Origin of the sequence: Modestobacter sp. VKM Ac-2985 (assembly GCF_026967925.1) — a bacterium.
GTDB lineage: Bacteria > Actinomycetota > Actinomycetes > Mycobacteriales > Geodermatophilaceae > Modestobacter.
Window position 1 is genome coordinate 17,745 of sequence record NZ_JAPVBI010000003.1, and the last position, 57,671, is coordinate 75,415.

49 protein-coding genes and 1 riboswitch (1 of these 50 only partly in view) are annotated in these 57,671 nt (G+C 74.4%); of the genes, 35 read left to right on the forward strand and 14 right to left on the reverse strand.

All coding sequences use genetic code 11. The annotated features are described in order from the left end of the window. A partial coding sequence (locus O2V61_RS16165; protein WP_269184290.1) for a hypothetical protein occupies positions 1–449 on the reverse strand: 449 nt, incomplete at its 3' end. A 1-nt stretch (position 450) separates the two neighbouring features. Next, positions 451–609, reverse strand: a riboswitch (cyclic di-AMP (ydaO/yuaA leader). Positions 610–879: 270 nt separating this feature from the next. Here O2V61_RS16165 and O2V61_RS16170 point away from each other — a divergent pair. From O2V61_RS16170 to O2V61_RS16185, 4 genes are all read left to right on the forward strand, one after another. Continuing rightward, positions 880–2,283, forward strand: coding sequence for a threonine/serine ThrE exporter family protein (locus O2V61_RS16170; protein ID WP_269184291.1), 1,404 nt, complete (start codon positions 880–882; stop codon positions 2,281–2,283). 246 nt (positions 2,284–2,529) lie between these two features. Next, entirely contained in the window at positions 2,530–3,531 is a 1,002-nt protein-coding gene (locus O2V61_RS16175; RefSeq protein ID WP_269184292.1) for a sugar ABC transporter substrate-binding protein, read from the forward strand. A gap of 78 nt (positions 3,532–3,609) precedes the next feature. Further along, positions 3,610–5,109 carry a sugar ABC transporter ATP-binding protein gene (locus O2V61_RS16180; protein WP_269184293.1) on the forward strand — a complete coding sequence of 500 codons (1,500 nt, stop codon included), beginning with the start codon at positions 3,610–3,612 and terminating at the stop codon, positions 5,107–5,109. Further along, positions 5,109–6,182: an ABC transporter permease gene (locus O2V61_RS16185; protein ID WP_269184294.1), complete on the forward strand. Its 1,074-nt coding sequence runs from the start codon at positions 5,109–5,111 to the stop codon at positions 6,180–6,182. Before O2V61_RS16180 ends, O2V61_RS16185 begins: the two co-directional genes overlap by 1 nt. A 69-nt stretch (positions 6,183–6,251) precedes the next feature. Here the strand turns inward: O2V61_RS16185 and O2V61_RS16190 are convergent, their stop codons facing one another. The 5 genes from O2V61_RS16190 to O2V61_RS16210 form a co-directional block, all read right to left on the reverse strand. Further along, positions 6,252–7,055 (reverse strand): SDR family NAD(P)-dependent oxidoreductase, encoded by an 804-nt coding sequence (locus O2V61_RS16190; RefSeq protein WP_269184295.1) that lies wholly within the window; start codon positions 7,053–7,055, stop codon positions 6,252–6,254. 40 nt (positions 7,056–7,095) lie between these two features. Beyond that, the gene (locus tag O2V61_RS16195) at positions 7,096–8,772 is read right to left on the reverse strand and encodes an amidohydrolase (protein WP_269184296.1); all 1,677 of its coding nucleotides are present in this window, start codon (positions 8,770–8,772) and stop codon (positions 7,096–7,098) included. 202 nt (positions 8,773–8,974) lie between these two features. Then, the gene (locus tag O2V61_RS16200) at positions 8,975–9,949 is read right to left on the reverse strand and encodes a helix-turn-helix domain-containing protein (RefSeq protein ID WP_269184297.1); all 975 of its coding nucleotides are present in this window, start codon (positions 9,947–9,949) and stop codon (positions 8,975–8,977) included. Between the two features lie 381 nt (positions 9,950–10,330). Beyond that, complete coding sequence (locus O2V61_RS16205; RefSeq protein WP_269184298.1) at positions 10,331–11,173, reverse strand: fumarylacetoacetate hydrolase family protein; 843 nt, start codon at positions 11,171–11,173, stop codon at positions 10,331–10,333. After that, positions 11,170–12,312, reverse strand: coding sequence for a cupin domain-containing protein (locus O2V61_RS16210; protein ID WP_269184299.1), 1,143 nt, complete (start codon positions 12,310–12,312; stop codon positions 11,170–11,172). Before O2V61_RS16210 ends, O2V61_RS16205 begins: the two co-directional genes overlap by 4 nt. 78 nt (positions 12,313–12,390) lie before the next feature. On the opposite strand from O2V61_RS16210, the gene O2V61_RS16215 reads away from it, so the two are divergent. After that, on the forward strand, positions 12,391–13,131 hold the full coding sequence (locus O2V61_RS16215; RefSeq protein WP_269184300.1) for an IclR family transcriptional regulator: 741 nt from the start codon (positions 12,391–12,393) through the stop codon (positions 13,129–13,131). A 49-nt stretch (positions 13,132–13,180) separates the two neighbouring features. Here the strand turns inward: O2V61_RS16215 and O2V61_RS16220 are convergent, their stop codons facing one another. Further along, positions 13,181–15,649 (reverse strand): beta-glucosidase, encoded by a 2,469-nt coding sequence (locus O2V61_RS16220; protein WP_269184301.1) that lies wholly within the window; start codon positions 15,647–15,649, stop codon positions 13,181–13,183. 265 nt (positions 15,650–15,914) lie between these two features. Here O2V61_RS16220 and O2V61_RS16225 point away from each other — a divergent pair, with 265 nt between their 5' ends. From O2V61_RS16225 to O2V61_RS16285, 13 genes are all read left to right on the forward strand, one after another. Further along, complete coding sequence (locus tag O2V61_RS16225; RefSeq protein WP_269184302.1) at positions 15,915–16,559, forward strand: TetR/AcrR family transcriptional regulator; 645 nt, start codon at positions 15,915–15,917, stop codon at positions 16,557–16,559. Then, complete coding sequence (locus tag O2V61_RS16230; RefSeq protein WP_269184303.1) at positions 16,552–16,941, forward strand: YidH family protein; 390 nt, start codon at positions 16,552–16,554, stop codon at positions 16,939–16,941. The genes O2V61_RS16225 and O2V61_RS16230 overlap by 8 nt, the downstream gene beginning before the upstream one ends. After that, positions 16,938–17,282: a DUF202 domain-containing protein gene (locus tag O2V61_RS16235; RefSeq protein WP_269184304.1), complete on the forward strand. Its 345-nt coding sequence runs from the start codon at positions 16,938–16,940 to the stop codon at positions 17,280–17,282. The genes O2V61_RS16230 and O2V61_RS16235 overlap by 4 nt, the downstream gene beginning before the upstream one ends. Before the next feature lie 112 nt (positions 17,283–17,394). Beyond that, positions 17,395–19,041 carry a sulfatase family protein gene (locus tag O2V61_RS16240; protein ID WP_269184305.1) on the forward strand — a complete coding sequence of 549 codons (1,647 nt, stop codon included), beginning with the start codon at positions 17,395–17,397 and terminating at the stop codon, positions 19,039–19,041. A 177-nt stretch (positions 19,042–19,218) separates the two neighbouring features. Continuing rightward, positions 19,219–20,772 carry an ABC transporter substrate-binding protein gene (locus tag O2V61_RS16245; RefSeq protein WP_269184306.1) on the forward strand — a complete coding sequence of 518 codons (1,554 nt, stop codon included), beginning with the start codon at positions 19,219–19,221 and terminating at the stop codon, positions 20,770–20,772. A gap of 239 nt (positions 20,773–21,011) precedes the next feature. Further along, a complete protein-coding gene (locus O2V61_RS16250; protein ID WP_269184307.1) occupies positions 21,012–21,956 on the forward strand; it encodes an ABC transporter permease in 945 nt (314 codons plus the stop codon). 62 nt (positions 21,957–22,018) lie between these two features. Further along, positions 22,019–22,897: an ABC transporter permease gene (locus O2V61_RS16255; RefSeq protein ID WP_269184308.1), complete on the forward strand. Its 879-nt coding sequence runs from the start codon at positions 22,019–22,021 to the stop codon at positions 22,895–22,897. Continuing rightward, entirely contained in the window at positions 22,894–25,017 is a 2,124-nt protein-coding gene (locus O2V61_RS16260) for an ABC transporter ATP-binding protein (protein ID WP_269184309.1), read from the forward strand. The genes O2V61_RS16255 and O2V61_RS16260 overlap by 4 nt, the downstream gene beginning before the upstream one ends. Positions 25,018–25,094: 77 nt before the next feature. After that, positions 25,095–25,973 (forward strand): formylglycine-generating enzyme family protein, encoded by an 879-nt coding sequence (locus O2V61_RS16265; protein ID WP_269184310.1) that lies wholly within the window; start codon positions 25,095–25,097, stop codon positions 25,971–25,973. A 108-nt stretch (positions 25,974–26,081) separates the two neighbouring features. Then, on the forward strand, positions 26,082–27,650 hold the full coding sequence (locus O2V61_RS16270) for a sulfatase family protein (RefSeq protein WP_269184311.1): 1,569 nt from the start codon (positions 26,082–26,084) through the stop codon (positions 27,648–27,650). Between the two features lie 53 nt (positions 27,651–27,703). Next, positions 27,704–30,169, forward strand: coding sequence for a beta-glucosidase family protein (locus tag O2V61_RS16275; protein WP_269184312.1), 2,466 nt, complete (start codon positions 27,704–27,706; stop codon positions 30,167–30,169). Beyond that, the gene (locus O2V61_RS16280; protein ID WP_269184313.1) at positions 30,166–31,701 is read left to right on the forward strand and encodes a carboxylesterase/lipase family protein; all 1,536 of its coding nucleotides are present in this window, start codon (positions 30,166–30,168) and stop codon (positions 31,699–31,701) included. The genes O2V61_RS16275 and O2V61_RS16280 overlap by 4 nt, the downstream gene beginning before the upstream one ends. 91 nt (positions 31,702–31,792) lie before the next feature. Then, entirely contained in the window at positions 31,793–33,565 is a 1,773-nt protein-coding gene (locus O2V61_RS16285; RefSeq protein ID WP_269184314.1) for a sulfatase, read from the forward strand. Positions 33,566–33,568: 3 nt separating this feature from the next. Here O2V61_RS16285 and O2V61_RS16290 read toward each other — a convergent pair whose 3' ends face one another. Continuing rightward, on the reverse strand, positions 33,569–34,738 hold the full coding sequence (locus O2V61_RS16290) for a CaiB/BaiF CoA transferase family protein (RefSeq protein WP_269184315.1): 1,170 nt from the start codon (positions 34,736–34,738) through the stop codon (positions 33,569–33,571). A gap of 168 nt (positions 34,739–34,906) precedes the next feature. Here O2V61_RS16290 and O2V61_RS16295 point away from each other — a divergent pair, with 168 nt between their 5' ends. The 11 genes from O2V61_RS16295 to O2V61_RS16345 all read left to right on the forward strand — a co-directional run bounded on the left by O2V61_RS16295 (position 34,907) and on the right by O2V61_RS16345 (position 45,532). Continuing rightward, positions 34,907–35,581, forward strand: coding sequence for a CDP-alcohol phosphatidyltransferase family protein (locus tag O2V61_RS16295; RefSeq protein WP_269184316.1), 675 nt, complete (start codon positions 34,907–34,909; stop codon positions 35,579–35,581). After that, on the forward strand, positions 35,578–36,552 hold the full coding sequence (locus O2V61_RS16300; RefSeq protein ID WP_269184317.1) for a DUF881 domain-containing protein: 975 nt from the start codon (positions 35,578–35,580) through the stop codon (positions 36,550–36,552). The genes O2V61_RS16295 and O2V61_RS16300 overlap by 4 nt, the downstream gene beginning before the upstream one ends. Before the next feature lie 3 nt (positions 36,553–36,555). Beyond that, positions 36,556–36,888: a small basic family protein gene (locus O2V61_RS16305; RefSeq protein ID WP_269172725.1), complete on the forward strand. Its 333-nt coding sequence runs from the start codon at positions 36,556–36,558 to the stop codon at positions 36,886–36,888. A 14-nt stretch (positions 36,889–36,902) separates the two neighbouring features. Then, on the forward strand, positions 36,903–37,793 hold the full coding sequence (locus O2V61_RS16310) for a DUF881 domain-containing protein (protein WP_269184318.1): 891 nt from the start codon (positions 36,903–36,905) through the stop codon (positions 37,791–37,793). Between the two features lie 114 nt (positions 37,794–37,907). Then, positions 37,908–38,312: a glycine cleavage system protein GcvH gene (gcvH, locus tag O2V61_RS16315; protein WP_269184319.1), complete on the forward strand. Its 405-nt coding sequence runs from the start codon at positions 37,908–37,910 to the stop codon at positions 38,310–38,312. Positions 38,313–38,787: 475 nt separating this feature from the next. Beyond that, positions 38,788–39,306, forward strand: a complete 519-nt coding sequence (gene odhI / locus O2V61_RS16320; protein WP_269184320.1) for an oxoglutarate dehydrogenase inhibitor Odhl — start codon at positions 38,788–38,790, stop codon at positions 39,304–39,306. A gap of 46 nt (positions 39,307–39,352) precedes the next feature. Continuing rightward, a complete protein-coding gene (gene ftsR, locus O2V61_RS16325) occupies positions 39,353–40,075 on the forward strand; it encodes a transcriptional regulator FtsR (protein ID WP_269184321.1) in 723 nt (240 codons plus the stop codon). 117 nt (positions 40,076–40,192) lie between these two features. Continuing rightward, positions 40,193–40,681 (forward strand): bifunctional nuclease family protein, encoded by a 489-nt coding sequence (locus O2V61_RS16330; RefSeq protein ID WP_269184322.1) that lies wholly within the window; start codon positions 40,193–40,195, stop codon positions 40,679–40,681. A 282-nt stretch (positions 40,682–40,963) separates the two neighbouring features. Continuing rightward, entirely contained in the window at positions 40,964–41,536 is a 573-nt protein-coding gene (locus O2V61_RS16335) for a MerR family transcriptional regulator (RefSeq protein ID WP_442929180.1), read from the forward strand. 67 nt (positions 41,537–41,603) lie between these two features. Next, positions 41,604–44,618 (forward strand): aminomethyl-transferring glycine dehydrogenase, encoded by a 3,015-nt coding sequence (gcvP, locus tag O2V61_RS16340; RefSeq protein ID WP_269184323.1) that lies wholly within the window; start codon positions 41,604–41,606, stop codon positions 44,616–44,618. Between the two features lie 50 nt (positions 44,619–44,668). Beyond that, entirely contained in the window at positions 44,669–45,532 is an 864-nt protein-coding gene (locus tag O2V61_RS16345) for a hypothetical protein (RefSeq protein ID WP_269184324.1), read from the forward strand. Positions 45,533–45,572: 40 nt separating this feature from the next. On the opposite strand, the gene O2V61_RS16350 is transcribed toward O2V61_RS16345, so the two are convergent. Continuing rightward, on the reverse strand, positions 45,573–46,781 hold the full coding sequence (locus O2V61_RS16350) for a serine hydrolase (protein ID WP_269184325.1): 1,209 nt from the start codon (positions 46,779–46,781) through the stop codon (positions 45,573–45,575). Positions 46,782–46,914: 133 nt separating this feature from the next. Next, the gene (gene coaA / locus O2V61_RS16355; protein ID WP_269184326.1) at positions 46,915–47,877 is read right to left on the reverse strand and encodes a type I pantothenate kinase; all 963 of its coding nucleotides are present in this window, start codon (positions 47,875–47,877) and stop codon (positions 46,915–46,917) included. Between the two features lie 91 nt (positions 47,878–47,968). Between coaA and O2V61_RS16360 the strand changes: the two genes are divergently transcribed. Continuing rightward, positions 47,969–48,799, forward strand: coding sequence for a GNAT family N-acetyltransferase (locus O2V61_RS16360; RefSeq protein ID WP_269184327.1), 831 nt, complete (start codon positions 47,969–47,971; stop codon positions 48,797–48,799). Between the two features lie 85 nt (positions 48,800–48,884). On the opposite strand, the gene O2V61_RS16365 is transcribed toward O2V61_RS16360, so the two are convergent. After that, entirely contained in the window at positions 48,885–49,424 is a 540-nt protein-coding gene (locus tag O2V61_RS16365) for a YbhB/YbcL family Raf kinase inhibitor-like protein (protein ID WP_269184328.1), read from the reverse strand. A gap of 254 nt (positions 49,425–49,678) precedes the next feature. Here O2V61_RS16365 and O2V61_RS16370 point away from each other — a divergent pair, with 254 nt between their 5' ends. Continuing rightward, on the forward strand, positions 49,679–50,410 hold the full coding sequence (locus O2V61_RS16370) for an HAD family hydrolase (protein WP_269184329.1): 732 nt from the start codon (positions 49,679–49,681) through the stop codon (positions 50,408–50,410). Continuing rightward, on the forward strand, positions 50,407–52,779 hold the full coding sequence (locus tag O2V61_RS16375) for a glycoside hydrolase family 65 protein (protein WP_269184330.1): 2,373 nt from the start codon (positions 50,407–50,409) through the stop codon (positions 52,777–52,779). Before O2V61_RS16370 ends, O2V61_RS16375 begins: the two co-directional genes overlap by 4 nt. Positions 52,780–52,831: 52 nt before the next feature. Here the strand turns inward: O2V61_RS16375 and O2V61_RS16380 are convergent, their stop codons facing one another. Continuing rightward, positions 52,832–53,551 (reverse strand): M50 family metallopeptidase, encoded by a 720-nt coding sequence (locus O2V61_RS16380; RefSeq protein WP_269184331.1) that lies wholly within the window; start codon positions 53,549–53,551, stop codon positions 52,832–52,834. 108 nt (positions 53,552–53,659) lie between these two features. Between O2V61_RS16380 and O2V61_RS16385 the strand changes: the two genes are divergently transcribed. Continuing rightward, the gene (locus O2V61_RS16385) at positions 53,660–54,265 is read left to right on the forward strand and encodes an antibiotic biosynthesis monooxygenase (protein ID WP_269184332.1); all 606 of its coding nucleotides are present in this window, start codon (positions 53,660–53,662) and stop codon (positions 54,263–54,265) included. Positions 54,266–54,271: 6 nt separating this feature from the next. On the opposite strand, the gene O2V61_RS16390 is transcribed toward O2V61_RS16385, so the two are convergent. Further along, positions 54,272–54,916, reverse strand: a complete 645-nt coding sequence (locus tag O2V61_RS16390) for a response regulator (RefSeq protein ID WP_269184333.1) — start codon at positions 54,914–54,916, stop codon at positions 54,272–54,274. Positions 54,917–54,939: 23 nt separating this feature from the next. Then, a complete protein-coding gene (locus tag O2V61_RS16395) occupies positions 54,940–56,196 on the reverse strand; it encodes a sensor histidine kinase (RefSeq protein ID WP_269184334.1) in 1,257 nt (418 codons plus the stop codon). Positions 56,197–56,370: 174 nt separating this feature from the next. On the opposite strand from O2V61_RS16395, the gene O2V61_RS16400 reads away from it, so the two are divergent. Together O2V61_RS16400 and O2V61_RS16405 are read left to right on the forward strand one after the other, a co-directional pair. Further along, complete coding sequence (locus O2V61_RS16400) at positions 56,371–57,276, forward strand: ABC transporter ATP-binding protein (RefSeq protein WP_269184335.1); 906 nt, start codon at positions 56,371–56,373, stop codon at positions 57,274–57,276. Beyond that, positions 57,273–57,671, forward strand: partial view of a hypothetical protein gene (locus O2V61_RS16405; protein ID WP_269184336.1) — the 5' portion only. 384 nt of this gene lie beyond the right edge of the window; only the first 399 of its 783 coding nucleotides appear in the window; its start codon is at positions 57,273–57,275; its stop codon lies off the right edge, out of view. The genes O2V61_RS16400 and O2V61_RS16405 overlap by 4 nt, the downstream gene beginning before the upstream one ends.

The window sequence follows — 57,671 nt, forward strand, 5'->3', positions numbered from 1 at the left end:
GGGGCCGGGGCGGGAGCCGGGGCCGGGGCGGGAGCCGGGGCCGGGGCGGGAGCCGGGGCCGGGGCGGGAGCCGGGGCCGGGGCGGGAGCCGGGGCGGCTTCGGGGGCGGGTGTCACAGCCGCCTCGGGTGCCGGTGCGCCGTCCTCCAGGCCGAGGGTGAACCGCAGCTGCCCTTCGGAGCGGGAGTCGGCGCGCCAGCCGTCGAGGTCGCGGTTGCGCTCGTAGAGCGCCCGCCAGGACCCGCCGTTGGCCTCCAGGAGCGCGGCGATCGCGGCGCGCCGCTCGACCGTCTCCTGGTCTGCCGGGACGGCGGCGGGTGCAGCGGCTGCTGCGGGGGGCGCGGTGGTGGTGTGGGCCTGTGCCGGGAAGGCCAGGAGCCCGAGCGTGACGGCGGAGACGCCGGCCACGACGAGGGGGCGGACGAGACGAGGTGCGGAGTGCTTGGGCATGGTGATCTCCGATCACCGCCTGAGGGGTTAGCTGTCGGGTTCGGGCGATCGGTGCCCGGCCGGCGATGCCGGCTTCACCCCGAGACGAGCCGACCGGTCGTCGGCGCGTCGTGTGCGGTGGTTCCCCCACCCCTGCCTTGACGAGTTGCGGATGACGGTCGGCAGGCAGGGTTGGGCGGGCCGGCGTCACGCCCACTGTGTCGGCGCGACGGGCACGTTATGGAAAAGAGACCGGGCTGTCCTCGTGACGCATCTCACGCCTCCGGCGTGCCGCCGACGGCACGCCGACCGGCGGCCGGAACTGGTGTCGGTGGCGAGTCGGTCCGGCTGAGCAGCCGCCGTCGGTGACCTCTCTCCCCTGTGGGCAAGGCCACGAGCCGGACCCTCGTCGTCGGCGGTGCGTGCCGTCGGGGATCCGTAGCCTGGCGGAGTGCCTTCCACGACCCCGGGCCGCCGGCAGCACCTGACCCGCCTGCCGGACCGCGCGCGGAAGGCGATCTCGGGATCCGGGCCGCCGACGGCGCCCTTCGCGCTGCGTGCCCGGCCCAGCCCGGTCGATGCAGGCACCGCCCGCTCGGCCCTCGGTCTGGCCCTCCGCATCGGGGAGTCGATGATGGCGGTCGGTGCCTCCGCGGCCGACGTGACCGCCACGGTGCTCCGGGTCGCCGCGGCCTACGGGTTGACCGACTGCCAGGTCGACATCACCTTCACGTCGCTGACCATCAGCTGGGACCCGGACGACGTCCCGCCGCTGATGCTGATGCGCATCGTCCGACCCCGGGGGCTGGACTACACCCGGCTGCAGGGGATCACCGACCTCGCGGCGGCGATCAAGGCCGAGGGCCTGGGCCTGGAGGACGCGCACCGCCAGCTGGACGACGTCCTGACCGCACCGCACCCCTACCGCCGCTCGATCCACGCACTCGGCTGGTCGGGTGTGGCGGGCTGCGTCGCCTTCCTGCTCGGTGGTGGCTGGCTGGTGGCCCTGGTCGCGGCGGTGACCACCGCCGCGATCGAGCAGACGATCCGCGCGCTCGACCGGCGCGGGCTCCCGATGTTCTTCCAGCAGGTGGCCGGTGCGGCGGTGGCCACGACAACGGCCGTCCTGCTCGTCGCCTGGGACGTGCAGGTCCGTACCTCGCTGGTCGTCGCCGCCGGGATCGTGGTGCTCCTGGCGGGCCTCTCCTTCGTGGGCGCCGCGGAGGACGCGATCAGCGGCTTCCCGGTCACCGCCGCGGCCCGGGGCTTCGAGGTGCTGACGCTGACGACCGGGATCGTCGTCGGCATCGCCGCGGTCCTGGACCTGGCGCAGCGGGCCGAGGTGCCGCTGCGGGTGCTCGACCCGTCGCCGGCGGCGGCGCCGCCCGCCGTCGCCCTGCTCGCCGCGGCCGGGATGGCCGGAGCCTGGGCACTGGCCTCGCACGCCCGCCCGGCCGCCATCGGAGTCGCCACGGCGGCCGGCGCGCTGGCCTGGACGACGGCGTCGGGGACCGCCGCCTTCGGTGCCGGTCCCGCGGTGGCGAGTGCGGCGGCGGCCGTGGTCGCCGGGTTCTGCGGGGAGTCGCTGACCGAGCGGCTCCGCATCCCGCCCCTGCTGCTCGCGGTCTGCAGCATCGTCCCGCTGCTGCCCGGGCTGACCATCTACCGGGGCCTCTTCGCGATCGTCGTCGAGGGAGACGTCGGCCGTGGGGTGAACGGACTCGTCGGGGCCGCGGCGATCGGGCTGGCGCTCGCCGCCGGTGTCGTGCTGGGCAGGTTCTTCGGCCGGCCGCTGGGCGCCCGGGGCGACCGCTTCGACCGACGGGTGCGCCGGCAGGCGACCAGCGCCCCCTGAGCCACCCGGGAATCCCCGCGCGTCCCGGCGTCGAGGCGGCGGGCGCCCGAGCGGCAGCCTCCGGGGCGCGGCCTCCCGCTCTCGGTCGGACGGGACGGACCCGGGTGCGCGAAAGGGCGAGAGCGGGTGCGCGCGATGGTCGTCGACCGGAGCGGTCCGGCCCGAGGGTCGACCGGACAGCGGACCCGGCTCGCCCGTCGAGACCGGGCCCCGCCCCCGTCCCGCGCTGGAGAGAACGAGGCCCTCATGTCCGCACGCCGTCATCGAGCCACCGCCGTCGTCGTCGCCCCGCTCGCGGTGACCCTGGCCCTCACCGGCTGCAGCACGACGACCGAGAGCGGCAGCGCCGCGGCCGCTCCGGAGGGCGGCGACACCGAGGTCGACACGATCCTCTTCGACTTCCCGTTCACGTCCCTGCCGATCTACGCGGTGCTGAGCCAGCAGATGCAGGACTACGCCGCGGAACAGGGCGTGACGGTCGAGTTCACCAACGACAACAGCGACCTGTCGACGCAGGTGTCGAACCTGACCACCTACCTCAACAGCGACGTGGACGCGGTGGTGTCCTTCCCGATGGACCCGGCCAGCGTCACCTCGATCGCGCAGCAGTACCTGGACGCCGGGAAGTACTGGGTCACCTACGGCGGTGACCTGGAGAACCAGAGCAGCACGCTGCAGTTCAGCTTCACCGAGTCCGGGCGGATGCTCGGGGAGGACGCCGGCCAGTGGGCGCGGGAGAACCTCGGCGAGGCCCCCACGGTGCTGGTGCTGGAGGACCAGCTGACCCAGATCGGGCAGGAGCGGACCAACGGCATCCTCGAGGGGCTGCGCGCCGCCGCCCCGGACGCCGAGATCGTCGCCCAGCAGCAGGCGGTCACCCCGCAGGAGGCGCTCACGGTCACCAACTCGGTGCTGGCCTCGGACCCCGACGTGGACATGGTGCTGGCCGCCGTCGGTGACGCCGCCCAGGGCGCCTACCAGGCCCTGCTGTCCTCCGGCCGGGCCGCGGACGACCCGGAGACCTACGTCGGGGGCCTGGACGGCAACCTCTCGCTGTTCCAGGAGATGCAGAAGGGCAACGTCGTGCGGGGCGTGGTCACCGTCAAGTCCGAGGACATCGTGCAGGCGACCATCGACATCCCGCTGGCCCTTGGCCGCGGTGAGGAGCCGGACACCGACGTCCCGGTGTACCTGGTCACCCCCGACAGCCCCGACCTGCAGGAGTACATCACCGCCTTCGGCGGCTGAGCCGCCGGGAGCGGCGGTCGGCCCCCGGGCTGCCGCTCCCGGCCCCTGTCCCGACGCCCCTGACGACAGGACGCCCGCATGACCGTCTCCATCCGTGGCCTCACCAAGAGGTACGGCCCCACTCTGGCGCTCGACCACGTCGACCTGCACATCGCCGCGGGTGAGGTGCACGCCCTGCTGGGCCACAACGGCGCCGGCAAGTCCACGGTGATCAAGTGCCTCGGCGGTGGCACCGCACCCAGCGCCGGCTCGATCACGATCGGGGGGACGACGCACGACGCCCTGGACCCCCGGTCCTCCATCGCCGCGGGCATCGCCGTGATCTACCAGCACCTGAGCCTCATCGACCGGCTCGACGTCACCGAGAACCTCTTCCTCGGCCAGGAGACGACGACGGCGGGGGTCTTCCTGCGCCGGGCCGACCAGCGGGCGCGCGCGGTGCGCCTGCTGGAGCGGGTGGGTCTGGACGTCTCCCCGGACACCCCGGTCCGGCAGCTGACCATCGGCCAGCGGCAGCTGGTCGAGATCGCGAAGGCGCTGAGCCGGGACGCACGGCTGCTCGTCCTGGACGAGCCGAGCGCCGCGCTGTCCCCGGTGGAGTCACGCCGGCTGGCCGACCTGGTGCGAACGCTCAAGGCCGAGGGGATCGCCGTCCTGTACGTGACCCACCTGCTCAACGAGGTCGTCGAGCTCGCCGACCGCACCACGGTGCTGCGGGACGGGCGGGTCGTGTGGTCCCAGCCGATGGCCGGGGTGAGCAAGACGGACCTGGTCACCGCGGTGAGCGGCCGCGCGCACGGGGCGGCGGTGGCGCCTCGGCCGGTGGACCCGGACACGCCCCCGGCGCTGGCCGTCGACCACCTGCAGGCACCGGGCCTGCACGACGTCTCCCTGGTGGTCCGCCCCGGGGAGATCGTCGGCCTCTACGGGCTGGTCGGGTCCGGCCGGTCGCGGCTGCTGGAGACCCTCTTCGGTCGCCGGCCGGCCACCTCCGGCACGGTCGCCGTGGACGGGCGCGCGGTGCGGGTCCGCCGTCCCGACGACGCGCTCCGCGCGGGGCTGGCGCTCGTCCCCGGTGACCGGCTCCGGCAGGGGCTCTTCGGCTCCCTGTCCTCCGGGGAGAACACCGTGCTGCGGGTCATGTCGCTGACCGCGCGTGCGGGGTGGCGCCGTCCCCGCGCGGAGCGGGAGGTCTTCCGGAGCACCGCAGCCGCCTTCGGACTGCGCCCGGCGGACCCGGAGGTCCCGGTGTCCCGGCTGTCCGGCGGCAACCAGCAGAAGGTGCTCATCGCCCGCTGGGTCAACGACCGGGCCGGCACCCGGGTGCTGCTGCTGGACGACCCGACCCAGGGCGTCGACGTCGGCGCCCGGGCCGAGATCTACGAGGTGCTGCGCCAGGTGGCCGCCGAGCGCGGCCTGGCGGTGCTGTTCGCCAGCAACGACCCCGACGAGGTGGTCGCGCTGGCCCAGCGGTGCCTGGTGATGCGCCGGGGCCGGGTCGTCGACGACCTCGACATGCGCGACACCGACGAAGAACAGCTGCTCGACCTCATCCACAGCGAGCTGGAGCCCTCCTGATGACGACCGCCTCACCTCCCACCGTCGACGGAGCCGACCGTCGTCCCCCGTCCACCGGGCACGCGGCCGCGGCACCCTCCCCGGTGGCCGCTGCCGCGGGCTGGCTGGTCAAGAACCCGCTGCTCGTCCTGCTGGTGGTGATGGTGGCCGGCGTGCAGCTGGCCACCGGGTCGCAGCTGGGCTGGGGGAACCTGCGCGGGGTCCTCCTGGACGCGGCGGTCATCGCGATCGTCGCCGCCCCGGTCGCGATGCTGGTGATCGCCGGCTACATCGACCTGTCGGTCGGGTCGACCCTCGCCCTGGGCGGGGTGGTGGCCGGCAAGGTCGTGCAGTCCGGCGGGTCCCCGCTGGTCGCCGTCGGGTGTGCGCTGCTGGCCGGGGCCGCGGTCGGGGTGGTCAACGCCGTGCTGGCCACGGTGTTCGGGCTCTCCTCCTTCATCGTGACCCTGGGCATGCTCACCGCCGTCCGCGGCGTCGCCCAGCTGGTCAGCCCGTTGCCGCTGAGCAACTTCGGGGAGGCCTTCGGCTTCCTGGGCATCGGCAACGTCGCCGGGATCCCGCTGCCGGTGCTGCTGGCCGTGGCCGTGCTGCTGGCCGCCGGGGTGTTCCTCACCCGCACGCCCGCCGGGCGGCACGTCTACGCGATCGGGGTGAACCGGGAGGCCGCCTACCTGTCGGGGGTCGACGTGCGGCGCATCCCGTTCCTGCTGTTCGTCACCAGCGGGGCCGCGGCCGGGCTGGCCGGCGCCATCACCGTCGCCCGGCTCAACAGCGCCCCGGCCGGCCAGCTCGGCGCCGGGTTCGAGCTGTCGGTGATCACCGCCGTGCTGCTCGGCGGGATCGCGCTCACCGGCGGCGAGGGCAGCATGGTCGACGTCCTGGTCGGGGTGCTGTTCATGGGGCTGCTGCGCAACGGCCTCACGCTGCTGGGCGTCACCACCTTCTGGCAGAACGTCGCCAGCGGCCTCGCGCTGGTCGCGGCGATCGCCATCGCCGCCGGTACCCACGCCGTCCGCGGGAGGATGCAGGCCCGGGAGGCCCACCGGCCCGACGAGCCGGCCGCGACCGGCTGAGCCGGGGGCCCGGCCGGGGGCTGGTGCCCTCGGCCGGGCCGCCGGCGGGTGGTCGGGCTGCGGGGCGGGTCAGGACCGGTCGACGGACACCCGCGGGTCGAAGGGCACCGTGCCCACGTCCACGGCCACCTGCCCGCCGTCGACCGGGATGACCGCCGCGTTGACGTAGCGCGCCTGGTCCGACAGCAGCCAGGCGATGCACGCGGCGACCTCGTCGGCGCCGGCCGGCCGGCGCGCGGGGACCAGCGAGGTCACGAGCGCGTAGGCGGCGTCGCCGTCGAGGCCGCGGGGACCGCCGAACTCCGCCATCTCCGCATCCGCCATCTCGGTCGCCGTCCAGCCGGGGCACACCACGTTCGCCCGCAGCCCCTGGGGGCCGTAGTCGACGGCCAGGGACTGGGTGAGTGCGGTGGCGGCCGCCTTCGAGGCGGCGTAGACCGACATCTCGGCGCTGGCCCGCAGGCCGGCCACCGAGGCCACGGTGACCACCGCGCCCCGGGCCGCCAGCAGGTGCGGCAGCGCCGCCCGGAGCACGTGGTACAGGCCGCCGACGTTGACCCGCAGCGTCGCCTCGAACGCCTCGGGGGAGACGTCCAGCAGCGCCCCGGGGTGCATCACCCCGGCGTTGAGCACCAGGCCGTCGAGCCGGCCGAAGTGCTCGACGGTGCGCTCGACGACCCGGGCGGCATCCGCCGGGTCGGCGACGTCGCCGGTCACGGCGAGCCCACCGGTCTCCTGCGCCGTCCGCTGCAGCGGCTCCGGCCGGCGACCGCAGACGGCGACGCGGGACCCGGTGCGCGCCAGCGTGCGGGCGGTCGCCGCGCCGATGCCGGCGCCGCCGCCGGTGACCAGCGTGACCGGGCCGGAGCTCACGGGGTGCTGACCGGCGGCACGCCCGGGCCCGTCGCGCGGGTCACGCCTGCGCGGCCGGGGCGTCGGCGGTGTGCACCAGCCGGCCGGCGAACCAGGTGCACAGCACCTGGGTGGCGTGCACCTGCGAGGGGTCCACGGTGAAGACGTCGCGGTCCAGGACGATGAAGTCCGCCGACCGGCCCGGGGTGAGCCGTCCGGTCACCTCACCGAGGCCCATCGCCTCGGCCGGGTGCGTGGTGAAGGCGGTGACCGCCTCCTGCACGGTCAGCGCCTGCCCGGGGTTGAGCGCACCGGGCACCGCCGGGTCGGGGTTCCGCCGGGTGACCATCGCCTCCAGCCCGGTCCACGGGTCCGGGGTGGGCGCCGCGCACGGCCAGTCCGACCCGGCGGCGACCAGCGCACCCGAGTCGACGAAGTCGCGGAACGGCCAGGAGGCCGCGACGACCTCCTCGGGCACGTGGGCGGCGATGCTGTCCTGGATCACCCCGGGGAACCAGATGTAGGGGGAGGCGTCGGCGACCACGTCGAGGGCGGCGAAGCGGCGCAGGTCGTCGGGGTGCACGTACTCGGCGTGCGCGATCTGGAACCGCGGCCCGGGGCCTCGGCGGGAGCGCACCTGCTCCACGGCGTCCAGCACGAGCCGCACGGAGGCGTCCCCGGTCGCGTGGAACTTCGCGCCCAGACCGAGGTCGTGGCACCGCTCGACCTCCGCGACGAGGTCGGGCAGGTCGTAGTAGAGGTCGCCGGTCGTGGCCGGTTCGCCGTGCCGGCACAGGTAGGGCTCCAGCAGCGCCGTCGTCCGGGTCATCGGGACCCCGTCCAGCACGATCTTCACGAAGTCCGGCCGGACCAGGTCGCTGCGCTGCGCCCGCGCCTCGGCGATGAGCTCCCCGCCCACCGGGCCGTCCTCGAGGAAGGGCCGCACCGGGAGGGAGGCGACCACGCGCAGCGTCAGCCCGCCCTCCGCCTCGAGCTCGCGGAGCGCGGCCAGGGGCGCGCCCATCGTGGCGGCCTCCTGGACGCTGGTGATGCCGTAGGAGTTCAGCACGCGGACCGCGGTGGCGACCGCCTCCCGGATGCGGGCCTGCGGGTCGGCGACCGAGGCGGCGAACGCCGACTCCGCCCGCGCCGAGGCCAGCTCGTGCAGCACGCCGGTGAGCCGGCCGGCGTCGTCCCGGACGTAGCGGCCGCCCTCGACGTCCGGGGTGTCCGGGCCCACGCCCATCAGCTCGAGCGCCCGGGAGCTGACCCAGCGGTTGTGCATGGTGTCGTCGCGCAGCAGCACCGGCCGCCCGCCGCTGGCCTCGTCGAGGGCGAGCCGGTGACGCTCCTCGGCCAGCTGCCCGACCAGGGTGCTGCCGAGGATCCCGCCGACGACCCAGGCGTCCGGCTCCAGCCGGTCGGCCCAGGTGCGCACCTTCGCCAGCACGTCGGCCAGCGAGTCGCTCGGCAGCAGCGGCAGCTCGAACGCCGCCTGGGCCCCGGCCAGGTTCAGGTGCACGTGCCCGTCGACCAGCCCCGGCAGCACCAGCGACCCGGCCAGGTCGTGCACCTCGGTGTCCGGCCCGCGGTGCGGCGCGACCTCCTCGACCGTGCCGACCGCCAGCAGCACCCCGTCGCGGACCGCCAGCGCCTCGGCCCACGGGTGCGCCGGGTCCGACGTCCAGATGCGGCCTCCGGTGACGAGGAGGTCAGCGGGGAGCGGGGTGAGGGACATCGGGCCTCCGGGCGGGCGTGGGCGGCTGGGGACGTGCGACGCCCGGGGCCGCGGGGTGGACGGCCGGCCGAGCGGGCGACCGGCCGACCGGCGACCGGCCGTGCCGACACCGGCCAGTCCACGACACCACGTCGGTCGGGGTCGACCATCCCGCGCACGCCCGGCCGCCATTTCGTGCACGGCGCCGGTGGGCCACGGCGGGTCAGGCCGCGGTCGTCTGCCGACGGCGGAGCTCGGCGGGGGACTCGCCGAAGGCCGAGCGGAACTGCCGGGCGAGATGGGTGACGTCGAGGATCCCCCAGCGGGCCGCGATCGACGCCGTGCTGCGCCCGGCGAACGTGGGGTCGAGCAGATCGCGGCGGATCCGCTCGAGCCGGCGGCGCCGGATCCACGCGGCGGCGGTGAACCCCTCCTGGGCGCACATCTTGTGCACCTGGCGCACCGAGACACCGAGCGCCAGCGCGATCGACTCGACCCCCAGATCAGGGTCGCCGAGGTGCGCCAGCGCGTGGGAGCGCACCCGGTCGGCGAGGGTCGGTCCGCTGCCGCCGGGGAGCTCCGGGAGGCCGGCGTAGACCGCGAGCATCATCGACACCAGGGCGTCACCGAGGTGGCAGGCCGCGGGGGAGCCGCCCATCCCGGCGTCCTCGCACCTGGCCAGCTCCGCCAGCATCAGCGTCAGCGCCCGGGCCGGACCGCCTGTGGCGGGCACCGGCACCGCGGTGCGCTCGCTGAACGGCCGCAGGTGCGGCTGGAGCCGGTCCCGCGGCACGGCGACGACGACCGCCGCCCAGTCCGGGCCCGCGCTGTCCAGCTCGTAGGCCCGGGTCGTCTCGTAGACCGCCAGGTCGTCGGGTCGCACCTCGCCCCGGCGGCCGTCCTGGCTGAGCCGGCTGACGCCCTGCCGCTGCCAGATCAGCTTGACGAACTCCGGGTCGGTGGAGCTGAGCAGGCGCCCGGTGCGGGACACCGAGTTGGGGCTGGTCCGCAGTGCGGTGACCAGCAGCCCGTCGGCCGTGGCGCTGCGCAGCCGGCCGCGGAAGGCGATGCCGTCGACCGGGCGCACGCGCACGGGGGCGCAGGCCGAGGACACCGCCGTCTGGAAGGTGTCGAGGGCGCAGTCGGCGTCGGCTGCCGAGGAGCCGGCCGGCACAGGTCGTCGGAGCAGCTGGCCCACGGGGTGTCGTCCGGCCGACGGAGCGAGAGGGGGCACGACCACGAGGCACCTCGATCCACTCGAAAAACGAACGACGCGTCCGTTAAGAGAGGAACCGTAGGTCACGTGTGACGTGGTGCACAAGCGGCTGCGCGAGAGCACGGGGACTGTGCCGGCCGGGGAGCGCACCCCCGCGCCCGCCCCGGCCGGTCGGCCGGGCCGGCCGGGAGCGAGCCCTGCACCTCGACCCGCACCCCGCCGGGCCACCAGGTGCCGGCCGGCCCAGCCGGGCAGCACCGTCGGACGGGACAGCTCGTCGTCCCCCCTCGGTCCAGGGCACCACGGGGGGCTCGGTGCCGTGGACCGCCCACCGCCGTCCGGCGGCCAGGTCGCGCGTCCCCGTCAGGGTGCCGGGTCGGCGACGACGCGGTTCTCGCAGCGCCCCAGCCCGCTCACCTCCGTGGTGACCACCTGCCCCGTCTCGAGGTAGCGGGCCGGCTTGCGGGCGTGGCCCACGCCGCCGGGGGTGCCGGTGGCGATCACGTCACCGGGGCGCAGGGTGCCCATGGTCGACACGTACTCCACCAGCGCGACCGGGTCGAACAGCAGGTCACCCGTGCTGTCCTGCTGGACGGTCTCGCCGTCGATCGCGGTGCGGATGTCCAGCGTCGGCCGCACCCCGCCGGGGAGCTCGTCGGGGGTGACGAGCCACGGCCCCAGCGGTGTGGTGGCCTCCCAGTTCTTGCCCTGCAGCCACTCGCGGGTGCGGAACTGCCAGTCCCGGCAGGTCACGTCGTTGAGCACGGCGAACCCGGCGATCGCCCGCTCGGCGTCCGCGCCGCGGGCTCGCCGGACCGGCGCGCCGATGACGACGGCGAGCTCGCACTCCCAGTCCAGCTGGGTGGTCTCCGGCGGCTTGACGATGTCGTCGTTCGCCCCCACCAGCGTGTCGGCGTACTTGCTGAACAGCGTCGGGTGGTCGGGCAGGTCCCGGCCCATCTCCAGGATGTGGTTCCGGTAGTTGAGCCCCACGCAGACGATCTTGCCGGGACGTGGCACCACCGGTGCGAACGCGGCGCCGCGGGCCTGCGCCACCGGATCGGTCGCCGCGGCGGCGCGTTCCTCCCACCCCGGGGTGGCGAGGAGCTCACCGAGGTCGGCGGCGACCAGGTCGACGAGGTGGTCGTCCTCGACCCGCACCGCGCGGGTGCTGCCGTCGAGGGTGCGGATGGTGGCCAGCTTCACGGGGTGTCTCCGATCTGGACGCGGTCGAGGTGCAGGGCTTCGAAGACCGGGGTGTCGCTGAACCGGAAGAGGTCCAGCGCGCCGGAGTCGGAGTCCGACGTGTCGGCCTCCGAGCGCACCGACAGCGGCTGCCACGAGGGCACCACGAACAGGTCACCGCGCCCCACCCGCCAGGAGGCGTCGCCGACGGTCACCGTGCCGGTGCCGTCGAAGACCTGGTAGACCGACGAGCCGGCCTCGCGGCGGGGAGTGGTCTCGGTGCCGCGGCGGATGCGGTGCACCTCGGCCCGGATGGTCGGGAGGACGTCGCCGCCGGTGGTCGGGTTGCTGAAGCGGACGGCGGCGTGCCCGGGCTCGACCACGCCCGGGTGTCCCTCGGCCTCCAGCTCGAGCTGGTCGACCAGTGCGGCGTCGGTGTCGGCCCAGCGGTAGTTCAGCAGCGGCGTGCCCGGGCTGGCGCCGGGGGCGGAGACCGGGCGCAGGCCGGGGTGGCCCCACAACCGCTGGGAGCGGGAGCGCTCCGGCGTGCCGCGCTCGGCGTCGCTGATCCGGTCGCGGCCGAACTCGAAGAACTGTGCCTCGGCGTTGTACTGGAAGGGGATGTCCAGGCCGTCGATCCAGGCCATGGGGCGGTCTGCGGCGTTGTGGTGGGCGTGCCAGTTCCACCCGGCCTGCGGCAGGAAGTCACCGCGGCGCATCGGCACCGGGTCCCGTCCGACGACGGTCCACACGCCCTCACCCTCGACGACGAAGCGGAAGGCGTGCTGGGTGTGCCGGTGCTCGGGGGCGTCCTCCCCGGGCATCAGGTACTGGATGGCCGCCCACAGCGTCGGGGTGGCGTACGGCTTGCCACCCAGCGCCGGGTTGGCCAGCGCGACAGCTCGTCGCTCACCGCCCCGGCCGACGGGGACCAGGTGCCCGGCCCGGTCGGCGAGCCGGAGCAGGTTCTCCCAGCGCCACACGTGCGGAACGGCCCGCGAGCGGGGGTGGGCCGGCATCAGGTCACCGATCTCGGTCCACAGCGGGACGAGCAGCTCCTGCTCGAACCCGCGGTACAGCGCCGCCAGCTCCGGCGTGGGGGTGGGCTGGTCGGGGGCGTCCACGGCGGTCAGCGAGACCGGCGAGGCCAGTTGCGTCATTGCGGCTCCTCCCTCATCACGGTGGTGCAGTGGGCCGACCGTGCCCGTATGTCGGAGCGAGGGATAGTCTTTTCTGCTGTGAGGAACAGGCCCACCTATGCGATCGCGTCGGTCGACTCGGCCCTGCTGCTGGCGGCCCTGGTGCAGCAGGAAGGGCCGATGCGGGTCACCGATGCGGCCGCGCGCCTGGGGGTGTCCGTGTCCACGGCGCACCGGTTGTTCGGGATGCTCGTCTACCGCGACTTCGCCGAGCAGCTGCCGGACCGCCGCTACGGCTCCGGCCCGCTGCTGCGGGGCGGCGGGCTGCCGCAGGAGCCGGTCGCCCGGCTCCGGGAGGTGGCGTTGCCGCACCTGCGCCGGTTGGTGGACGACGAGGGCGAGACGGTGAACCTGACGGTGCTGGCCGGACGCGACGTGCGCTTCGTCGCCAGCGTCGAGTGCGCGCACGTCCTGCGGGTCGGTGACCGCACCGGCCGCACCCTGCCCGCCCACCTCAGCTCCGGGGGCAAGGTGCTGCTCGCGATGCTCCCGGCAGAGACCGTCGAGGCGCTGCTCGGCGACCTCGACGCCGCCACCGTGGACCGGCTGCAGCGCGAGCTGCGCGCCGTCCGCCGGCGCGGCCACGCGGTGAACGACCAGGCGACGGAGGCCGGGGTGACCGCGCTCGGGGTCGCCGTCCCGGGAGCTGGGACGGCGACCCGGGCGGCGCTCTCGCTGGCCATGCCCAGCGTCCGCTGGTCGCGTCAGGCCGTTCCGGGGTGGGTGGCGGCGCTGACCGGGACGGCCGCGGCGATCGCCGCCGAACTCGCGGACGGGTGAGGGGCGGTCCCGCGTCCCACCCGTCCGCGAGGTGGGCGGGGGCCGGTGGTCACACCAGCAGCTGCAGCGTGCACCCTCCCGGCAGGTCGACGGCCGAGGTGCCGATGCGCAGCTGGTGGGCGCCCGGCTCGTACTGCCAGCCCTCGGCCCAGTACGCCAGGTACCGGGTGTCCACGGCGACGTCGACCCGGGCGGTCTGCCCGGCGGGGACGCGGACGGCGGCCGAGCCGACCAGCCACCGCACCGGCCGGTCCACGACGGAGTCCGGCCGCTCGGCGTACACCTGCACGACCTCCTTGCCGGCGCGCTCGCCGGTGTTGGTCACCTCGACCGTCACGGTCACCACCTCGCCGGGGGCTGCCTCGGCCGGGGCGTCGACGGCGGTCAGCTCGAAGGTCGTGTAGCCCTGCCCGCTGCCGAACCACCAGGCCGGCTGCGCGCCGGACCGCAGCCAGGCGCGGTAGCCGATGTGGACGCCCTCGGCGTACTCGACCACCCCGTCGACGGGGGTGCAGCTGAGCACCGGCACGTCGGCCTCGGTGGCCGGCCAGGTGGTGGGCAGCCGGCCGCCCGGCTCGGCGACCCCGAGCAGCACGTCGGCGACCGCGTTGCCGAACTCCTGGCCGCCGAACCAGCCGATCAGCAGGGCGGCGACGTCCTCCCGCCACGGCATGAGCACCGGGGCCCCGGCGTTCACCAGGACGACGGTGCGCGGGTTGGCCGCGACGACGGCGCGGACGAGGTCGTCCTGCCGCCCGGGCAGGGCGAGGGAGTCCCGGTCGTAGCCCTCGGACTCCACCACCGAGTTGGTGCCGACGACCACGAGGGCCACGTCGGCGGCCGCGGCGGCCTGCGCCGCCGCGGCGATCAGTGCGTCGGGGTCGTCGTCGGCGGGCTCGGTGCCCAGCCGCAGGGACAGCGCCCGGGCGTTGAAGCCGGCCCGGTCACCGAGGTCGAGGACCAGTCGGACGTCCAGCGGGGCACCGGCGGTCAGCCGCACCTCGGCGGAGGCGTTCGGCGGGCTCAGGAACGCCGCGCCGAGGTCGGTGCCCACCGGGGTGAGGGTCTCGTCGATCAGCAGCTCGCCGTCCACGTACAGCTGCGCCCGGCCCACCAGGGCGAACCCGAGCCGCACCGTGGCCGACTCGGCGGGGGTCCAGCGGGTGCTCAGCTCGTAGCCGGCGGCGGGCTCGATGGGGGCGTCGCCGCCGAAGTACACCAGGTCGCTCGATCGGCGGTCCTCGCCGAACAGCTCGGTGCCGTCGGGGGCCAGGAACCGGGCCCGGAGCCCGGGTGCGCCGCTGACCGGGTTGGTGAGCTGGGGGAGCGGCAGCTCGACGACCCCGCTCTGCACGACCGCGCCGACGGAGTAGCCGACGTCCACGCCGGGCAGCGCGGCCCGCAGGCCGTCGAGTGGGGACACGGTGGACTCGGGGACGACGGTGGCGCTGCCGCCGCCCTGGGTGCGGGCGGCCGCCGCGTTGTTGCCGATCACCGCGACCGAGCGCAGCGCAGCGGCGTCCCAGGGGAGCGCCGGTCGCCCGTCGGGGCTGCGGTTCTCCAGCAGCACGGTGCCCTCGGCGGCTGCCTCGCGGGCGAACGCGATCCCGTCCTCGACCCAGACCGGCTCCGCGGGGGAGGAGTCGCCCAGTGCACCGACCCGCTGGGCCAGGGTGAGCAGGCGCAGCACCTTGCGGTCGACGACGGCCTCGTCGACCTCCCCGTCGCGGACCGCGGCGACCAGCGCGTCGCCCCACGGGCCGTCCGGGCCGGGCATGACCAGGTCCTGGGACGCCGTCGCGGACGCCAGGCTGCGGACCGCCGTCCAGTCGCTGATCACGACGCCGTCGAAACCCCACTCGCTGTTCAGCGGGGTCTCCAGCAGCTCGTTCTCGGTGACCGTGGTGCCGTTGACCGCGTTGTAGGCGCTCATCACCACCCAGGCCCGGGCCTCGGTGACGGCCTTCTCGAACGCCAGCAGGTAGACCTCGCGCAGGGTGCGCTCGTCGGCCCGGACGTCGGCGGTGAAGCGGTCGGTCTCGAAGTCGTTGGCCACGTAGTGCTTCGGGGTCGCGCCGACGCCGTTGTCCTGCACCCCGCTCACGTAGGCGGCGGCGAGCTCGCCGGTGAGCACCGGGTCCTCGCTGAACGCCTCGAAGTGCCGGCCGCCCAGTGGTGAGCGGTGCAGGTTGATCGTGGGGCCGAGGACGACGTCGACGTCCTTGCGCCGGGCCTCGACCGCGGCGGCGGCGCCGTAGCGGCGGGCGACGTCGGTGTCCCAGGCCGCGGCCAGCGCGGTGGCCGAGGGCAGGTTGAGCGAGGGGTCGCGCTCGTCCCAGAGCTCGCCGCGGACGCCGGAGGGACCGTCGGAGACCAGCATGCGGCGCAGCCCGATCCGCTCGATCGGCCAGGTGGTCCAGAAGTCGCGGCCGGTGAGCAGCTGCACCTTCTCCTCGAGGGTGAGCGCCGCGAGGGCCTCGGTGACGCGTGGGTCGGGACGTGCCGGCGTGGTCGTCATGGGATCCGTTCGATCGGGGCGGTCGCGGATGCGGCACGCGAACGACGCCAGGACAGGGGAGCGGGTGACCTGGCCCACTCTACTTCTCCTACCGAGTGCTCGGTAGGTATGCGGCCGCACCGACGAGTGGACGTCATGCCAGCGACCCCGATCGAGGCACTCACTTACCGAACAATCGGTAAGTGGGCCGGCACGTGGCATGATCTCGATCACGGGGTCGGGTGCCCGGACAACGGTCCGTTCGGTGGTGAGGGGTTCTGCAGTGGTGGCTGAACGCATCGAGGGGCTGCGCCTGCCGCGGACGCAGCGCCGGCAGCAGATCCTGGCGGCGGCCGCTCAGGCCTTCGCCGAGACCGGGTTCCACGGCACCAGCCTGGCCGACGTAGCGACCCGGGTCGGGGTGTCCCAGCCCGGGCTGCTGCACCACTACCCGAACAAGCAGGCGCTGATCCTGGCCGTCCTCGAGGAGCGCGACGAGGAGGACTCCCGCTACCTCGACGAGACCTTCCGCGAGGCGGACCCCAGCGTCGTGGACTGGCTGATGGCGCTGTGCGAGCGCAACGCGCAGCGGCCGGAGCTGGTCCGGCTGTTCACGGTCACGGCCGCGGAGAGCCTCGACCCGGCGCACCCGGCGCACGAGTTCTTCCAGGTGCGCTACCAGCGCATCCGCACCATGGTCGCCCACCGGATCAGGGTCGACCAGGACAGGGGCCGGCTCGCTCGGAGGGTGGACCCGGAAGGTCTCGCGTCGGAGTTGATGGCTCTGATGGACGGGCTGCAGCTGCAGTGGCTCATGCAGCCACCGGTCGACATGTGCGGCCTGCTCGAGACGTCGCTGCGGCGGCTCGCGGCGGGCCCCGATGGTCAGACCGGGGCGGCGTCGCAGGTCGGGGCTCGCCAGGATGCCTGAGGGCGCGACGGCGGAGCGGCGGGCAGACCGCCGGTTCCCGCGGCGGGTGTACGGCACGGGGGAGGAGCCGGACCCCCGGTTCAGCCTGGCCAACGAGCGCACCTTCCTCGCCTGGATGCGCACCTCGCTGGCGCTGCTGGCCGCCGGTGTGGCGCTGGAGGCGCTCGACCTCCCGATCGAGGAGGGCGTCCGTCTGGCCAGCGCGCTGGTCTTCATCGTGCTGGGTCTGCTGGCGCCCGTGCAGGCGTGGTTCGGCTGGGTGGCGACCGAGCGGGCGATGCGGCAGTCCCGGCCGCTGCCCTCCCCGCGGCTGGGCCTCCTGACCGCGGTCGGCGTCACCGTGGCCGGGTTGCTGGTGCTGATCGGGCTCTTCCTGCGGTGACCCGTTCCTCGGGCCGGGTGTTCGACGCCGGTCTCCAGGCCGAGCGCACCGCGCTGGCCTGGCGGCGCACCGCGCTGGCCATGGCCGTGGGGGCGGTCGGTGCCGGCCGGCTGGCCGTACCGGTGCTCGGGGTCCTCGCGCTGGTGGCCGCCGCGGTCGGGCTGGTGCAAGCGGCGCTCGTCGCGCTGGCGGCGCGCCGCCGGTACCGGGTCGTGCACCGGTCGCTGACCGACCGCGGTGATCTGACCGGTGTCCGACAGGCCGGGGTGCCGATCGCGGCGCTCGCCTGCTCCGGAGTGCTCATCGGCCTCCTGGCGCTCGCCTTCGTCCTCGGCGACTGAGGGTCGGCCGGTCACCTCTTGGCGACTTACCGAGTGATCGGTAAGTTAGCTGGGTCACGTCGCTGCCGACCGGGCGGGCGACGGGCGACCCGATCAGGAAGAGGCGATCGCAGTGCGGCGACCGAACGTGCTCTGGATCAGCACCCACGACATCAACCCCCATCTGGGCTGTTACGAGGGCGTGTACCCGGGCGCCGAGTACGCGGTCACCCCGCGGCTGGACCAGCTGGCCGCCGAGGGGGTCGTCTACGACAACGCCTTCGCCAGCGCCCCGGTGTGCGCGCCGTCCCGGTCGGCGATCTACACCGGCTGCCACCCGATCTCCATCGGGACCATGCACATGCGCACCAAGGCAGTGCCCCCACCGGAGGTGAAGCTCTTCACCGAGTACTTCCGGGCGGCCGGCTGGTACACGACGAACAACTGGTTCACCGACTTCCAGGTGCAGACGCCCGGCACGGCCTTCGACGACTGCAGCGAGACGGCGCACTGGCGCAATCGGCCCACCGACGACACCCCGTTCTTCGCCACCTTCCAGGGCATGATCACGCACGAGTCGCAGATCTACCTCGATGACGAGGCGTTCGCGGCGCGCACCTCGCGGGTGTTGCCCGAGGAGCGGCACGACCCGGCCGAGGCGCCGCTGCCGCCGTACCACCCGGACACCCCGGTGTTCCGGCAGGCCTGGGCGCGCTACGCCGACCTGATCACCGAGATGGACCACTGGGCGGGGGAGATCCTCGACCAGCTGGCCGACGACGGGCTCGCGGAGGACACCATCGTCGTGTTCTGGAGCGAGCACGGGCTGGGCATGCCACGCGGCAAGCGCTGGTCCTACGAGAGCGGGCTGCGCGAGCCGCTGATCGTCCGCTGGCCGGGTGTCCTCGCCCCGGGCCAGCGGCGCACCGAGATCATCCAGCTGATGGACCTCGCGCCGACGATGCTCGAGGTCTGCGGCCTCCCCGTCCCGGAGCACGTGCAGGCCAAGCCGTTCCTCGACCGCACCGGTGCGTTCCTGCAGCAGAACGAGCACGCCTTCGGCGGGCGGGACCGGATGGACGTGCAGGAGGACACCTGCCGCACCGTGCGCGACGAGCGGTACCGCTACATCCGCAACCTGCACCCCGACCGCTCGGGGATGCAGCACTGCGAGTACCCCGACCACCTCGCGACCTGGGCGGAGTACCGGCGGTTGCACTCCCTGGAGGGCAACCAGCTGGCCGCCGGGCAGGTGCGCGACGTGCTCACCCCGCTGCAGCGTTCGGTGGTGGCGGCCAGCAAGCCCGCCGAGGAGCTCTACGACCTGCAGCAGGACCCGCACGAGACGGTCGACCTGGCCGGCTCCCCGGAGCACGCCGGCGTCCTCGACCGGCTGCGACACGCGCTGGACGGCTGGATCGACGAGGTCGGCGACCTCGGCCAGCTGCCCGAGGAGGAGCTGATCGAGCAGTGGCGGCCCGGCGGGCGGCTGCGCCCGACCGAGGCTCCCCAGGTACGCGTCGAGGACGGTCGGCTGGTCGCCACCTGTGCCACGGACGGCGCGTCCATCGGCTGGACCACCGACCCGGCCGGGGAGGTGGTTCCCGCGTCCTTCCTCAAGGGCGCCATCGGCTCGCCGGAGCAGGACGGGCGGTACTGGCGGCTCTACAGCGGCCCGGTGGACCTGCCGGCGGTCGAGCACGTCTGGGTGCGCGCCTGGCGGCTCGGCCACGAGCCCAGCGACGACGTCGCCGTGCCGGTCCCGCGGTCCACGAGCTGACCAGGTCGGCTTCATAACGTTTCGGTGACGGCGGCTCCCTCCTCTTTCCTACTTACCGAGCACTCGGTAAGTTACCTACGTCACGTGGTCGGCGTCACACGCCGCCCGTGCCCGCTGTGCCCTCCCGGCGCCCGTCACGCGACGGCCCCGGCTCAGAACTCATCGAGGAGTCTGTCCATGCGGAAGTCCACCACCCCCCGTCGTCGCCAGGCGGGAGTCGCCGTCGTCGCGCTGGCGTCGTTGCTCGCCGCCGGCTGCAGCTCGGCCGTCAACCAGGCCGAGGAGGCCACCGCCTCGGGGGGGAGCGGCGAGTGCCAGCAAGGCGGAACGGTGGTCGCCGCGAACTCGTCGGCCCCCGAGGTCAGCCGGGTGTTCGCGCAGAGCGCGACCAACCTGCTGTGGGTGCGCGCCGTCTTCGAGCCGCTGATCAACGTCTCGACCGCCGCGCTCGACGACCCCCAGCCGGCGCTCGCCACCGAGTGGGAGATCAGCGACGACGGCCTCAGCGCCGTGCTGCAGCTCCGCGAGGGCGTCACCTTCCACTCCGGCCGCGCGTTCACCGCCGACGACGTCGTCTTCACGATCCAGCAGGCGCTCGACCCGGCAACCGTCTCCGACGTCAAGGCGATCCTCGCCGGCTGGGAGGTGGAGGCGACCGGGGAGCACGAGGTGACCATCACCTCGGCCACGCCGCTGACGGACACCCTGGCCAGCACGCTGGCGCTGACCCCGATCGTGGACTCGGAGAGCTACGCGGGTCTGGCCGACGGTTCACAGCTCGTCGGCACCGGACCCTTCACGGTCGAGAGCTACACACCCGGCGCCGACATCGTGCTCGCCAAGAACACCGACTACTGGCAGGACGGGCTCCCGTACCTGGACCGCATCGAGAGCACGACGATCGGCGACTCCACCGCCCAGGTGTCGTCGTTGCGGTCCGGCCGGGCCCAGCTCTCCAGCGGTCTGACGGTCCAGGACGCGCTCTCGGTCACCGAGGGCAGCCCGCAGTTCGAGCTGCTGGACACCATCAACGGGACGTACCCGATCATCCTGGACGCCGTGGAGGACCAGCGGGTCCGCCAGGCCATCGGCTACGCCATCGACAAGGACCGGATCAACGAGCAGGTCTTCGGCGGGCGCGGGACGACGGACGGCCTCTACTGGGCCGCCGCCTCGGACACCTACCCGGAGGACCTCGCCGGCGCCTACGACTACGACCCCGAGCAGGCGCGGCAGCTGATCGAGGAGGCCGGGGCCGCCGGCACGGAGGTGCCGATCACGATCATCAACCTGCCGGTCATCGCCGCGGAGTACGAGATCATCGCCAACAACCTCACCGAGGTCGGGCTCACCCCGTCGCTCACCGCGCTGGCGCCGCCGGACTACCAGCAGCGGCTGTCGGCGGGTACGGGGGGCAACTTCCTCTCCCTCCGCGGCCTGAACGGCTCGCCGTCGTTCCTGCTGCAGACCAACGCCGACCTGCGGCTGGAGGGTGCGCACCGCCAGTTCGACACCCCCGAGTACACGGAGCTGGCCACCGCCGTGATCGAGGCCACCAGCCCCGAGGAGAGCGCGGAGGCCGTGTACGAGCTCACCGAGTACATGAACGAGCAGGCGTTCCTGCACTCGCTGGTGACCGCGCCCGGGGCGGCCGTGCAGGCCACCGACCTGCAGGACGTCGACGTGGTGCTCGGCGGGTGGGTCCCCGCGGCCACCTGCTACACCGAGTGACCCGCTAGGACCGACCCGGCCGGGTGCGCGGCGCTGAGGAGCACCGGCAGCGCGCGCCCGGCCGGGACCTGCCGGGCTGCCGCCCGCACGTCGTCCCTTCCCGATGAGGAGTGCATTCGTGAGCAAGCCCGCAACCGCCGCCCGGCCGGGTGGCGGTCGGACCCGGCCGGCCCCGGTGAGTCGCCGGGTCGTGCCGGCCGCCGGCCGGACGTCCCGCGACCCGGGTCGGGTCGGCTGACATGACCCGCTTCTTGATCCGGCGGATCCCGTCGGTCGCGCTGGTGCTGGTCGCGACCAGCGTCATCGCGTTCCTGCTGCCGCGGCTCGTGCCCGGCGACCCCGCCGCGGTCGTCGCCGGCCCGGACGCGTCGGCCGAGACGATCGCGGCCATCCGCACCGAGCTGGGTCTGGACCGCCCGCTGGTCAGCCAGTACTTCGACTGGATCGGCGGTCTGTTCACCGGCGACCTCGGTCAGTCGCTGCGGTTCAACCGGCCGGTGTCCGAGCTGATCGGCGACCGGCTGGTCAGCACCCTGGAGCTGGCCCTGCTGTCCGGTGTGCTGCTCATCGTCTTCGGCATCGGGCTCGGCATCCTCGCCGGTTCGACCCGCTCCCGGTGGGCCCGGGTGCTCGTCGAGGGCACCAACACCGGCCTGCTGGCCGCCCCGCCGTTCCTCGTCGGCCTGCTGCTCATCCTGCTGTTCGGCGTCGCCTTCCGGGTGCTGCCCACCAGCGGTGAGGTGGCGGTGCTGGACGACCCGGGCATCGGCATCCAGTACCTGATCCTGCCGGCGCTGGCCCTCGCGCTGCCGATGTCGGCGGGTGTCGCCCGGTTGGTGCAGACCCGGATGCTCGCGGTGCGGCAGGAGGACTTCATCGACCTCGCCGTGTCCAAGGGCGTGCCGCCGCGGCGGATCGACGTCCGGCACGTGCTGCGCAACAGCCTGGGCCCCGCCGTCGTCGCGATCGGCATCCGGTTCGGTGACCTGCTCGCCGGTGCGGTGGTCATCGAGGCCATCTTCGCCCGCAACGGCCTCGGGCAGCTGGCGGTGTCCGGCGCGCAGAGCGCCGACTACACCGTCGTCCAGGTGCTCATCGTCGGTGCCGTCTTCATCGCCGTGATCGGCCAGCTGCTCACCGAGGTCGTGCTGGCCGCCCTCGATCCCCGCGTCCGATTGGGCTGACAGACATGACCCGAGCACTACCTGACCCTGATTCCCCCGCCGCCGGCGGGACCGGACCGGCCGTGGAGGACACGGCGCACCAGGTCCCGGAGACGGGCCGGTCCCGGCGCCCGCGCGGCGGCGGTGCCTGGTCCCGGTACGCCAGCGCGCTCCGCACGCCCAAGGGCATGGCGGCCGCGATCCTGCTGGTGGTGTTGATCGGCGGCGCCTTGCTGGCGCCGGTGATCTTCCCCGGCGGCTACGACCAGCAGGCCCGAGGCGCCCTGCAGGGACCTTCGGGTGCCCACCCGCTGGGCACCGACGAGTTCGGCCGGGACATCCTGGTGCGGACCGTCTACGGCCTGCGAACCGACCTGAGCCTCATCCTCACCGCAGTGCCGGTGAGCCTGGTGATCGGCACCCTGCTGGGCCTGGCCGGCTACGTCTCCAAGCCGCTGGGTGCGGTGTTCCAGCGGGTGCTGGACATCATCCTCGGCTTCCCCGGGCTGATCCTCGGCATCATGATCGTGCTGGTCATCGGGACCGGGTGGCTGGCGCTCTTCCTGGCCATCGCGGTCGCCGGCCTCCCCGGCTTCGGACGCATGGCCCGCGGTGGGCTGCTGTCGGAGGAGCAGCGGGAGTACGTGCTCGCCGCGCGCGTCCTCGGCGTCAAGCGCTCGACGATCATGGTCCGGCACATCCTGCCGAACGTGGTCGACCCGCTGCTGGTGCAGGCCTCGGTGTTCATGGTCATCGCGATCTTCATCGAGGCCGGCCTGAGCATCGTCGGCCTGGGCATCAACCCGCCGAACCCCTCGCTCGGCGCGATGCTCAACGTCGGCGCGCGGTACGTGCAGACGCTGCCGAGCTACGTCATCGGCCCCGGCGTGATGCTGCTGCTGCTCGCGCTGGCCTTCACCCTCCTGTCCGATGCTCTCAACCAGGCGGCGACCCGGCGATGACCCTCTCCTCGAACGACACGGGTGCGACCGCGGTGGGCACCACCGCAGCAGGCACCACCGACGGCCCCGCCACCAACGACGCCGCGACCGACGTGCTGCTGGACGTGCGCGGCCTGACCACCGAGTTCCACACCGCCGAGGGGGTGGTGCGGGCGGTCAACGACGTGAGCTTCTCGGTGCGCCCCGGGCAGATCCTCGGCATCGTCGGGGAGTCCGGCTCCGGCAAGTCGGTCACCGCCCGCTCGATCCTGCGGATGGTGCGCCCACCCGGGAGGACCACCGCGGGGGAGGTGCGCTACCGCGGCACCGACCTGCTGACCCTGGGTGACAAGGAGATGCGGGACCTGCGGGGCCGGGAGATCGCGATGGTCTTCCAGGACCCGCAGTCGGCGCTCAACCCGGTGATGACCGTCGGGGACCAGATCGCCGAGGCGCTGATCGTGCACGGCGCGGACAAGAAGAAGGCGCGCGAGCGGGCCCGGGAACTGCTCGGCCAGGTCGGCATCCCCGACGTGGACCGGCGGCTGGACGACTACCCGCACCAGTTCTCCGGCGGGATGCGCCAGCGCGTGGTCATCGCCGTCGCGCTGGCCAGCAAGCCCTCGCTGCTGCTGGCCGACGAGCCGACCACCGCGCTGGACGTCACCATCCAGGCGCAGATCCTGCGGCTGCTCGCCGAGCTGCGTGACCAGCTCGGCATCGCGGTCGTGATGATCACCCACGACATGGGCGTCGTCGCCGAGATGTGCGACGAGGTCGTCGTCATGTACGGCGGCCGGGTGATGGAGCGCGGCCCGGTCGACGTCATCTTCGGCAACCCGCAGCTGCCCTACACCGCCGACCTGCTGGCCGCCATGCCTCGGCTGGACGACGTGGCCCAGGGCCGCAGCCTGCCGGCCATCCCCGGCTCGCCGCCCGACCCGGCGAACCTGCCCCCGGGCTGCCCCTTCCAGCCCCGCTGCCGGATGGCCGAGGACGTCTGCTCCCAGCAGGTGCCCGAGCTGCTGCCGCGGGTCGAGTCCGGGCACCTGGCCGCCTGCCACGTGACCCAGCGCGGGACACCGATCCCCCCGCTGGTCACCGCGGCCGCCGCCGACCGCGTGCACGGCGGCGAGGCCCGGCCGCTGCTGCAGATCACGAACCTGCGCGTCGACGTGTCCAACGAGAGTCGCGGCCTGTTCCGCCGTCCGGAGCCGGTCTACGCGGTCGACGACGTGAGCCTGACCGTCCGCAGCGGGGAGACGCTGGGCCTGGTGGGGGAGTCCGGCTGCGGGAAGTCCACGCTGGCCCGGACGATCGTCGGCATCAACCAGCCGGCCTCCGGCACGATCCAGGTGGGCGACCACGTGGTCGGGGACAAGAGCGGCGGCGACGCGGTCCGCCGGACGGTGCAGTACGTCTTCCAGGACCCCTACGCGTCGCTGAACCCGCGGCGCACGATCCGGCAGTCGCTGGAGGAGGCGCTGGCGGTCCGCGGGGTGCCCCCGCGCGAGCGGGACGCGGAGGCCCGGGCCCTGCTGGAGCGGGTGGGGCTCGCCGAGCGGCACCTGGACCGCTACCCGCACGCCTTCTCCGGTGGGCAGCGGCAGCGCGTCGGCATCGCCCGGGCACTGGCGGCCGACCCGAAGCTGCTGGTGCTGGACGAGCCGGTGTCGGCGCTCGACGTCTCGATCCAGGCACAGATCATCAACCTGCTGGAGTCGCTGCGCGACGAGCTCGACCTGGGCTACCTGTTCATCGCCCACGACCTGTCGGTGGTCCGCCACCTGTCCGACCGGGTGGTGGTCATGTACCTGGGCTCGTTCGTCGAGGTCGGGGACGCCGAGGCCGTCTACAGCAACCCGCAGCACCCGTACACCGCAGCGCTGCTGGCGTCCTCGCCGATCCCGGACACCGCGGAGAAGAACCGGGAACGGATCGTGCTGGGCGGGGACCTGCCCAGCCCGAAGAACCCGCCGTCGGGCTGCCGGTTCCGCACCCGCTGCCCGATCGGTCCGCTGCACCACCCGGAGCGCACCATCTGCATCGAGCAGGCGCCGGCGCTGGAGCAGACGGAGACCGGCCAGCTGGCGGCGTGTCACTTCGCGGGGGAGCTCTCCCGCGCGGGGGCGCTGCCGTGAGCGGGGCCTGCTGCTCGCCGGCCCGGGGGGCGGACTCCGCACCCCCGGGGCGGGGCGCGGCGGGGCCGGTTCCCCGGGTGGCCCCGGCGGGCACCGTGGTGGGCCGGGACGCGATGGTCGACCTGCCGGGTGGGGCCTTCCGGATGGGCACCGAGGACGCCGACGGCTTCCCCTCGGACGGCGAGGGGCCGGTGCGCACCGTCGAGCTCTCCCCGTTCCTGATCGACCGGTACGCGGTCTCCAACACGGACTTCGCCGCCTTCGTCGCGGCCACCGGGTACGTCACCGAGGCCGAGCGGTTCGGCTGGTCCTACGTCTTCGCCGGCTTCCTGCCGGGGGAGCTGCGCCGCATCTCCCCTCGCCCGGACGTCACCCCGTGGTGGGCGGCGGTCACCGGCGCCGACTGGCGCCGGCCGGAGGGGCCGGGCAGCTCGGTGGACGAGCGGGAGGACCACCCGGTGGTGCACGTGTCCTGGGACGACGCGGCCGCCTACGCCGGCTGGGCGGGCAAGCGGCTGCCGACCGAGGCGGAGTGGGAGTGCGCCGCCCGCGGCGGGCTCGACCAGCGTCGCTACCCCTGGGGCGACGTGCTCACCCCGGACGGTGCGCACCGGGCCAACATCTGGCAGGGCCGGTTCCCGGTGAAGAACACCACCGAGGACGGCTTCGCCGGGACGGCGCCGGTCGACGCCTTCCCGCCCAACGGCCTCGGGCTGCACCAGATGGCGGGCAACGTCTGGGAGTGGTGCGCCGACTGGTGGGGGACCGACCACCCGACCGGCCAGGTCCGCGACCCGGCCGGGCCGGCGGCCGGCCCCGGCAAGGTCATGCGCGGCGGCTCCTACCTCTGCCACGACAGCTACTGCAACCGCTACCGGGTGGCCGCGCGCACCCGCAACGAGCTCGGCGCCGCCGGCGGGAACACCGGCTTCCGCTGCGCCCGGGACGCCGACTGAGCCGCTGGCCGCTCCCGGGTCTCCCCGCCCGGCCCAGGTCGCGGGGACCGGCGGTGTGACGCACCGCCGCCGGCCCCCGCCCCACCCCACCCCACCCAGGAGACCGACATGCGCATCATCTACATCGACGTCGACACGCTGCGTGCCGACCACACCACCCCGTACGGGTACGCCCGGCCCACCACGCCCAACCTGCAGGCGCTGGCCGACCGCGGGGTCACCTTCGACCGCTACTACTGCTCGGACTCCCCGTGCCTGCCCTCGCGGACGGCGTTGACCAGCGGCGCGTTCGGGATCAGCAACGGGGTGATCGGGCACTTCGGCGAGGCGGCCCGGTACCGGCTGGACTCCGGTCACCGGCCGCACCCGGAGCGCCCGCTGCTGGGGCAGCGGCTGGGTGACCACGGCTGGTACACCGCGGCGGTCTCGATGTTCGCCGAGCGGCACCGGGCCTACCACTTCCTCGGCAACTTCCGGGAGTCGATCCGGGCGACCAACGAGATCAACGACGAGGACGGCAGCGCGATCAACCGGGTGGGCCTGGACTGGATCCGCCGGCACGCCGACTCCGACGACTGGTACCTGCACCTGACCTACTGGGAGCCGCACACCCCGTACCTCACCGAGCCCGGCTGGACGGAGAAGGCCGCCGCCTCGGGCCCGCCGCCGGCCTGGCCGGACCAGGCGGCCATCGACGGGCACCAGGAGGTCTACGGGCCACGCAGCGCGCAGGACCTGCACTACAGCGTCGTCCCGCAGTCCTCGCCCACCCCGCACAACGCGCCGGACCAGATCCGCACCCGGGCGGACTTCGAGCACCTGATCAACGGCTTCGACGGCACGATCATGTACTGGGACCAGCTGTTCGGTGAGCTGCTGGCGACGCTGGACGAGCTCGGCATCGCCGAGGAGACCGCGATCATCGTCAGCGCCGACCACGGGGAGTCCTTCGGCGAGAACGGGTCCTACGGCGAGCACGGACACGCCAACGAGGCGGTGCTGCGGCTCCCGCTGGTCGTGTACTGGCCCGGCGTCACCGACGACCTGCCCGAGTCGGCCCGGCACTGCGACAGCCTGCTGTACAACATCGACCTGGCGCCGACCCTGTGCGACCTGCTGGGCGTCCCGATCCCGTCGGGGTGGCAGGGTGCGTCCTTCGCCGACGCCGTCCGTGGCGAGGAGATCGGCTCGCGCGACTACCTGGTGCTCAGCCAGGGCGCGCACACCTACCAGCGGGCGGTGCGCACCCGCGACCACATGTACATCCGCACCTACCACCCCGGCTGCATGAAGGTCGAGTGGGAACAGCTCTACGACGTCTCCGCCGACCCGCACCTGACCCGCGACCTGCTCCACGAGCAGCCCGAGCTGGCCGGCACCATGCGCACCCACCTGGCCGAGTGGTGGCACACCTACGCCGGGCGCCCCGGGGCGCTGCCCGACCCGATGCAGACCACGCTGCAGGTGGGGCCGACCTACTACAACGACCCGGTCATGTACGCCGAGCACCTGCGTGCGACCGGCCGTGCGCACCTGGCCGAGGACCTGGAGCGGCAGCTGTCCACGGCCGTCGGCGCCACCCCGGTCTCCTGGCACGCCTCCGAGCAGTCCTGGACGCCGGAGCGGCGCACCCGGATGGCGGCGCTGTTCGCCCAGCGCGACGACGAGCTCGACTGAGTCGCCGAGCCCGCTCCGCGCCCCTCGCCACGACGCCAGAGAGAAGCACCCCGATGCCCCGCCCTGCCCTGCCCAGCCCGGACCTGCCCCGCCCCGACCTGCACGCCCTGATCGCCCGGCTCGACCTCAAGGCCAAGGTCCGCCTGCTCACCGGCGGGACGATGTACGGCCTGCACGCCGAGGAGGACATCGGTCTCGCCGAGATCCACCTCTCCGACGGGCCGACCGGGGTCCGGGGCCTGACGTTCACCAGCGGCCCGCCGGTCACGCTCTTCCCGAACGCGTCCCTGCTGGCCTCGGCGTGGAGCGACGAGGTGCTGCACGAGACCGGGCGGCTGCTCGCCGAGGAGGCGCAGGCGCAGGACGTGCACGTCGTCCTCGGCCCGACGATCAACCTGCACCGGAGCCTGCTGGGCGGCCGGGTGTTCGAGGCGTTCTCCGAGGACCCCTACCTCTCCGGACGCCTGGCCACCGCCTACGTGCGCGGCCTGCAGGAGCAGGGCATCGGCGCCTGCCTCAAGCACGTCGTCGCCAACGAGTCCGAGACCGAACGGCACGCGGTGGACAGCGTCGTGGACGAGGCCACGCTGCGCGAGGTCTACCTGCTGCCGTTCGAGATGGCCGTCGCCGACGCACGGCCGTGGTCGGTCATGGCCGCCTACAACCGGGTCAACGGGGTGTCCGCGACCGAGCACGACGGGCTGCTGAACGGCGTGCTGAAGGGGGAGTGGGCCTACGACGGGATGGTCGTCTCCGACTGGTTCGCCACCCGCAGCACCGCGGAGTCGGCCAACGGCGGCCTGGACCTGGTCATGCCCGGACCGGTGGGCCCGTGGGGTGACGCGCTGGTCGCGGCGGTCTCCGCCGGGGAGGTCGAGGAGCGGGTCGTCGACGACCACCTGCACCGGCTGCTGCTGCTCGCCGAGCGGGTGGGCGCCCTCGGCGCCCCCCGGCCGGCCCCCGCGGGGCTGCCCCGGCCGGACAGCCCGGTGCGCCGGGAGCAGCTGACCAAGCTGGCAGCCCAGGGCATGACGCTGGTCCGCAACGAGCGGGCCACGCTGCCGCTGGAGCGCGGGACGACCGTGGCCCTCATCGGGCGGCACGCCATCGACACCGTCTGCATGGGCGGCGGGTCGGCGCAGGTGCGGGCGGCCCACCAGGTGAGCGTCGCGACGGGGCTCACCGACCTGCTGGGGTCCTCGGTCCGGGTGGTGGACGGCGTGGAGGTGCGCAGCCGGGCGGTGGCCGCCCGGGCGGGCACCGTGCTCGACCCGGTGACCGGCGGCAGCGGCGTCCAGGTGGTGCTGCTGGGCGCCGACGGCGAGGTGATCGAGGAGCGGCACGAGCGGACGGCCACCAGCATGATCGGCGTCGACGACGACCTGCCGGCGCCGGTGACCGAGGCCCGGTTCCGGGCGGTGGTGCCGCGGGGCGGCGACATGCAGCTCGGGGCGCTCGGGGTGGGCAGCTGGCGGTTCGCCGTGGCCGGCAGCGAGGTCGGCAGCCTCGACCTCCGCCTGACGAGCGACGACGCCGGTGAGGCGATCCTGCGCCCGCCGTCGGGCACGGTGCTCGCCGCCGTCCCCGACGGTGCGCTGGTGGAGGCCACCGTGGACCTGCGCTCGGCCAGTGGCCTGGGCCGCCCGGGCCGGATGGCGGGCGCCGGGCTCTTCGGCCTGGTCGCCGGCCCGGCCCCGCGGGACCCGGCGGCCGTGCTCGGCGAGGCGGCCGCCGCCGCGCGGGACGCCGATGTCGCCGTCGTGGTCGTCGGGCTGACCGAGGAGGAGGAGACCGAGTCGGTCGACAAGTCGACCCTGGCGCTGCCCGGCGAGCAGGACGCCCTGGTGCGGACCGTCGCCGCCGCGGCCCGGCGCACCGTGGTGGTGGTCAACTCCGCGACCCCGGTGCTGATGCCGTGGCTCGACGAGGTGGACGCCGTGCTCGTCGCCGGGCTGCCCGGGCAGGAGGCCGGGCACGCGGTCGCCGCGGTGCTGCTGGGGGACCGGGAGCCCGCCGGCCGGCTGGTCTCCACCTGGCCGGTCGCCGACGGCGCGGCCCCGGCCTGGTCGGTGACGCCGGTCGACGGCCGGCTGGCCTACGCCGAGGGCGCCTTCCTCGGTCACCGCGGGCACGCGGCCGGCCGGGCGCCGGCGCCGGCCTTCTGGTTCGGGCACGGCCTGGGCTTCGGCAGCTGGGACTACACCGACGCCCGCCTGGTCGCCGGGCCCGAGCGCCCCGGCGTCGCGGTCACCGTGACCAACACCGCCCTCCGACGCAGCCGCGAGGTGGTGCAGGTGTACCTGGAGCCGGCCGATCCCGAGCAGCCCGTCCGGCTGGCCGGCTGGACGTCGGTGACCGTCGACCCGGGGGAGAGCCGGGCCGTCGAGGTGCCGACCGACCTGCGGATGTGGCGCCGCTGGGACACCGACGCAGGGAACTGGGGCCTGCTGCCACTCGAGGGCGCGCTGGTGATCGCCCGGGGCCTGGGTGACGTCCGTGCGACGCTGGAGCTGTCGTGACCCGGTCAGCGGCACCCACGGTGCAGACCACGTCCGGCACGGTGCGCGGCTCCTGGCGGCCCACCGGTGCGGCCTTCCTGGGCATCCCCTACGCCCAGGCCCCGGTCGGGTGGCTGCGGTTCGCCGCACCCGAGCCCGTGGTGCCGTGGGAGGGCGTCCGTGCGGCGACCGAGATCGGGCCGACGCCGCAGCGGCGACCGTTCACCGCCGTCGCGATGATCCCGGAGCGCTCCGTGCCCGGGGACGAGACGCTCAGCGTCAACGTGTTCACGCCCGCACCCGGCGATCCGGCGGCGCGGTTGCCCGTGCTGGTCTGGATCCACGGTGGGGGCTTCATCGCCGGTGTCTCGGCGAGCCCGTGGTACGACGGCGCCGCGTTCAACCGGGACGGCGTCGTCGTGGTCTCGTTGTCCTACCGGCTGGGTTTCGACGGCTTCGGCTGGATCGAGGACGCCCCGCAGAACCGTGGCCTGCGCGACCAGATCGCGGCGCTGGAGTGGGTGCAGCGGGAGATCGCCGCCTTCGGCGGGGACCCCGACGCCGTCACCATCGCGGGACAGTCGGCCGGCGGCACCTCGGTGATGGCGCTGCTGGCCACCCCCGGGGCACAGCACCTGTTCCGCTCGGTGATCAGCCATTCCGCCGCGGGCCGCACCCAGGACTCGGCGTTGTCGGAGCGGATCGGGCGGCAGATCGCCGAGGCGGCCGGGGTGCCCCCGACCCGCGCCGGGTGGTCGAGGCTGAGCGAGGACGAGGTGCTCGACGTCCAGGCGCCGTTCGGGTTCCCCCCGCTGACCGGCCCCGTGGACGCGGTGGCGGTGACGCGGAAGAGCCTGTTCCCGGTCGATGACGGGCTCGCCTTCGGGCCGGTGGTCGACGGGGAGCTGATGCCGGACCCGGTCGACGCAGCGCTGGCGCGGGGGGTCGGCGGGGGCAAGCCGTTGCTGGCCGGCACCACCGCGCACGAGTTCACGATGAGCCTGATGCGGGTGCGCGATCCACTGGCCGGCCTCGACGCGCGAGAGGTGCTCGTGCAGGCCGGTCTGCCACCAGAGGCGGCCGCAGAGCTCCTCGGCGACCACCCGGAGCTGGTCGGACCGGCACAACAGCTCGGGCAGCTGCGGACCGAGGCGACGTTCCGGCTGCCCCTGCTGCGGTGGGCCGACACCCGCGCGGCCCGGGGGAGCGCGGCGGACCGCACCTGGTTGTACGACTTCCGCTTCCGCGGGACCACCGCGGGACTGGCCGTCCACTGCGCCGAGCTGCCCTTCGCCTGGGACCTGCTCGACGCCCCTGGCGTGCCGGCGGCCCTCGGGGAGACGCCGCCGCAGCTACTGGCCGACGCCATGCACACCGCCTGGGTCCGGTTCATCCGGGACGGCGACCCCGGCTGGCCCCGGTGGGCCGACCGGCAGGGCGGCATGGCCTTCGACCAGCACAGCAGCACCGCCCCGTTGTACGAGGTCGAGCGACGCCTGCAGCGGGCGCTCGACTCCGTCCGGCCGCAGCACGGCGCGACCGCGACGACGTGACCCGGCGCTGACCCGCTCCCCGCGAGCGGCCCCGTCAGCGCCCGCGGCACCGCCACCCGAACGTCCCCGCCGCCGTCCCCGAGGAGGACCCATGCGCGCCATCGTCCTGATGTTCGACAGCCTCAACCGGCACATGCTGCCGCCCTACGGGGACACGTTCGTCGACGCCCCCAACTTCGCCCGGCTGGCGGAGAAGACGGTCACCTTCGACGACTTCTACGCGGGGTCCATGCCCTGCCTGCCGGCTCGCCGGGAGATGCACACCGGCCGGTACAACTTCCTGCACCGCAGCTGGGGCCCGATCGAGCCCTTCGACGACTCGATGCCGGAGCTGCTGAAGCAGGCCGGGGTGCACACCCACCTGGCCACCGACCACCAGCACTACTTCGAGGACGGCGGCGGGGACTACCACACCCGCTACTCCACCTGGGAGTTCTTCCGCGGCCAGGAGGGCGACCCGTGGAAGGGCGTCGTCCCGCGGCCCACCGACCCGCAGGTGAGCTACCCCGGGCCGCCGTTCTACCAGGCGATGCGCCGGCAGGACGTGATCAACCGCAGCTACATGCCCACCGAGGCCGACCACAACCAGACCCGCACGGTCGACGCCGGGATCCACTTCCTGGAGACCAACGTCGAGGCGGACGACTGGCTGCTGCAGCTGGAGCTGTTCGACCCGCACGAGCCGTTCTTCACCCACGAGGAGCACAAGAAGCGCTACGCGCACGACTACGACGGCCCGGAGTTCGACTGGCCCGGCTACCAGAAGGTGACCGAGCCGGCCGACCAGGTCGAGCACGCCCGCTACGAGTACGCGGCGCTGGTCTCGATGTGCGACGCCTCCCTCGGGCGGCTGCTGGACTTCATGGACGGCCACGACATGTGGGCCGACACCATGCTGATCGTCAACACCGACCACGGGTTCCTGCTCGGCGAGCGGGGCTGGTGGGCCAAGGCGGTCATGCCCTGGTTCAACGAACTGGTGCGGCTGCCCTTCTTCCTCTGGGACCCCCGGACCGGTGAGCGGGGCACCCGGTGCGGGGCGCTGGCCCAGACCATCGACCTGGCGCCGACACTGCTCCGCTTCTTCGGCCTCGAGCCGACACCCGACATGCAGGGCCGCGACCTGGCCGATGCCCTGGCCGAGGGGCGGTTGCCGCGCGAGGGTGCGCTGTTCGGTGCGCACGGCGGCCACGTCAACGTCACCGACGGGCGGTACGTGTACATGCGGGCGCCGGCCGAGGCGGCCAACGCCCCGCTGGACGAGCACACCCTGATGCCCACCCACATGCGCAGCCGGTTCGGGGTGGAGGAGCTCGGCGGCTGGGAGCCGGCCGAGCCGTTCTCCTTCACCAAGGGCCTGCGGACCCTGCGCATCCCGGCCACCGGCGCCCGGAGCAACCCCTGGGTGCACGGCACCCTGTTGTTCGACCTGGCGTCCGACCCCGGCCAGGAGCACCCGCTGGCCGACGACGAGGTCGAGCTGCGGATGCTCCGGCTGCTGGCCCGGCTGATGCACGACAACGACGCCCCGGCCAGCCAGTTCCAGCGGCTGGGCATCCCGTTCGACGGCGAGGCCGGGCCCGAGCACCTGCTGGTGCGCGCCCAGGCGGCGCGCGCGGAGGCCACCGCAGAGCCGCTGCCCTCGCTGGCCGAGCTGCCGGCGCTCGACCTGCTCACCGAGCCGCTGCTCCGGCTGCTGCAGGACGACCGGGCGCGGGCGGTGATCGAGCGCCATGCCCCCGAGCTGACCCAGACGGAGCTGCTCACCATCCCGCCGAACATGGGCCTGCTGGGCATGGCGCGGGCGGCGATGCTGCCCGCGGCGACGCTGCGGGCGCTGGCCCAGGACCTCGCCGCCCGCTGACCGTCAGCCGGCACGCTCGTCCGGGGCGCGGTCGTCCGGGGCCTGGACGACCGTGCCGGCGGTCAGCAGCGCGTCGACGTCGCTGATGCCCCAGTCCGCCAGCGCCGCGCGGGTGTGCTCACCGGCGCGGGACGGCGGCCGGTCGAGGGTCGCCGGTGTCCGGGAGAACCGTGGTGCGGGCGCCGGCTGCACGACGCCGTCCCGCTCGAGGTAGGTCTGCCGGGCCGCCAGCTGCGGGTGGTCGCGGGCCTCGGCGAAGGAGAGCACCGGGGCCACGCAGGCGTCGCTGCCGGCGAACACCTCCACCCACTCGTCCCGGGTGCGCCGGCGGATCGCATCGGCGACGAGGCCACGCAGCACCTCGGGGTCCGCGTCGGCCCGGTCGGGCGCCCGATCGGCCAGGCCGAGCCGGTCGACCAGCTCGGCGTAGAACTGCGGCTCCAGCGCCGCGACGGCCAGGTGCCGACCGTCGGCGGTCTCGTGCACGTCGTACCAGGGGACGCCGGAGTCCAGCAGGTTCACGCCCCGGGTGTCCCGCCAGACCCCACCGGCCAGCATGCCGAGCACCATCGTCGCCAGGTGCGCGGTGCCGTCGACGATCGCGGCGTCCACCACCTGGCCCCGGCCGCTCCCGCGGGCCTCCAGCAGCGCGGCCAGCACGCCGACCACCAGGTACATCGCCCCGCCACCGAAGTCGCCGACCAGGTTCAGCGGGACCTGCGGCGGCCCGCCCGCCCGGCCGATGGCGTGCAGGACGCCGGTGACCGCGATGTAGCCGAGGTCGTGCCCGGCCGTCGCCGCCAGCGGGCCGTCCTGGCCCCACCCGGTCATCCGGCCGTAGACCAGGCGGGGGTTGCGGGCGAGGCACTCCTGCGGCCCGATGCCCAGCCGCTCGGTGACCCCGGGGCGGAAGCCCTCCAGCAGCACGTCGGCACGCTCGGCGAGGCGGCGGACCAGCTCCGCGCCGTCGGGGTCCTTGAGGTCGACGGCCACCGACCGCCGGCCCCGGGCCAGCAGGTCGTGCCGGGCGGCCGGCGTGGGCGGCCGGGCGCCGGGGCGGTCGACCCGCAGCACGTCGGCGCCCAGGTCGGCCAGCAGCATCGCCGCGAACGGGGCCGGGCCGAGCCCGGTGAGCTCCACGACGCGCAGCCCGGCGAGGGGTCCGGTGGTCATCGGAGAACCTGACGGCACCGGGACGCCCGTCGTCAAGGGCCGGTACCGGCGGTGGTGCCCCCCTGTCGTCCCGCTGGTGGTGGTGCCCCGGCGACCGGCCGGTCGCTGGGGGCACCATGGAGGTCGGGCACTAGCCTGGCCCGCGGTGGACGGCGAGGTGGAGCTGCGATGACGACGGCGGACGACCGGGCGGCCGGCATCCCGGCCGACGGTCCGGCCGATGCTGCCGCGAGGCGTCGCCGTGCGCTGCCGAACCGGGACGAGCTCGGCGACCGCGTGCTCACGCTGCCCAACCTGCTGTCCGTCGTCCGGCTGCTGGGCGTGCCGCTGTTCCTGTGGCTGCTGCTGGGCCCGCACGCCGACGGCTGGGCGATCGTGGTGCTCGCCGTCTCCGGCGCCACCGACTGGCTCGACGGCAAGCTGGCCCGGGCGCTGGGGCAGTCCAGCCGGCTCGGCGCGCTGCTGGACCCGGCCGCCGACCGGCTGTACATCGTCGCGACGCTGATCGCCTTCGTCATCCGCGACGTGGTGCCGCTGTGGGTGGTCGTCGTGCTGCTGCTGCGCGAGGTGGTGCTGGCCGGGACCCTGCTGGTGCTCCGGCGCGCGGGCTGGCCGCCGCTGCAGGTGCACTACCTGGGCAAGGCGGCCACCTTCCTGTTGCTCTACGCATTCCCCCTCCTGCTGCTGGCCGACGGCGCGGGGCCGGTGGCAGCGGTGGTGCAGCCGGTCGCCTACGCGCTCACGATCTGGGGGGCGGCGCTCTACCTGCTCGCGGGGGTCTTCTACGTGGTCCAGGCCGTCCAGCTGCTGTCCGGGAGCCGCCGGGCCGGAGTGGAGGCGTGAGCGCGCCCGCACCCGGCCGGCCGCGATCGCTGGGTGCCTCCCTGCTGGACCAGGTGCTGGCCGACACCCTGGACCCGGCCTATGCGCAGGTGGCCGCGGCCCGGGTGGCCCGGGCCGCGGAGGAGGCGGCCGCGCCGACCGCGGGGAACGGTCCGGCCACCCGGCCCACCTGGCTGCAGCGGAACCGGGGACAGCTGCTGGTCGCCGCCGCGCTGCTGCTGGGCGGGCTGCTGGCCGCGGTGACCTACCAGGAGGCGGCGGCCGGCGCGCAGGGACGCGAGGCGGCCCGGCAGGCGCTGCGCGAGGACATCGGCCAGGAGTCCGCGGTCGGCGACGAGCTGGCCGCCCAGCTGGAGGCGCTGACCGCGGAGGTCGCACGGACCCGGGAGCGGGCGCTGGACACCAGCGTGGTCGGTCAGCGCGCGCTGAACCAGCTCGCGCAGGCCCAGCACGGCGCGGCGGCGGTCGCGGTGACCGGGCCGGGGCTGCGCGTGACGCTCGGCAACGCCCCGCCGGCCGCGGACAGCGACCCGGTCGGTGGGTCCGACCAGATCGCGCTGGCCGGCCGCGTCCAGGACGGCGACCTGCAGCTGGCCGTCAACGCGCTGTGGGCCTCCGGTGCCGAGGCGGTCAGCATCAACGGCCAGCGGGTGGGCCCGACGACCGCCATCCGCCAGGCCGGTGACGCCATCCTGGTCGACTTCCGCCCGGTGATGAACCCCTACGAGGTCTCCGCCGTCGGCGACCCCGACGACCTGGCCCGGGCCTTCCTGAACACCCCGGAGGCCAACGACCTGGCCGAGCTGACGAAGGACTTCGGCGTGGTCTTCGACTTCGCCCGGGCCGATGAGCTCGAGCTGCCGGCCGGCAGCAACGCGGAGCTGCTGTTCGCCGAGCCGCTGGCCGCCACCGACGAGCAGGGCGAGGCGCTGCCACCCGCCGTCCCCGAACCGCCCACCGATGGAGGCTGACGCGTGATCCCGATCATCGGACTGGCGGTCGGCGTGGTGCTGGGGCTGCTGCTGGACCCCAACGTGCCGCTCTGGCTGCAGCCCTACCTCCCGATCGCGGTGGTCGCAGCGCTGGACGCGGTGTTCGGCGGGGTCCGGGCGCGCTTCGACCGGATCTTCGACGCCAAGGTCTTCGTGGTCTCCTTCGTCTCCAACGTCGTCGTCGCCGCGCTGATCGTCTTCCTCGGTGACCAGCTCGGGGTCGGTGCACAGCTGTCGACCGCCGTGGTGGTGGTGCTCGGCATCCGCATCTTCGGCAACGCCGCGGCGATCCGCCGGCACCTGTTCCGCGCATGACCGAGGACCCGTCCGTGGGTCGTCGGTCCGACCCCGAGCCGCCCGGGGGAGACACCCCGGACCCCCAGACCCCGGACACCCAGACCCCGGACACCCAGACCCCGGACACCCGCACCCCTCCGACCGACCCTGTCGGGGCGGACGGCGTGGGGGAGCCGGAGGCGGCGGGCCCACCGGCCGCCGGGGACGGCGGCGGCGGCGCGACGGCGGTCGGCCGGCGGCGGCGCGATCCGCTGGCGGCCGTCCTCATCGGTGTGCTCACCCTGCTGCTGGGCTTCGCCTTCGCCGTGCAGGTGCGCAGCACCGACACCGACGAGCAGCTGGCCGGCCTGCGCGAGGAGGACCTCGTCCGCATCCTCGACGACCTGTCGGCCCGGGAGGACCGGCTCCGCCAGGAGATCTTCGACCAGCGCGGGGCACTGTCCCAGCTGGGCAGCTCCGACAGCGCTGCGGCCGCGGCCCTCGCGGAGGCCGAGCAGCGTGCCGAGGCGCTGGGCATCCTGAACGGCACGGTCGCCGCCCGCGGTCCCGGGCTCGAGGTGGTCATCCGCGACCCCGCCGACCGGGTCACCGCCGGCGTCGTGCTGAACGCCGTCCAGGAGCTGCGCGGTGCGGGGGCGGAGACGATGCAGATCGACGACGTCCGGATCGGCGTGAGCAGTGCCATCACCGGCGAGCCCGGCGCCCTGGAGATCGACGGGGAGCCCGTGGAGGCCCCCTACGTCATCCGGGTCATCGGCTCGCCCGAGGACATGTCCACGGCCCTGAGCATCCCCGGTGGGGTCTCCGCGACGGTCAACCAGCGCCGGGGGAGCGTGGAGATCACGCCCTCCCAGGACGTCGTCGTGGACGCGTTGCGGCCACTGGACACCCCTCAATACGCTGAGCCGGACGACGGGGGCTGAGGAAGGGCCTCGGTGCCCCCCCCAGACCTCGCTGGCGCTCGGTCCGGGCCCCTGCACCGAGGCCGCGGCCACCACTGCAGCCACCGAACCGACCCCGATCTCTGGAGATGCCGCATGGCCACGCCCGATGACCGCCGTTACACCGCCCAGCACGAGTGGGCGCTGGTCCAGGGCGCCGAGGGCGCCGCGTCGGTGGTCCGGGTGGGGATCACCGACCACGCCCAGGACGCCCTGGGGGACATCGTGTTCGTCCAGCTGCCCGAGGTGGGTGCGCAGGTGGCCCCCGGCAACGCGATCGGTGAGGTGGAGTCCACCAAGTCCGTCTCCGACGTCTACTCGCCGGTGGCCGGTGTCGTCTCGGCCGTGAACGAGGCCCTCGCGGATGCGCCCGAGACGGTCAACAGCGATCCCTACGGTGACGGCTGGCTGGTCGAGGTCCAGGTGACCGGGCAGGACGGCGACCCCACCGCGGCGCTGCTGGACGCCGCGGCCTACGAGGCGATCGTCCAGGCGTCCTGAGCCCACGGCCCAGGCGTCCTGAGCCCACGGCCCAGGCGTCCTGAGCCCACGGCCCAGGCGTCCTGAGCCCACGGCCCAGCGTCCTGAGCCCACGGCCCAGCGTCCTGAGCCCACGGCCCAGCGTCCTGAGCCCACGGCCCAGGCGTCCTGAGCCCACGGCCCAGCGACCTGGACCGGTCGCGGGCGGGCTGCCGGATGCCCCGTCGCGGAGCGTGACCCCCACCGTCCGGTCGGGGTGGTCCACGATCACTATCATCACTGCGACGGTCGGGCCGTGAGCTCCACGACGGTGTCCGACCCTCACCCTGTACGTGCGGTTGACCCCCGGGTCGGCCGCTGGTTCCATGACCCCTGGCCCGACCGTGATCATGCGGCGGCCGACCTACGACGGGCCGACCGGTCCGTCGTCCGCCGGCCGACCGCGGCCCGTACCACCAGGCCCGCGGCGGTGCCGCCTGCACCGGAGGAGACCGACGTGCTCTGCACTCGATGTGGCCACCAGAACCCAGAGGGCAGCCGCTTCTGCGCGCAGTGCGGGGCGGCGCTGAGCCCCGAGCGGGTGGGTGAGTCGACCAGCATCATCCCCAAGGTCGGCGGTGAGGACTCCGGCGAGCAGACCGAGGTCGCCGAGTCGACCGCGGACGCGCACGCCGGTGCCGTCGAGTCGCTGCCGGCCGGGTCTGCCCTGCTGGTCGTGAAGCGTGGCCCCAACGCGGGCAGCCGCTTCCTGCTCGACCAGGAGGTGACCACCGCGGGTCGGCACCCCGACAGCGACATCTTCCTCGACGACGTGACGGTCAGCCGTCGGCACGTGGAGTTCCACCGCGAGGGCGGCGGGTTCACCGTGCACGACGTGGGCAGCCTCAACGGCACCTACGTCAACCGCGAGCCGGTCGACGTGGCCTCCCTCGCCGGTGGCGACGAGGTCCAGATCGGCAAGTTCCGCCTGGTCTACCTGACCGGGCCGCGGACGGGCGAGCCGGCCGGCGCATGACGGCCGCGTCGGGCACCGAGGAGCGGGCCGAGAGCGGACGCCGGTCATGACGGCGGTGCCCCAGCCCAGCCCCAGCGCTGACCGGGACACCGCTGAGACCACGCCCCGGTTCACCATCGGTGAGGTGCTGTCCGCCCTGCGCGGCGACTTCCCGGACGTGACGATCAGCAAGATCCGCTACCTCGAGTCCGAGGAGCTGGTCCACCCGCAGCGGACGCCGTCGGGCTACCGGAAGTTCTCCGTGGCCGACGTCGACCGGCTGCGGTACGTGCTGGCCGCCCAGCGGGACCAGTACCTGCCGTTGCGGGTCATCAAGGAGCACCTGGACGCCCTCGATCGTGGTGAGCGGCCTCCCGGCGGCGGGTCCGCCGGTGGGGTGGCCGATGGGCCGGTCCCGAGTGCGCCCCTGCCGGCCGCCGAGTTCGCCGAGGCCGCCGGCCTGTCGGCGGCCCAGCTGGCCGACTGCGTCCAGTTCGGGCTGCTCAACGCCGACTCCCAGGGGCGGCACCGGGTCACCGACCTGCCCGTGGGGCGTGCCGTCGCGGGGCTGGCCCGCCACGGGATCGAACCGCGGCACCTGCGGGTGTACCGGACGGCGGTGGAGCGCGAGGCCGCCCTGCTGGAGCAGCTCGTGGCCCCGGTCCTGCTGGCCCGGTCCGAGGAGGCGCGCACCCGGGCGGGCGAGCAGCTCCAGGAGCTGGCCGCCCTCTCCGCGCAGCTGCACGGCGGGCTGTTGGAGACGCGGCTGCGCGAGGTCCTCGGCGGCTGATCGCTGGCGTACCGTTGCGGGGGTGCGGGCGCCCCGGCACCCCGGTCGGCTGCCTCGCGGTGGCGGTCGGCGGACCAGCGGGGCGGCCACGGGGAACTCAGCGGAGGGGAGCCAGACGTGCAGGAGCTCAGAGTCGTCGGCGTCCGGGTGGAGCTGCCCGGCAACCAGCCCATCCTGCTGCTCAAGGAGACCCAGGGGGAGCGGTACCTGCCGATCTGGATCGGCGCGACCGAGGCCGCGGCGATCGCGTTCGAGCAGCAGGGCGTCCGGCCGGCCCGGCCGATGACCCACGACCTGCTGCGTGAGGTCGTGACCGCGCTGGGAGCCACCCTGGAGGCGGTGCACATCACCGAGATGCGCGACGGCATCTACCTCGCGGAGCTGCAGTTCGGCGACGAGCGCACGGTGAGCGCCCGGCCGTCCGACGCCGTCGCCCTCGCCGTCCGCACCGGTGCCCCCATCTACGGCGCCGAGGCACTGCTCGACGAGGTCGGGATCGAGATCCCCGACGAGCAGGAGGACGAGGTGGAGAAGTTCCGCGAGTTCCTGGACAACATCAGCCCCGAGGACTTCGGCGCCGGTTCCGGCTCCGGCTCCGGCGGCTGAGTCACCGGCTCTGCGCGGTACCGGGACCACCCCGCACGGGTGAGCGCGGCGACACGCCGTGCTCCTCGGTTGACCCTGTCCCGGCCCGGGCCTACCGTCAGCGAATCACGTGCGTGGAAGTCCCTGAGCCGCGCTGCGTGACCGCTCCCGGCGACAGTGCGGGGACGGCCCAGGTGCTGGGTGCCGGAGTCGAGGAGGCGCTGGAGTGAGCGGGCCCGCGACCGACGGCACGAACCCAGCAGCGCCGCGACCGCGGCAGACCAGTGCCAGCGAGGAGTGCCCGTGAGCGACCAGGACAACGGTTCGCAGGGTCAGCTGTTCAGCGACGCGGCGGTGGGCGCGCCCTCCTACGACGAGATCGACACCGACGTCGTCGGCTACCGCGGCCCCACGGCCTGCGCCGCCGCCGGCATCACCTACCGGCAGCTGGACTACTGGGCACGCACCGGGCTGGTCGCGCCGTCGGTACGGACCGCCACCGGCTCGGGCACGCAGCGGCTCTACTCCTTCCGCGACATCCTGGTGCTCAAGGTCGTGAAGCGGCTGCTGGACACCGGCGTCTCGCTGCAGAACATCCGCAAGGCCGTCGACCACCTGCGCACCCGCGGGGTCAAGGACCTGGCGAACATCACGCTGCTCTCCGACGGGGCCACCGTGTACGAGTGCACCTCCGCCGAGGAGGTCGTCGACCTGCTCGCCGGTGGGCAGGGCGTCTTCGGGATCGCGGTCTCCGGTGCCCTCCGCGAGCTCTCCGGTGAGCTGGCGGAGCTGCCGGCCGAGCGGCTGGACGGGAGCGGGTCCGCCGCCGACGACGAGCTGTCCGCCCGCCGCCGTCGCCGCGCCGCCTCGGCCTGAGACACCCCGGCTCCCGTCCCGCCTCGAGGACCCGAGCCGCCGACGGCGCGCTGGTACCGTCCCAGCAGTGGCCGACCGGATTCCTGGTTCTGATCCCGCACCCCTGACCGGGTCGCTCCCCGCGCTCTCCGCGCTCTCGACGAGGGGGTCGTTCGCGGCCCGGCACATCGGCCCCCGCCGCGCGGACACCACGGCGATGCTCGAGGTCGTCGGGCACACCTCCCTCGCCTCGCTGGCCGACGCCTGCGTGCCCGAGGGCGTGCGCGACCGCACCCCGCTGGACCTCCCGCCGGCGGCCGACGAGGCCACCGTGCTGGCGCAGTTGCGCGAGCGGGCCTCGGCCAACGAGGTGTTCACCTCGATGATCGGGCTGGGCTACAGCGACACGATCACCCCGGCGGTCATCCAGCGGAACATCCTGGAGAACCCCGCCTGGTACACCGCCTACACGCCCTACCAGCCCGAGATCAGCCAGGGCCGACTCGAGGCGTTGATCAACTTCCAGACGATGGTCGCCGACCTCACCGGGCTCCCGGTCGCCGGCGCCTCGATGCTGGACGAGGCGACCGCCGCGGCGGAGGGGATGACCCTGGTCCGCCGAGCCGGGCGGGCGAAGGCGGATGCGGTCTTCGTCGTCGACACCGACACCCTGCCGCAGACCCTCGCCGTGCTCCGCACCCGGGCCGAGCCGCTGGGCATCGGCCTGCACGTCGCCGACCTGTCCGCCGGCTGGCCCACCGACCTCCCCGACGCCGGCGCCTTCGGCGTGCTGCTGGCGTACCCGGGTGCCAGCGGGGCCGTGCGGGACCACCGGGCGCTGGCCGTGGCCGCGCACGAGGCCGGCGCCGCCGTCGTGGTCGCCGCCGACCTGCTCGCCCTCACCCTGCTGGAGGCACCGGGGGAGTGGGGCGCCGACGTCGCCTGCGGCACCACCCAGCGCTTCGGCGTCCCGATGGGCTACGGCGGCCCGCACGCCGGCTACCTCGCGGTGCGCGAGGGCCTGGCCCGCCAGCTCCCCGGCCGGCTGGTGGGGGTCTCGGTCGACGCCGACGGCGACGTGGCCTACCGGCTCGCGCTGCAGACCCGGGAGCAGCACATCCGCCGGGAGAAGGCGACCAGCAACATCTGCACCGCGCAGGTCCTGCTCGCGGTCATGGCCGGCGCCTACGCCGTCTACCACGGGCCGGAGGGGCTCACCGCGATCGCCGCCCGGGTGCACCGCAGCGCTCAGCTGCTGGCCGGCTGGCTGCGCGCCGGTGGGCTCACCGTGGTGCACGAGCACTTCTTCGACACGGTGACCGTCGCCGTCCCCGGCCGGGCAGCCGAGGTGGTGGCCGCCGCGGCCGCGCACCGGGTGAACCTGCGCCTGGTCGACGTCGACACCGTGGCGGTCGCCTGCGACGAGACGACGACGCCCGCCGTCCTCCGGCTGGTCGCCGAGGCGTTCGGCGTCGGCGCGGACGACGCCGCCGTGGACGTCGCCGGGGCCGACGCGCTCCCGGCGGAGCTGCGCCGGCGCACCCCGTTCCTCACCCACCCGGTCTTCTCCGCGCACCGCTCGGAGACGGCGATGTTGCGCTACCTGCGCCGGCTGTCGGACAAGGACCTGGCGCTGGACCGCACGATGATCCCGCTGGGCTCCTGCACGATGAAGCTGAACGCCGCCACCGAGATGGCTGCGATCACCTGGCCCGAGTTCGCCGGCCTGCACCCCTTCGCGCCGCCCCAGCAGGCCCGCGGGTACGCCCGGCTGATCGGTGAGCTGTGCGACGGGCTGGCCGAGATCACCGGGTACGCCGCGGTCAGCGTGCAGCCCAACGCCGGGTCGCAGGGCGAGTTCGCCGGCCTGATGGCGATCCGCGCCTACCACCACAGCCGCGGCGACGCTCAGCGCGACGTCTGCCTCATCCCGTCCTCGGCGCACGGCACCAACGCCGCCAGCGCGGTCATGGCCGGCATGCGGGTGGTCGTGGTGGCCTGCGACGAGGCCGGCAACGTCGACCTCGCGGACCTGCGCGCCAAGGTCGACACGCACGCCGACCGGCTCGCCGCGATCATGATCACCTACCCCTCGACCCACGGGGTGTTCGAGGTCGAGGTGCAGGAGATCTGCGCGGCGGTGCACGACGCCGGCGGCCAGGTCTACGTCGACGGCGCGAACCTCAACGCGCTGGTGGGGCTGGCGAAGCCGGGCCGGTTCGGTTCCGACGTGAGCCACCTCAACCTGCACAAGACCTTCTGCATCCCGCACGGCGGGGGTGGGCCGGGCGTCGGCCCGATCGGCGTCCGGGAGCACCTGGTGCCCTTCCTGCCCGGCCACCCCCTGGTGGAGACCGGCGGCACCGGTGCGCCGGTGTCCGGTGCGCCGTGGGGCTCGGCGGGCATCCTGCCGATCTCCTGGGCCTACCTGCGGCTGATGGGCCCCGACGGGCTGCTCCAGGCCACCGAGCAGGCGATCCTGGCCGCGAACTACGTCGCCGAGCGGCTGCGGCCGCACTACCCGGTGCTCTACACCGGCGCCACCGGCCTGGTGGCGCACGAGTGCATCCTGGACATCCGGCCGCTCACCAAGGCCACCGGGGTGACCAACGACGACATCGCCAAGCGGCTGATCGACCTGGGCTTCCACGCGCCGACGATGAGCTTCCCGGTGGCCGGCACGCTGATGGTCGAGCCGACCGAGAGCGAGGACAAGGCCGAGCTGGACCGCTTCGTCGAGGCGATGGTGCACATCCGCGGGGAGATCGAGAAGGTCGCGACCGGCGAGTACGACCGGACGGACAACCCGCTGCGCAACGCCCCGCACACGCTGAAGATGCTGGCGGGGGAGTGGGACCGCCCCTACTCCCGCGAGGTGGCCGTGTACCCCGTGCCGGGGCTGGTCGGGCGGGGCTACCTGGCGCCGGTGCGGCGCATCGACGGTGCCTACGGTGACCGGAACCTGGTCTGCTCCTGCCCGTCGCCGGAGGCGTTCGAGGAGCCGGCCGTGCCGCACGCACCGGTCGCGATCGAGCCCAGCCGCGCCGCCGGTGCCCCCGACGACCTGGGGACGACGAGGGACGTGGTGGGCGCCCGGTCCTGACACGCCGGGCAGGGGTCGACGGCGCGCTCCCGAGGGTGCACGATCCCTCCATGGGGACCCTGGTGCGTCGCTCGTCGGTCGGTGTGGTAGCGCTCGTCGGGACGGCCGTGCTGAGCTCCTGCGCGAGCCAGTTCGACGCCGCCGGTCCGACCGCGGTGAGCGAGGCGGCGGCCACCGGCAGCGCCGACCCGGCGGTCGAGGAGGCCACGGCGGAGGACCTGACCGGCGCACTGCTGCCGGAGTCCGCGTTCGGCCCCGACGCCACGGTCCACCAGCTCCCGTCGGAGTGGGTCGGCCCCTGGTCGGGGTGGTGGGCGGGGGACGAGTCGTGGGGTGACCACCACGGCTGGGCCGGGCACCGCGGGTGGGGCGACCACCGCGGCTGGGGTGGTCACCACTGGTGGTCCGGCGCGGACGGCACCGACGAGGACGCGACCGACGACGACGGCACGACAGCGGAGCCGACGGTCCAGCCGGCCGCCTGCGCGGACGCGCTGGCCGCCCTGCCGACGCTCGAGGACGAGGAGATGCCGGCGGTCGCGGCCCAGGTGGCCGCCACCGAGCAGCAGCGGACGTTCCAGGTGGTCGCCGAGGGGCCGGCCGTCGAGGGGCTGGAGCTGCCGGTCGACCAGCTCGTCGAGGCGTGCGCCGAGGCCACCGTCGACGCGCCCTGGGGCATGGAGGTCGGCGTCGGGGTGTCCGCGCTGGACGTGCCGGACCGCGGGGACTCCGCCGCCGGGCTGGCGATCACGATGACCCACCCGGCCGGCACCGTCTCGATGCTGGTGGGTGTGGTCACCGACGGTCCGCGCGCGGTGATGCTGTCCCAGACCGGTGACGACGGGGCAGCCCTGGACCAGGCGGCGTTCACCACCCTGCTGACCCAGGCCGCCGACGCAGCCGGCCTCGGCTGAGCGGGTCGCCCGGCCCGCCGCTCCGGCAGGGACGAGCCGGTCAGGTGCCGGCGACGACCGACTGCGCCGCGTTGTCCAACGCCGCCCGGGCCTGGCTCCAGCTGGTGCTGGTCGGGAAGTCGCCGAGCAGCACCGCCACCCGGCCGTCGGCGAGGACCCCGACCGAGTGCAGCTGACGCCGGGAGTCCACGCAGCACATCCAGCCCTGCTTGGCGGCCACCGGTCCCGCCGCCCCGGCGGTGGGGGAGAGCAGCCCGAAGTCCTGGCCGAAGCCGTCCGCGGCGCGGTCGGTGGCCCCCTGGAGCCAGGAGGTCATCGTGACCAGCTGCGGGGGCTCCAGCTGTGACCCCAGGTCGGCGAGGAAGGTCGCCTGGTCCCGGGCGGTCGTGACCGCCTCACCCCACTGACCGGGCTCGCTGGGGAGCTGGGTGCCGGTCAGCCCGAACTGGGCGGCGGCCGTGGTCACCAGCTCCGCGCCGCCCCAGCGGTCCCAGAGCAGGCTCATGGCGCGGTCGTCGGAGACGGTGAGCGCCCGCTGCATCAGGTCCCAGTCGTTCTCGGACAGGGTGAGCACGCCGGCGGCGTCCCGGGCGAGCAGCTGCTGGACGACGAGCAGCTTGACCAGCGACGCCGTGTAGCGCGGCTCCTCGGCGTCCGGCGTCACGACCAGCTCTGCTCCGGCGTCGTCCAGGACGACGGCTGCGATCGTGCCGTCGGCGATGGCGGCGGCGGCGCCCAGGGTGGCGAGCACGGCACCGCTGTCGACGGCCGGGGACGTCGCCGCGGCCTCCGCGGTCCCGTCCGACCGTGGCGCGCTGGAGGTGGTCTGCGGCGCCGCCGCCGTGGTCTCGTTCGAGGGCGGTGCGTCGGAGGTGGCCTGCGGTGCGGCGTCCGGGGTCCCGTCCGGCGGAGGCACGCTCACGGTGGTCCGCTGGGCAGGATCCGGGGGTGTCGAGCTGGAGGTGGTCCGTGGTGCGGCGTCCGCACGGGCCTCGGGCCGGCCGTTCACCGTCGTGTCCGGCAGCGCCCTGCCCGTGATGGTCTCCGGTGCGGTGTCCGCGCGGGCCTGCGCCGGGTCGTCCGTCGTCCCGGGGGAGGCGGTCTCCGCTGCGGCGGCCGTGGGGTCCGCCGACCGTGCGGGCTCGGTGTCACCGCCCGCTGCGCAGCCGGCGGTGACCACCAGCGCGGCCAGCACGGCCGGCAGGCCACGCCGGGGCACCCGGACGGACGGGGGACGGGCCTGGGCCATGTCATCAAGCGTGCACCACTCAGCTGTGTGGCACATGTCGATCGCATGACCTCGGTGTCAACGACCGCGCACCCGGCCACGCCGGGGCGCGGAAGTGTCCGGCCCGCGGCGCTCCTGGAGGGCGCGCGACGGGTCAGAGCTTGCGCAGCAGCACCCGGCGCACGGAGTGGTCGGCGGCCTTCTGCAGCACCAGCCGCGCGCGGGACCGGGTCGGGGCGATGTTGAGCCGCAGGTTGGGCTCGTTGACCGCGTCCCAGATCCCGCGGGCCGTCGACGTGGCCTGCTCGTCGGTGAGGTCGGCGAAGCGGTGGAAGTAGGCGCCGGAGTCCCGGAAGGCCGTGCGGCGCAGGGCGAGGAAGCGCTCCACGTACCACTGGGAGATGTCGTGCTCGGTGGCGTCGACGTAGACGGAGAAGTCGAAGAAGTCCGAGAGGAAGACCTCCGGCACCCGGCCGTCGTTCCGGGCGCCGGCCTGCAGCACGTTGAGCCCCTCCAGCACCAGCACGTCGGGGGAGTCGACGACCTGGCGCTCGTCGGGCAGCACGTCGTAGGACTGGTGGGAGTACAGCGGGGCGCTGACCGCCGGCTTGCCGGACTTGACGTCGGCCAGGAACCGCAGCAGTGCCCGCCGGTCGTAGCTCTCCGGGAAGCCCTTGCGGCCCAGCAGGCCCCGGGACTCCAGGACCGCGTTGGGCAGCAGGAAGCCGTCGGTGGTGACCAGGTCGACCCGCGGGGTGTCGGGGGCGGCGGCCAGCAGCGCCTGCAGCAGGCGGGCGGTGGTGCTCTTGCCGACGGCGACGCTGCCGGCCACGGCGATGACGAAGGGCACCTTCTCGGTGCGGGCGCCGAGGAACTGGGTCTGGGCGGCCCACAGCCGCCTGCTCGCGGTGACGTGCAGGTGCAGCAGCCGGGCCAGCGGCAGGTAGACGGTGGACACCTCGTCCAGGTCGATCCGGTCGCCCAGGGTGGCCAGCTGCCGGACGTCGGCGTCGTCCAGCGGCAGTTCACCGCCCGCGGCCAACGCCCGCCAGGACTGGCGGTCGAACGCGGTGAAGGGCGAGACCTGTGCTCGCTGACCGGCCGTCACGGCGCCCATGGTGCCGTCTGCCCGCCGCGCGCCCCCCGGCCGGGTGGGTCCCGGGCGGCTGCCGGAGCGGCTGCCCCCCGCCGGCCGTTAGGGTCCGGGGGTGTCGTCGCCCGGGCTGCTCGACCGGATCGAGCGCTACTTCGCCCTTGCCCCGCTGGCCGATGCCCGGGTGCACTCCATCGGTGCGCTGCAGGTGCCCATCGGTCGGGCGGAGTGGCCCCACCCGGCCCGGCCGCGGCCGGGGTTCGACGGGGACGTCGCGCTGGACGACGTCCGGGCCGCGATCGCACTGCAGGAGAAGGCCGGGTTGCCGGCGTCGCTGGAGTGGCTGGCGGACCGCTGCCGCGGGCTGGCCACCGTGGCGCGGACGGCCGGGCTGGTGGTCGACGAGCTGCCGCTGCTGGTCGCCGACGACCCGGTCGAGGTCCTGCTGCCCAGCGAGGTCCGGCTCTACCTGGTCGGCGCCGACGACCCCCGGCTGGGCCTGTACCAGCGGCTGGCCGCCCTCGCGTTCGCCTCGCCCGGTCGGGCCCCCGCCGACCAGGGACCGCGCAGCGCACCGGAGGTGGCCCAGGACGACCCCGGTCCCGCGGACGTGCCGCCGACCGAGGTGCTGCGCGACCGGGTGGCCTCGGGCGCGACGGTGATGATGGTGGCCGTGGACGACGGCGAGCCGGTGGCGATCGGCTCGCACCAGCCGCTGCAGGTCGACGGCACGGAGATCAGCGAGGTCGTGGGCGTCGCCACGCTGCCCCGGTTCCGTGGCCGCGGCCTGGGGGCCGGGCTCACCTCGGCGCTGGTCGAGCACGCCCGGCAGACGGCCGACCTGGTGTTCCTCGCCGCAGGGGACGACGACGTCGCCCGGGTCTACGAGCGCGCCGGCTTCGCCCGGGTGGCCACCAGCTGCGTCGCCGAGCGTCCTCCCGGCTGACGGACCGGAGGGCCCTCCGGCTGAGACACCGCGCGGCCGTCCGGCCGAGGCAGGCGGGGGCCCGCCGCCTCCGCCGGACGACAGGTCACGGCACCTCGTACGTCGCGACCAGCGTGGCGCGGGCGAGGGTGTGGCTGAACAGGTTGAAGCCGAGGTAGGCCGGGGTCGCCTCGGCCGGCACGCCGAGGTCGTCGGTGTCGAGTGCGTGGACCACGACGAAGTAGCGGTGCGGGCCGTGCCCGGCCGGCGGTGCCGCGCCGACGTAGCCGGCGAACCCCGCGTCGTTGCGCAGCTGCACCGCGCCGGCGGGCAGCCCGCCGTCGGCGGCGCCGGTGGGCAGCTCGGTCACCGAGGCCGGGAGGCCGGTGACCGCCCAGTGCCAGAAGCCGCTGGCGGTGGGGGCGTCGGGGTCGTAGACGGTGACCGCGAAGCCGCGGGTCCCGTCCGGGAAACCGGACCAGCTCAGCTGCGGTGACCGGTCCTCGCCTCCGGGGAGGCCCATCTTCCCGCTCACCTGGGGCTGGGGCATCGGCTCACCGTCGGTGAGGTCGGCGCTGGTCACCTGGAACGCGGGGACGGGGGGCAGGAAGTCGTAGGGGTCGGGCGGGGTGGGTCGAGCGGCCATGCGAGGACTCCTCGGGTCGTGGGGCCCCGGCCGTGGCGCCGGGGCGTCGTGCCCGCCGCCGACCCTAGGCAGCCGCCTGCACGGGCGCCTGGTCACCGGGACACCGCACGCCGCTCTCCATTGACCGTTATCCCCAACACTGCGGCCGGATCGCCCGCCCGCGTGGTCCATCGCCGCACCCTGAGGCGCGGATCACCGAGGGGGAGGAGCAGGCCGGGAGGTCCGGAGCGCGGTCTCGCCGTAGCGTGTCGGACGTGCTGGGACTCCCCGAAGACATCCGGGCCTGCCTGTTCGACCTCGACGGGGTCCTGACGCAGACGGCCACGGTGCACCAGGCTGCCTGGAAACGCACCTTCGACGAGTTCCTGCGGAACCGGGACCCCGGGGCAGCGGAGTTCAGCCTCGCCGACTACAACGAGTTCGTCGACGGCAAGCCGCGCAAGGACGGCGTCCGGGACTTCCTGGCCAGCCGGGGGATCACCCTGGAGGAGGGCAGCGACGGCGACCTCGCCGACGCGCTCACCGTCGCCGGCGTCGCGACCCGGAAGAACGAGCTGATCCTGGCCGAGCTGGACGAGCACGGCGTGCAGGTCTACGAGGGCTCGATGCGGTACCTGCGGGCGGCGCGGGACGCCGGCCTGGCCACCGCCGTCGTCACGGCGTCGGCGAACGGGGAGCACGTGGTCGCCGTCGCCGGGTTCGCCGACCTGATCGACGCCCGGGTCGACGGGGTGGTCGCCGCCACCCAGGGCCTGCGCGGCAAGCCGGCCCCGGACACCTTCCTGGCCGGGGCGCGGGCCCTCGGCGTCGAGCCGGCCCAGGCCGCCGTCTTCGAGGACGCGCTCTCCGGGGTGGCCGCTGGACGGGCCGGTGACTTCGGGTACGTCGTGGGGGTCGACCGGGTGGGCCAGGCCGACGGGCTGCGCGAACGCGGCGCCGACGTCGTCGTCACCGACCTGGACCAGCTGCTGGAGGAGACCCCGTGACCCAGGGGCGCGCGCACTTCCTGATCGAGCCCTGGTCGCTGACCGAGGTCGGCGTCGACCTGGCCTCCCTGGCGGTCAACGAGTCGGTGTTCGCCCTGGCCAACGGGCACATCGGGATGCGCGGCACCCTCGACGAGGGAGAGCCGGTCGTCGTCCCCGGCACCTACCTGAACGGCTTCTTCGAGGAGCGGCCGATGCCCTACGCGGAGGCCGGCTACGGCTTCCCGGAGCAGGGCCAGACCGTGGTCAACGTGACCGACGGCAAGCTGATCCGGCTGCTGGTCGGCGACACCCCGCTGGACCTGCAGTACGGCGACGTCATCGACCACCGCCGCACCCTGGACCTGCGCAACGGCGTGCTGCGCCGCGCCACCGAGTGGCGGGGGCCCAGCGGGCGTCAGGTCCGGGTCACCAGCACCCGGCTGGTCTCGCTGACCCGGCGGTCGATCGCCGCGATCGAGTACACCGTGGAGTGCACCGACGACCAGGGCGACCTCTACATCGCGCTGCAGTCGGACCTGCTGGCCAACGAGTTCGTGATCACGACGCAGTCCGACGACCCGCGCGCGGCCTCGGCGATGACCCGGCCGCTGGAGTCGGAGCTGCACGTGGGCCGCGGCCGGCACGCCGTCCTGGTGCACCAGACACCCCGCAGCCGGCTGCGGATGGCCGCCGGGATGGACCACGAGGTCGACATCCCGGACTCGGCCACCGAGGACCTGGAGGTCTCCCCGGACCTGGCCCGCTACACCCTGGCCGCCCGGCTGCCGGCCGGCTCCAAGCTGCGGCTGGTGAAGTACCTGGCCTACGGCTGGTCCAGCCGCCGCTCGTCGGCCGCCGTCCGGGACCAGGTCGAGGGCGCGCTGGCCACGGCGAAGCTGGCCGGCTGGAACCGGCTGGTCCGGGAGCAGCGGGAGCTGCTGGACCGGCACTGGGACGAGGCCGACGTCGAGGTCGAGGGCGATGACGAGCTGCAGCAGGCCGTGCGGGTCGGCATGTTCCACGTCCTGCAGGCCGGCCTGCGCGCCGAGCGGCAGCCGATCCCGGCCAAGGGCCTGACCGGTGACGGCTACGACGGCCACACGTTCTGGGACACCGAGACCTACGTGCTGCCGGTGCTCACCTACACCGCTCCCGCAGCCGTGCGCGACGCGCTGATGTGGCGGCACTCGACGCTGGACCTGGCCCGCGAGCGGGCCCGGGTGCTGGGTCACGCCGGTGCGGCGTTCCCGTGGCGGACCATCCGCGGGGAGGAGACGTCGGGCTACTGGCCGGCCGGCACGGCCGCCTTCCACATCAACGCGGACATCGCCGACGCCGTCGCCCGGTACACCGCGGCGACCCGGGACGACGACTTCGACCGCGACCACGGCACCGAGCTGCTCGTCGAGACGGCGCGGCTCTGGGCCTCGCTCGGCCACTTCGACGACGGCCAGGGCTTCCGGATCGACGGCGTCACCGGGCCGGACGAGTACACCGCGGTGGTGGACAACAACGTCTACACGAACCTGATGGCGCAGCGGAACCTGCGCGAGGCGGTCGCGGCCGCCCGCCGTCAGCCCGACACCGCGGCGCGGCTGCAGGTGGGCGAGGACGAGCTCGACCTCTGGTCGCGGGCCGCCGAGGCCATGCGGGTGCCGTTCAACGCCGACCTCGGGGTGCACGAGCAGTCCGAGGGGTTCACCCACCACGAGGAGTGGGACTTCGAGGGCACCCGGCCCGACCAGTACCCGCTGCTGCTGAACTTCCCCTACTTCGACATCTACCGCAAGCAGGTCATCAAGCAGGCCGACCTGGTGATGGCCCTGCACCTGCGGGGGGACGCCTTCACCCTCGAGGAGAAGATCGCCGACTTCGCCTACTACGAGGCGCGGACGGTGCGTGACTCCTCCCTGTCGGCGTCGGTGCAGGCGGTGATCGCCGCCGAGACCGGGCACCTGGACCTCGCGCACGACTACTGGGGCGAGGCGGCGCTGACCGACCTGCAGAACCTGCACGGCAACAGCGGGCACGGGCTGCACATCGCCTCGCTGGCCGGTGGCTGGATGGTCGCGGTCGCCGGCTTCGGCGGCATGCGGGACCACGGTGGCCGGCTGACCTTCGCCCCGCGGCTGCCCGGCCGGATCCGCCGCCTGCGCTTCCGGGTGGTGTTCCAGGGGAAGTGCCTGTCGGTCACGGTGACCCCGGAGAAGGCCAGCTACCGGCTGGTCTACGGCGATGGGTCGTTGGAGACTGCGCACCACGGGAAGCCGATCGTGGTCACCGGCGAGACGGTGGAGTGGGAGATCCCGCCCGCTCCCGAGGTGGAGCCGGTCCGCCAGCCGCCACACGCCGCCCCCCGCCGCCGCAACCGCCCCACCAGCGACTGACTCCACCACCCCCCTTCACCACCAAAATGGCCATCTTGGTGGTGAAGGGGGGTCAGAGGAGGGCGGTGTCGCGGAGGAGCCACCAGCCGCCGAGGAGGAGGGCGCCGCCGTCGACCAGCAGGAAGACGGCGATCCAGACGATCCCCGGCAGCCCGGTGAGCCGGGCCAGCTGGTCGGCGTCGGAGTCCCGGGCCGAACCGGAGCGGCGCTTGGCCTGCAGCTCCAGCACGGTCTTGGGCGCGGCCAGCAACAGGAACCAGGTGACCCCGTGGGCGAAGACCGACTGGCCTTCCGCGGGCAGCCACCAGGTGGCCGCGAACACCAGTGCGCCGGTGACGAGCACCGACCACAGGCCGTACCAGTTGCGGATCTGCACCAGGAGCAGGGCGAGCAGCAGCAGCAGCGCCCACAGCAGCCCGATGGCGTACCCGGCGGCCAGCAGCGCCGCGGCACCCAGCCCGAACAGGCCCGGGCCGGTGTAGCCCGCGGCTGCGGTGAGCACCATGCCGGGACCGCGCGGCCGACCGGCCGAGACGGTGACCCCGGAGGTGTCGGAGTGCAGGCGGATGCCGGCCAGCCGCCGCCCGGTGACCAGGGCGGCCAGGCCGTGCGCCCCCTCGTGCGCGATCGTCACCGAGTGCCGGGCCCGCCGCCACAGGGCGGGGGAGAGGACGAGGCAGGCGGCGAGCGCCGCGGTCAGGGCGAGCAGCCAGCCCGGCAGCGGGGGAGAGGTCGCCGAGACCTGCTCCCAGAGCGAGCTGACGACGTCCACCCGGGCATGGTCGCCAGCGGACCTGTGCACCAGGTCAGCGCCACGCCGCAGCGGGCAGGGTGAGCGATCCGACATCCGTGCGTCATCCGTGGCGGCGATGCTGGGGGGATGCAGCGCACTGTCCCGGTGCCGGCGCCGGCGGAGACCCCGCAGCTGCCGGTGACCGTCTCGTTCACGCGGCGGGCCGACCCGGCCCACGCGGTGGAGATGACCGCCTGGATCCGGGCGGGACTGACGATGGCCGAGGCCTTCCCGGGGTTCCTCGGCGGTGGCTGGGTCCGCCCACGCCACGGTGCCGAGGAGTGGCACATGCTGTGCCGCTTCGACTCACCGGCCACGATGGCGGCCTGGGAGGCCAGCCCGGAGCGGCGCTGGTGGCTGGGCTCGGCCCAGGGGCTGGCCGAGGTCACCCGCACCGAGCGGCGCACCGGCATCGAGGGCTGGTTCGACGCACCGGCCGACGCGGCGACGGAGCTGCCCGTGTCCGCTGCACCACCGCGCTGGAAGCAGGCGGTGACCATCTGGCTGGTCTTCTTCCCGCTCAACCTGCTCGCCACGGTCACCCTGGGCGCGCTGTTGGCCGAGGCCCACGTCGTCCTGCGGGTGGCCGCGCTGACGCTGACCCTCACCCCGGTGATGACCTACCTGCTGCTGCCCTGGGTGACCCGGCGGCTGGGATGGTGGCTCCAGGGACGGCGCTGGCGCGACCGCTGACCGGGGTCACACGAGATCGGCGTCGTGGGTGAGCAGCGCGATCTGGACCCGGTTGGCGACCTCCAGCTTCACCAGCAGCCGGGAGACGTGCGCCTTCACGGTGGCCACGCTGAGGTACAGCTCCGCACCGATCTGGGCGTTCGACAGCCCGCGCCCGACGGCGAGCGCCACCTCCCGCTCCCGGTCGCTGAGCAGCTCGAGCCGGGTCCGGGCACGGGTCTGCCGGTCCTCGCCGGGGCCGGCCGGCCGCACCGCCGAGACGTGCGCGATGAGCTGACGGGTCACGGTGGGGGAGAGCATCGGCTCCCCGGCGGCCACCCGGCGCACGGCCTCCAGGATCGCGGCCGGCGGGGTGTCCTTGAGCAGGAAGCCGCTGGCCCCCGCCCGCAGGGCACGGAGCACCTGGTCGTCGGCGTCGAAGGTGGTCAGCACGATCACCTCGGGCGCGTCCGGCCGGGCCTGCAGCAGCTCGGTGGCGGTCAGCCCGTCGGTGCGCGGCATCCGGATGTCCATCAGGACGACGTCCGGCGCGCTGGCCGCGACGGCGGCCGGCACCTCGTCGCCGTCGGTGGCCTCGCCGACGAGCTCGAGGTCCGCGGCGCCACCCAGGACCATGGCCAGGGCTGCGCGCACGAGCGGGTCGTCGTCCACGACGAGGACCCGGACCGGCTCCCTCACGCCGCGGCCGGCCAGGGCAGCTCGGCGCGCAGCCGGAACTCACCGTCGGTGGTCCAGCCGTGCTCCAGGTGGCCGCCACCGAGGCTGACCCGCTCGAGCAGCCCGACCAGGCCCGTCCCGGCGCTGGGCAACGGCGTGCCGTGCTCTCCACCGGCCGGCGTCGGGTTGCGCACCTCCACGGTCAGACCGGTGCCGGGGCCGCCGGTGACCAGCACGGCGGCCACGGTGCCCGGCGCGTGCTTGCGCACGTTGGTCAGGCCCTCCTGGACGACGCGGTAGGCGTTGCGCCCGGTGGCGGCCGGAGCGGAGCGGAGCTCGGGCACCCGGTACTCCGCCCGCACCCGGACCCCGGCCCGCCGGCACTCCTCGATCAGCGTGGGCAGGTCGGCCAGGGTCGGCTGGGGGCGGGTGCTCGGGTCGCCGTCCCCACCGTCGCGGAGCACCCCGATCACCTCCCGGAGGTCCTCCAGGGCCTGGCGGGCGCTGGCCCGGACGACGCCGGCGGCCTGGGCCACCTCGGCCGCGGGGGCGTCGGGGCGGAACTCCAGCGCGCCGGCGTGCATGCTCAGCAGCGACAGCCGGTGGGCCAGCACGTCGTGCATCTCCCGGGCGATCCGGGTGCGCTCCAGGTGCCGGGCCTGCTCGACCCGGCGCTGCTGCTCGTCCTCCGCGCGGACCGCGCGCTCCCGCAGCGACAGCACCAGCTGGCGGCGGGCCCGGACGAACAGCCCCCAGGCCACGACGGCGGCGATCAGCACGACGCCGAACCCGAGGAACAGCGGCAACGGCATGTCCTCGGTCGGCCGCAGCAGGCAGTAGGCGACGAAGGACGCCAGGTTCAGCCCGGCCACGGCCAGCACCGGCGGGAGCCGGCGGTGCACGGCGACCGTGAACAGCGCGATCAGCACCGCCGCACCGCTCATGTCCGAGAAGCTGCCGATCAACGCCAGCACCACGGCCACGCCGACCGGCCACCGCCGCCGTAGCCAGAGGAGCAGGCAGCCGATCGTCCCGGCCGCGATGTCGGCGGCGATGAGCGCGTCCGGGTGCGGCCCCGGTTCGCTCAGCGTGATGCCCACGACGACCAGGCCGAAGGCGATCGCGAACAGGAACGCCGCGACGTCGACCGCCCAGTCACGGACCGACCGGCGGACACGGGATCGGCCGGTACCGGAGGTGGTGCCCGGGCTGCGCTCGGGTGCGGCAGCGGGGTCGCCCAGCAGCTGGGCCGGCACCAGGGAGGGGTGCTCCACGCCGGAGGGAGGTCCCGATCGCATCGCCACGCTCACAGGGGGAGGCTACGGACCCCCATCGGCCCCTGGAACCGACCAAGGTCTACGTCTGCGCCGCCGTGAGCCGGGTGCGGCCCAAGATCACCTACTTCTGGCCGATGCGCGGGGCCGCCTGGTCGGGGCAGGGTCTGCACCATGATCACGATCGAGCACCTGACGAAGAGGTACGGCGCACAGGTCGCCGTCTCCGACGTCTCCTTCTCCTGCGCGCCCGGCACCGTCACCGGCTTCCTCGGCCCCAACGGCGCCGGCAAGTCCACCACGATGCGCGCCCTGGTCGGGCTGGCCGAGCCGAGCAGCGGCACGGCGACCGTGGGTGGACGCCGGTACCGCGACCTGCCCAACGCCGGGCGGTCGGTGGGCGTGCTGCTCGACGCCGGTGCGCAGCACAGCGGGCGCACCGGTCGGGAGGTGCTCACCCTGACGTCCCAGGTCCTCGGCGTCGAGCGGCACCGGGTCGACGAGGCGCTGGAGCGGGTCGGGCTCGCCGGCCGGCCGGCCGGCAAGCGCGTCGGGAAGTACTCCCTCGGGATGCGGCAGCGGCTGGGGCTGGCGACGGCGCTGATCGGTGACCCCCAGGTGCTGGTCCTCGACGAGCCGGCCAACGGGCTGGACCCCGAGGGCATCTTCTGGATGCGCGGGCTGCTGCGCGACTTCGCCGACCGCGGCGGCACGGTGCTGCTGTCCTCGCACCTGCTGCACGAGGTGGAGGCGGTCGCCGACCAGCTGGTGGTCATCGCCGGCGGGCGGATCGTCGCGCAGGGCGGCAAGAACGAGCTGCTGGCCGGCACGGGCGGGACCCTGGTGCGCGGCCCGGACCGGGCCCTGCTGGCCAAGGCCCTGGAGGCAGCCGGTATCGGCGTGTCCGCCGGCCCGGACGACGCGTTGGTGGCCGACGCCGAGGCCCTCGCCGTGGGGCAGGCGGTGGCGGCGGCGGGCGTCGTCCTCACCGAGCTGCGAGCCGCCGGGGGAGCGGGACTGGAAGAGCTCTTCCGTTCTCTCACCGGCTCCTCGCACGAGGTCCAGGAGGTGCGGGCATGAGCACCGCGACCCTCGCCGACCAGCCCCGGACGCTGGTCGACCACCCGGCGCCGTCCCTGCTCCAGCTGGTCCGGGTGGAGCTGCGCAAGTCCGCGGACACCCGCGCCGGCCGCTGGCTGCTCATCGTCATCGGCCTGGCCGTGCTCGGCGTCGTCGCGATCTCCGTCTTCGTCGAGGACGCGCCCAAGACGTTCACCGACCACTTCGGCATCACCCAGCTGCCGATCAGCATCCTGCTGCCGGTCCTGGGCATCCTGCTGGTCACCAGCGAGTGGTCGCAGCGCACCGCGATGACGACCTTCACCCTGGTGCCCCGACGGTCCCGGGTGCTCGTCGCCAAGGTGCTCGCGGCCACGCTGCTGGCGGTGCTGGGAGTGGTCGTCGCGGCCCTGGCC

Excerpts from the sequence above, each read along its gene's own strand:
- O2V61_RS16220 (WP_269184301.1), bottom strand. The coding sequence starts at position 15,649 with ATGACGACCACGCCGGCACGTCCCGACCCACGCGTCACCGAGGCCCTC.
- O2V61_RS16260 (WP_269184309.1), top strand. The coding sequence starts at position 22,894 with ATGACCCTCTCCTCGAACGACACGGGTGCGACCGCGGTGGGCACCACC.
- O2V61_RS16250 (WP_269184307.1), top strand. The coding sequence starts at position 21,012 with ATGACCCGCTTCTTGATCCGGCGGATCCCGTCGGTCGCGCTGGTGCTG.
- O2V61_RS16365 (WP_269184328.1), bottom strand. The coding sequence starts at position 49,424 with ATGGCCGCTCGACCCACCCCGCCCGACCCCTACGACTTCCTGCCCCCC.
- ftsR (WP_269184321.1), top strand. The coding sequence starts at position 39,353 with ATGACGGCGGTGCCCCAGCCCAGCCCCAGCGCTGACCGGGACACCGCT.
- O2V61_RS16285 (WP_269184314.1), top strand. The coding sequence starts at position 31,793 with ATGCGCGCCATCGTCCTGATGTTCGACAGCCTCAACCGGCACATGCTG.
- O2V61_RS16345 (WP_269184324.1), top strand. The coding sequence starts at position 44,669 with ATGGGGACCCTGGTGCGTCGCTCGTCGGTCGGTGTGGTAGCGCTCGTC.
- O2V61_RS16175 (WP_269184292.1), top strand. The coding sequence starts at position 2,530 with ATGTCCGCACGCCGTCATCGAGCCACCGCCGTCGTCGTCGCCCCGCTC.
- O2V61_RS16195 (WP_269184296.1), bottom strand. The coding sequence starts at position 8,772 with ATGTCCCTCACCCCGCTCCCCGCTGACCTCCTCGTCACCGGAGGCCGC.
- gcvH (WP_269184319.1), top strand. The coding sequence starts at position 37,908 with ATGGCCACGCCCGATGACCGCCGTTACACCGCCCAGCACGAGTGGGCG.
- O2V61_RS16230 (WP_269184303.1), top strand. The coding sequence starts at position 16,552 with ATGCCTGAGGGCGCGACGGCGGAGCGGCGGGCAGACCGCCGGTTCCCG.
- O2V61_RS16290 (WP_269184315.1), bottom strand. The coding sequence starts at position 34,738 with ATGACCACCGGACCCCTCGCCGGGCTGCGCGTCGTGGAGCTCACCGGG.
- O2V61_RS16185 (WP_269184294.1), top strand. The coding sequence starts at position 5,109 with ATGACGACCGCCTCACCTCCCACCGTCGACGGAGCCGACCGTCGTCCC.
- O2V61_RS16245 (WP_269184306.1), top strand. The coding sequence starts at position 19,219 with ATGCGGAAGTCCACCACCCCCCGTCGTCGCCAGGCGGGAGTCGCCGTC.
- O2V61_RS16270 (WP_269184311.1), top strand. The coding sequence starts at position 26,082 with ATGCGCATCATCTACATCGACGTCGACACGCTGCGTGCCGACCACACC.
- O2V61_RS16275 (WP_269184312.1), top strand. The coding sequence starts at position 27,704 with ATGCCCCGCCCTGCCCTGCCCAGCCCGGACCTGCCCCGCCCCGACCTG.
- O2V61_RS16350 (WP_269184325.1), bottom strand. The coding sequence starts at position 46,781 with ATGGCCCAGGCCCGTCCCCCGTCCGTCCGGGTGCCCCGGCGTGGCCTG.
- O2V61_RS16210 (WP_269184299.1), bottom strand. The coding sequence starts at position 12,312 with ATGACGCAACTGGCCTCGCCGGTCTCGCTGACCGCCGTGGACGCCCCC.
- O2V61_RS16400 (WP_269184335.1), top strand. The coding sequence starts at position 56,371 with ATGATCACGATCGAGCACCTGACGAAGAGGTACGGCGCACAGGTCGCC.
- O2V61_RS16295 (WP_269184316.1), top strand. The coding sequence starts at position 34,907 with ATGACGACGGCGGACGACCGGGCGGCCGGCATCCCGGCCGACGGTCCG.
- O2V61_RS16385 (WP_269184332.1), top strand. The coding sequence starts at position 53,660 with ATGCAGCGCACTGTCCCGGTGCCGGCGCCGGCGGAGACCCCGCAGCTG.
- coaA (WP_269184326.1), bottom strand. The coding sequence starts at position 47,877 with ATGGGCGCCGTGACGGCCGGTCAGCGAGCACAGGTCTCGCCCTTCACC.
- O2V61_RS16180 (WP_269184293.1), top strand. The coding sequence starts at position 3,610 with ATGACCGTCTCCATCCGTGGCCTCACCAAGAGGTACGGCCCCACTCTG.